This window comes from Idiomarina sp. HB, assembly GCF_048059115.1.
GTDB classification, from domain to species: domain Bacteria; phylum Pseudomonadota; class Gammaproteobacteria; order Enterobacterales; family Alteromonadaceae; genus Idiomarina; species Idiomarina abyssalis.
In genome coordinates this window covers 518797-576467 of record NZ_JAYLVU010000001.1, presented here as the reverse complement: position 1 = coordinate 576467, position 57671 = coordinate 518797, and the positions used below count along the sequence as shown (strand labels likewise).

52 protein-coding genes (2 of these 52 only partly in view) are annotated in these 57671 nt (G+C 45.3%); 23 read left to right on the top strand and 29 right to left on the bottom strand.

What is annotated here, in order from left to right:
• The 6 genes from mltG to VBY75_RS02880 all read left to right on the top strand — a co-directional run.
• Positions 1-394: the end of an endolytic transglycosylase MltG gene (gene mltG / locus VBY75_RS02905; RefSeq protein ID WP_416510948.1), read on the top strand. The gene continues 614 nt to the left of window position 1, outside the view; only the last 394 of its 1008 coding nucleotides appear in the window; its start codon lies off the left edge, out of view; its stop codon occupies positions 392-394.
• A gap of 2 nt (positions 395-396) precedes the next feature.
• Complete coding sequence (tmk, locus tag VBY75_RS02900; RefSeq protein WP_054487661.1) at positions 397-1014, top strand: dTMP kinase; 618 nt, start codon at positions 397-399, stop codon at positions 1012-1014.
• Complete coding sequence (locus tag VBY75_RS02895) at positions 1014-1874, top strand: DNA polymerase III subunit delta' (protein ID WP_278356193.1); 861 nt, start codon at positions 1014-1016, stop codon at positions 1872-1874. Before tmk ends, VBY75_RS02895 begins: the two co-directional genes overlap by 1 nt.
• A 24-nt stretch (positions 1875-1898) precedes the next feature.
• On the top strand, positions 1899-2258 hold the full coding sequence (locus VBY75_RS02890; protein ID WP_416510945.1) for a hypothetical protein: 360 nt from the start codon (positions 1899-1901) through the stop codon (positions 2256-2258).
• 18 nt (positions 2259-2276) lie between these two features.
• On the top strand, positions 2277-3065 hold the full coding sequence (locus tag VBY75_RS02885; RefSeq protein WP_287817877.1) for a TatD family hydrolase: 789 nt from the start codon (positions 2277-2279) through the stop codon (positions 3063-3065).
• A gap of 357 nt (positions 3066-3422) precedes the next feature.
• Positions 3423-4907 carry a bifunctional 2-methylcitrate dehydratase/aconitate hydratase gene (locus VBY75_RS02880; RefSeq protein WP_416510943.1) on the top strand — a complete coding sequence of 495 codons (1485 nt, stop codon included), beginning with the start codon at positions 3423-3425 and terminating at the stop codon, positions 4905-4907.
• Positions 4908-4936: 29 nt separating this feature from the next.
• Here VBY75_RS02880 and VBY75_RS02875 read toward each other — a convergent pair whose 3' ends face one another.
• Genes VBY75_RS02875 through sppA form a run of 3 tightly spaced genes read right to left on the bottom strand, consistent with a single transcriptional unit; the run spans position 4937 to position 9219 of the window.
• Positions 4937-6280 (bottom strand): sodium-dependent transporter, encoded by a 1344-nt coding sequence (locus VBY75_RS02875; protein WP_054487671.1) that lies wholly within the window; start codon positions 6278-6280, stop codon positions 4937-4939.
• 33 nt (positions 6281-6313) lie between these two features.
• Positions 6314-7327 (bottom strand): asparaginase, encoded by a 1014-nt coding sequence (ansA, locus tag VBY75_RS02870; protein WP_416510940.1) that lies wholly within the window; start codon positions 7325-7327, stop codon positions 6314-6316.
• 38 nt (positions 7328-7365) lie between these two features.
• The gene (gene sppA, locus VBY75_RS02865; RefSeq protein WP_271331401.1) at positions 7366-9219 is read right to left on the bottom strand and encodes a signal peptide peptidase SppA; all 1854 of its coding nucleotides are present in this window, start codon (positions 9217-9219) and stop codon (positions 7366-7368) included.
• A 108-nt stretch (positions 9220-9327) separates the two neighbouring features.
• Here sppA and VBY75_RS02860 point away from each other — a divergent pair, with 108 nt between their 5' ends.
• Positions 9328-9894: a nitroreductase family protein gene (locus VBY75_RS02860; RefSeq protein WP_054487677.1), complete on the top strand. Its 567-nt coding sequence runs from the start codon at positions 9328-9330 to the stop codon at positions 9892-9894.
• On the opposite strand, the gene asnS is transcribed toward VBY75_RS02860, so the two are convergent.
• The gene (asnS, locus tag VBY75_RS02855; RefSeq protein WP_054487679.1) at positions 9891-11291 is read right to left on the bottom strand and encodes an asparagine--tRNA ligase; all 1401 of its coding nucleotides are present in this window, start codon (positions 11289-11291) and stop codon (positions 9891-9893) included. The two genes, VBY75_RS02860 and asnS, sit on opposite strands and share 4 nt — an antisense overlap.
• A 107-nt stretch (positions 11292-11398) precedes the next feature.
• On the opposite strand from asnS, the gene VBY75_RS02850 reads away from it, so the two are divergent.
• Positions 11399-11758 carry a hypothetical protein gene (locus tag VBY75_RS02850; RefSeq protein ID WP_416510936.1) on the top strand — a complete coding sequence of 120 codons (360 nt, stop codon included), beginning with the start codon at positions 11399-11401 and terminating at the stop codon, positions 11756-11758.
• Here the strand turns inward: VBY75_RS02850 and bioA are convergent.
• Positions 11755-13050, bottom strand: a complete 1296-nt coding sequence (gene bioA / locus VBY75_RS02845; RefSeq protein ID WP_416510934.1) for an adenosylmethionine--8-amino-7-oxononanoate transaminase — start codon at positions 13048-13050, stop codon at positions 11755-11757. The genes VBY75_RS02850 and bioA overlap by 4 nt on opposite strands.
• A 101-nt stretch (positions 13051-13151) precedes the next feature.
• Between bioA and bioB the strand changes: the two genes are divergently transcribed.
• The 7 genes from bioB (at position 13152) to VBY75_RS02810 (ending at position 19968) form a co-directional block, all read left to right on the top strand.
• Positions 13152-14189 (top strand): biotin synthase BioB, encoded by a 1038-nt coding sequence (bioB, locus tag VBY75_RS02840; RefSeq protein WP_224797464.1) that lies wholly within the window; start codon positions 13152-13154, stop codon positions 14187-14189.
• Positions 14190-14200: 11 nt separating this feature from the next.
• The gene (locus tag VBY75_RS02835) at positions 14201-15319 is read left to right on the top strand and encodes an 8-amino-7-oxononanoate synthase (protein WP_416510932.1); all 1119 of its coding nucleotides are present in this window, start codon (positions 14201-14203) and stop codon (positions 15317-15319) included.
• A gap of 5 nt (positions 15320-15324) precedes the next feature.
• On the top strand, positions 15325-16083 hold the full coding sequence (locus VBY75_RS02830; protein WP_416510930.1) for a methyltransferase domain-containing protein: 759 nt from the start codon (positions 15325-15327) through the stop codon (positions 16081-16083).
• An 18-nt stretch (positions 16084-16101) separates the two neighbouring features.
• On the top strand, positions 16102-16776 hold the full coding sequence (bioD, locus tag VBY75_RS02825) for a dethiobiotin synthase (protein ID WP_054487689.1): 675 nt from the start codon (positions 16102-16104) through the stop codon (positions 16774-16776).
• A gap of 59 nt (positions 16777-16835) precedes the next feature.
• Positions 16836-17699 (top strand): protease HtpX, encoded by an 864-nt coding sequence (gene htpX / locus VBY75_RS02820; protein WP_054487691.1) that lies wholly within the window; start codon positions 16836-16838, stop codon positions 17697-17699.
• Between the two features lie 72 nt (positions 17700-17771).
• Complete coding sequence (locus tag VBY75_RS02815; RefSeq protein WP_054487693.1) at positions 17772-19130, top strand: class II 3-deoxy-7-phosphoheptulonate synthase; 1359 nt, start codon at positions 17772-17774, stop codon at positions 19128-19130.
• Positions 19131-19170: 40 nt separating this feature from the next.
• Positions 19171-19968 (top strand): DUF1338 domain-containing protein, encoded by a 798-nt coding sequence (locus VBY75_RS02810; protein WP_054487695.1) that lies wholly within the window; start codon positions 19171-19173, stop codon positions 19966-19968.
• 30 nt (positions 19969-19998) lie between these two features.
• On the opposite strand, the gene VBY75_RS02805 is transcribed toward VBY75_RS02810, so the two are convergent.
• A complete protein-coding gene (locus VBY75_RS02805; RefSeq protein ID WP_054487697.1) occupies positions 19999-20808 on the bottom strand; it encodes a pyruvate, water dikinase regulatory protein in 810 nt (269 codons plus the stop codon).
• A gap of 108 nt (positions 20809-20916) precedes the next feature.
• Between VBY75_RS02805 and ppsA the strand changes: the two genes are divergently transcribed.
• Together ppsA and VBY75_RS02795 are read left to right on the top strand one after the other, a co-directional pair.
• Complete coding sequence (gene ppsA, locus VBY75_RS02800; protein WP_287817466.1) at positions 20917-23283, top strand: phosphoenolpyruvate synthase; 2367 nt, start codon at positions 20917-20919, stop codon at positions 23281-23283.
• Positions 23284-23285: 2 nt separating this feature from the next.
• On the top strand, positions 23286-26315 hold the full coding sequence (locus VBY75_RS02795) for an FAD-binding and (Fe-S)-binding domain-containing protein (protein ID WP_416510926.1): 3030 nt from the start codon (positions 23286-23288) through the stop codon (positions 26313-26315).
• Between the two features lie 25 nt (positions 26316-26340).
• Here VBY75_RS02795 and VBY75_RS02790 read toward each other — a convergent pair whose 3' ends face one another.
• From VBY75_RS02790 to VBY75_RS02765, 6 genes are all read right to left on the bottom strand, one after another.
• Positions 26341-27378 (bottom strand): Glu/Leu/Phe/Val dehydrogenase dimerization domain-containing protein, encoded by a 1038-nt coding sequence (locus VBY75_RS02790; RefSeq protein ID WP_054487703.1) that lies wholly within the window; start codon positions 27376-27378, stop codon positions 26341-26343.
• A gap of 132 nt (positions 27379-27510) precedes the next feature.
• Positions 27511-28653, bottom strand: coding sequence for a cupin domain-containing protein (locus VBY75_RS02785; protein ID WP_054487705.1), 1143 nt, complete (start codon positions 28651-28653; stop codon positions 27511-27513).
• Positions 28650-30020: an adenylosuccinate lyase gene (gene purB / locus VBY75_RS02780; RefSeq protein ID WP_143441134.1), complete on the bottom strand. Its 1371-nt coding sequence runs from the start codon at positions 30018-30020 to the stop codon at positions 28650-28652. The genes VBY75_RS02785 and purB overlap by 4 nt, the downstream gene beginning before the upstream one ends.
• A 41-nt stretch (positions 30021-30061) precedes the next feature.
• A complete protein-coding gene (gene hflD, locus VBY75_RS02775) occupies positions 30062-30682 on the bottom strand; it encodes a high frequency lysogenization protein HflD (protein ID WP_054487710.1) in 621 nt (206 codons plus the stop codon).
• Positions 30679-31794, bottom strand: a complete 1116-nt coding sequence (gene mnmA, locus VBY75_RS02770) for a tRNA 2-thiouridine(34) synthase MnmA (RefSeq protein ID WP_054487712.1) — start codon at positions 31792-31794, stop codon at positions 30679-30681. Before mnmA ends, hflD begins: the two co-directional genes overlap by 4 nt.
• A gap of 79 nt (positions 31795-31873) precedes the next feature.
• Entirely contained in the window at positions 31874-32449 is a 576-nt protein-coding gene (locus VBY75_RS02765; RefSeq protein WP_054487714.1) for a pseudouridine synthase, read from the bottom strand.
• A 106-nt stretch (positions 32450-32555) separates the two neighbouring features.
• Here VBY75_RS02765 and VBY75_RS02760 point away from each other — a divergent pair, with 106 nt between their 5' ends.
• Together VBY75_RS02760 and VBY75_RS02755 are read left to right on the top strand one after the other, a co-directional pair.
• Positions 32556-33311, top strand: coding sequence for a hypothetical protein (locus VBY75_RS02760; protein WP_054488529.1), 756 nt, complete (start codon positions 32556-32558; stop codon positions 33309-33311).
• A 7-nt stretch (positions 33312-33318) separates the two neighbouring features.
• Complete coding sequence (locus tag VBY75_RS02755) at positions 33319-34158, top strand: glucosaminidase domain-containing protein (RefSeq protein ID WP_054487716.1); 840 nt, start codon at positions 33319-33321, stop codon at positions 34156-34158.
• A gap of 54 nt (positions 34159-34212) precedes the next feature.
• Here VBY75_RS02755 and ttcA read toward each other — a convergent pair whose 3' ends face one another.
• The 13 genes from ttcA to VBY75_RS02690 all read right to left on the bottom strand — a co-directional run bounded on the left by ttcA (position 34213) and on the right by VBY75_RS02690 (position 49176).
• Positions 34213-35112, bottom strand: coding sequence for a tRNA 2-thiocytidine(32) synthetase TtcA (gene ttcA / locus VBY75_RS02750; RefSeq protein ID WP_054487718.1), 900 nt, complete (start codon positions 35110-35112; stop codon positions 34213-34215).
• A 63-nt stretch (positions 35113-35175) separates the two neighbouring features.
• Complete coding sequence (gene uspE, locus VBY75_RS02745; protein WP_224797456.1) at positions 35176-36102, bottom strand: universal stress protein UspE; 927 nt, start codon at positions 36100-36102, stop codon at positions 35176-35178.
• Between the two features lie 65 nt (positions 36103-36167).
• A complete protein-coding gene (locus tag VBY75_RS02740; protein WP_074930757.1) occupies positions 36168-36839 on the bottom strand; it encodes a sulfite exporter TauE/SafE family protein in 672 nt (223 codons plus the stop codon).
• Entirely contained in the window at positions 36811-36990 is a 180-nt protein-coding gene (gene ccoS / locus VBY75_RS02735; protein ID WP_054487724.1) for a cbb3-type cytochrome oxidase assembly protein CcoS, read from the bottom strand. The genes VBY75_RS02740 and ccoS overlap by 29 nt, the downstream gene beginning before the upstream one ends.
• Entirely contained in the window at positions 36987-39365 is a 2379-nt protein-coding gene (locus tag VBY75_RS02730) for a heavy metal translocating P-type ATPase (protein ID WP_416510920.1), read from the bottom strand. Before VBY75_RS02730 ends, ccoS begins: the two co-directional genes overlap by 4 nt.
• Positions 39366-39369: 4 nt before the next feature.
• Positions 39370-39867, bottom strand: coding sequence for a FixH family protein (locus VBY75_RS02725; protein ID WP_054487728.1), 498 nt, complete (start codon positions 39865-39867; stop codon positions 39370-39372).
• Between the two features lie 51 nt (positions 39868-39918).
• Positions 39919-40872, bottom strand: a complete 954-nt coding sequence (gene ccoP, locus VBY75_RS02720; protein WP_416510917.1) for a cytochrome-c oxidase, cbb3-type subunit III — start codon at positions 40870-40872, stop codon at positions 39919-39921.
• A complete protein-coding gene (locus VBY75_RS02715) occupies positions 40865-41047 on the bottom strand; it encodes a cbb3-type cytochrome oxidase subunit 3 (protein ID WP_054487731.1) in 183 nt (60 codons plus the stop codon). Before VBY75_RS02715 ends, ccoP begins: the two co-directional genes overlap by 8 nt.
• Positions 41047-41667: a cytochrome-c oxidase, cbb3-type subunit II gene (gene ccoO / locus VBY75_RS02710; RefSeq protein ID WP_054487732.1), complete on the bottom strand. Its 621-nt coding sequence runs from the start codon at positions 41665-41667 to the stop codon at positions 41047-41049. Before ccoO ends, VBY75_RS02715 begins: the two co-directional genes overlap by 1 nt.
• A gap of 11 nt (positions 41668-41678) precedes the next feature.
• Positions 41679-43115 carry a cytochrome-c oxidase, cbb3-type subunit I gene (gene ccoN, locus VBY75_RS02705; protein ID WP_416510914.1) on the bottom strand — a complete coding sequence of 479 codons (1437 nt, stop codon included), beginning with the start codon at positions 43113-43115 and terminating at the stop codon, positions 41679-41681.
• A 137-nt stretch (positions 43116-43252) separates the two neighbouring features.
• Positions 43253-44893: a methyl-accepting chemotaxis protein gene (locus VBY75_RS02700; protein WP_416510912.1), complete on the bottom strand. Its 1641-nt coding sequence runs from the start codon at positions 44891-44893 to the stop codon at positions 43253-43255.
• Between the two features lie 100 nt (positions 44894-44993).
• Positions 44994-48119, bottom strand: coding sequence for an efflux RND transporter permease subunit (locus VBY75_RS02695; protein ID WP_416510907.1), 3126 nt, complete (start codon positions 48117-48119; stop codon positions 44994-44996).
• Positions 48112-49176 carry an efflux RND transporter periplasmic adaptor subunit gene (locus tag VBY75_RS02690; protein WP_416510905.1) on the bottom strand — a complete coding sequence of 355 codons (1065 nt, stop codon included), beginning with the start codon at positions 49174-49176 and terminating at the stop codon, positions 48112-48114. Before VBY75_RS02690 ends, VBY75_RS02695 begins: the two co-directional genes overlap by 8 nt.
• 103 nt (positions 49177-49279) lie before the next feature.
• Here VBY75_RS02690 and VBY75_RS02685 point away from each other — a divergent pair, with 103 nt between their 5' ends.
• Positions 49280-49471 (top strand): CPXCG motif-containing cysteine-rich protein, encoded by a 192-nt coding sequence (locus tag VBY75_RS02685; protein ID WP_054487742.1) that lies wholly within the window; start codon positions 49280-49282, stop codon positions 49469-49471.
• A 16-nt stretch (positions 49472-49487) separates the two neighbouring features.
• Here the strand turns inward: VBY75_RS02685 and VBY75_RS02680 are convergent, their stop codons facing one another.
• Positions 49488-50048, bottom strand: coding sequence for an FMN-dependent NADH-azoreductase (locus VBY75_RS02680; protein WP_416510902.1), 561 nt, complete (start codon positions 50046-50048; stop codon positions 49488-49490).
• A 113-nt stretch (positions 50049-50161) separates the two neighbouring features.
• On the opposite strand from VBY75_RS02680, the gene VBY75_RS02675 reads away from it, so the two are divergent.
• The 3 genes from VBY75_RS02675 (at position 50162) to fabA (ending at position 53983) form a co-directional block, all read left to right on the top strand.
• Complete coding sequence (locus VBY75_RS02675) at positions 50162-51073, top strand: LysR substrate-binding domain-containing protein (RefSeq protein WP_054487747.1); 912 nt, start codon at positions 50162-50164, stop codon at positions 51071-51073.
• A 398-nt stretch (positions 51074-51471) separates the two neighbouring features.
• Complete coding sequence (locus tag VBY75_RS02670) at positions 51472-53388, top strand: AAA family ATPase (protein ID WP_416510900.1); 1917 nt, start codon at positions 51472-51474, stop codon at positions 53386-53388.
• 82 nt (positions 53389-53470) lie between these two features.
• Entirely contained in the window at positions 53471-53983 is a 513-nt protein-coding gene (gene fabA, locus VBY75_RS02665) for a 3-hydroxyacyl-[acyl-carrier-protein] dehydratase FabA (RefSeq protein ID WP_054487751.1), read from the top strand.
• A gap of 84 nt (positions 53984-54067) precedes the next feature.
• Here fabA and rmf read toward each other — a convergent pair whose 3' ends face one another.
• The 3 genes from rmf to VBY75_RS02650 form a co-directional block, all read right to left on the bottom strand.
• On the bottom strand, positions 54068-54244 hold the full coding sequence (gene rmf / locus VBY75_RS02660; protein ID WP_074930759.1) for a ribosome modulation factor: 177 nt from the start codon (positions 54242-54244) through the stop codon (positions 54068-54070).
• Positions 54245-54420: 176 nt separating this feature from the next.
• On the bottom strand, positions 54421-56163 hold the full coding sequence (locus VBY75_RS02655; protein ID WP_416510897.1) for a DUF3466 family protein: 1743 nt from the start codon (positions 56161-56163) through the stop codon (positions 54421-54423).
• 6 nt (positions 56164-56169) lie between these two features.
• On the bottom strand, positions 56170-57671 hold the 3' portion of the coding sequence (locus tag VBY75_RS02650; RefSeq protein WP_416510895.1) for an ATP-binding cassette domain-containing protein. The gene runs 445 nt beyond the window's last position; 1502 of the gene's 1947 nt are visible here — the last part of the coding sequence; the start codon falls outside the window, past its right edge — the gene reads right to left on this strand; it ends in the stop codon at positions 56170-56172.

The window sequence follows — 57671 nt, the reverse complement described above, 5'->3', positions numbered from 1 at the left end:
ACCGTACGAATTACTAATATTGGCCTCAATTATTGAAAAAGAAACGGGACTGGCTGACGAACGTCCTATGGTTGCAAGTGTTTTTGCTAACCGTCTGGAAATTGGTATGCGGTTACAATCTGATCCCACGACAATTTATGGTATTGAAGATTTTGACGGTAATCTGACGCGAGCTCACTTGCGCGAGAAAACCGCTTATAATACCTATCGAATTAACGGGTTGCCGCCAACACCAATTGCGATGCCGGGAAAAGCATCCATTGAAGCCGCGGCTAACCCGGTGCGATCACCTTACTATTATTTTGTGGCGGATAAGTCGGGTGGACATGTTTTCTCAGAAACACTGGAAGAACACCAGCAGGCTGTTCGCCGTTATCAACTGAATCAAGAGTAATTATGTCAGGAAAATTTATTGTTATTGAAGGACTTGAAGGTGCCGGTAAGAGCTCAGCAATTGCAAGCGTAGTTACTCATCTACAGGCGAAAGGTGTTCGACCGGAAACCGTACGAGAACCGGGCGGTACGCCGCTGGCAGAGTCACTGCGGGAACTGGTAAAAAAGAAATGGGACGAGAAAGTCAGTTCAACAACCGAGCTGCTATTAATGTACGCAAGCAGAGTTCAGTTGGTTGATAATGTTATTAAGCCGGCTCTATTAAAAAACCGCTGGGTTATCGGTGATAGGCATGATTTATCCTCACGTGCCTATCAGGGGGGCGGTCGTCAGCTTGGTGATGAATTATTAGAAAAAGTACGCGAAATAACTCTGGGAAGTTTTAAACCTGACTTAACCCTATTATTGGATGTTGACGAGAAAAAAGGTCTTGAGCGCGCCCGTGAGCGAGGAGACCTGGATCGTATAGAAGAAGAAGATCTGGCGTTTTTCCAGCGTACAAGACAAGCCTATTTGAATATAGCAGCAAAAGACCCGACAATTATCGTCATTGATGCTAACCAGCCGATGCTGGATGTACATCAGGCCATACTGCAAGCAATTGAGGAGTATTTGTTTTAATGGCGTTTCCATGGCTGCGGGAACCTTGGTTAAGACTCGTTGCGAGTGCCGATTCAGGTCGGCTTGCTCACGCTTATTATTTGCAACATAACGTTGAGGCTGGTTCAACCGAATTTATTGAACGATTAAATCAGTTCTTGTTGTGCAAACAACCCGGCAAAAGTGCGTGCGGGCAATGTAAGTCATGCTTGCTTTATCAGTCCGGGAATCATCCAGACACCTGGACTATCGACGGCGCCGAAGTCAACCGAATTGGTGTCGATAGTGTTCGTGAACTGCAGCAAAATGTTATGCAGACAGCTAACCAGAGCGGTTTAAAAGTTGCTGTGATACTGCAGGCAGAAAAAATGACGGAACAGGCCGGCAATGCCTTATTGAAGGTTCTGGAAGAGCCACCGGCGGACACTCACTGGCTAGTATCAACAAAAGATGCGGAACGCTTATTACCAACCCTGAGAAGTCGTATGCAATGGATCAGCATTGCTTATCCAGCTTCAGTGCAAAGCGACGAACAGATGGTTTCTGCGAAAACTCTTCTGGACAGTCTTCGCGGTAATAAAGAGTTTCCTGTAATAAAAGATAAAGAAGCAGCTTTAAACTGGCTGGATATATCAGAAAACCTGGTACTAGATTGGCTGCTGATTCACCAAAAGGCGGCTGTTTCGCGTTTGCGATATCAGCAATTAGCGGACGAGCTTCAACAGTTGAGCGGTTTTGATTGGGTGAATATTGCACAGCTCAGTGAATGGGTAGCAGAATGCAGACAGTTACGTCAGAAATTTCAGGGCTCCACTGGCATTAATTTACCGTTATTATTAGGTTTTGCCTGGAGTCGCTGGTCAAATACTCTTTCGGGTTAGGGGCTCCTTAAAAAGGAGAGCCTTTTGTCTAGTTTTCAATTAAATATAAACTCAGCGAGGGAACTTGCTGAGCGCATTATTCCCGAACTTTCTCCTTTGACTCTAATGATACAAACCGGTGCACAGCTTTCAGAAGAAGCTGCTCTGGGAGAGAGCGTCACTCTGGAGCTTAGGTACCCTGAACTCGGCCCTAAACCAGTTGATTTATCAGGAAGCATTGCTTTGTGCTTTGAAATTAAGGCAGCTAAAGACTGGGTTGCCGTGACCCTTAGCTCGGAGCAACAAGCTCGGATTCATCAGATCAATTACCTATGCCGCCATCACAGAAACGACTATGGTAAACTCTTTGAGCAATTAATTACGGATTTTTGTCACTCACATTAACGATAAGTGGAGCTATTTATGTTCGTCGACTCGCATTGCCATCTGGATAAAATTAATCCTGAAAAGGCGGGCGCTGATCTAACGCAAATTGTGGAAATGGCAAGAGCCAATAAGGTCGAACACATGCTGTGTGTGTGCGTTACACTGGAAGACTTTCCGGCTATGCAGCAAGCCGTTGCAGGTTTTAACGATGTTTCCATTTCTTGTGGGGTGCATCCTTTATACGTTAAGGACAGCCAGACACCTATCGTAGAGTTGGGTACCAAGTTACGTCAGCTGGCTTCGGCAAATAATGTGGTCGCTATAGGTGAAACGGGTCTGGACTATTTTTATCATCCAGAGTCTAAAGCATTACAACGAGAAAACTTCGAACAGCATATTGAAATTGCCAAGGATATTAATAAGCCTTTAATTATTCATACACGTGACGCTCAGGATGACACCCTCTCGTTATTAAAAAATGGCCACGCTGAGAAATCCGGCGGTGTTTTGCACTGCTTTACTGAGTCTCTGGATATGGCTAAAAAGGCTATCGATGATCTTGATTTCTATATTTCTATTTCGGGAATCGCTTCATTTCGAAACGCAGAGCAATTGCGTGCAACTATCAAAGCATTACCGCTTGAAAAGCTGCTCATTGAAACCGACAGTCCCTGGTTAGCTCCAGTGCCCCATCGAGGTAAAGAGAACCAGCCAGCCTACGTTGTCGACGTTGCTAAATGCGTTGCAGATGTTAAAGGAATTACTTTGGAAGAGGTTGCTAAAACGACAACGGCTAACTATTACAAGCTGTTTAATAACGCTTAATTAGCTGTGCATAACCTGTGTTTTACTTACCTAAAATCAATTAAAAACAGTGAGATAAGCTAAAGCAAAAAAAAGTGCAAAAATATTAGACATCTCTTTAATATTGTCTACACTGAAATTTACCGAACAAATTTTAGGCGAACTATTTTACAATTTATTATTCATGAGTTAGCGCACGGCTCAACCCTTGAGCCATTCCCCTATACCCGGAACAATTTGGATTGGTTCCGGGTTTTTTTTATTCATTATTTGGCGAAAAGCCTAATAGGTAGCGATCAAAAAAAGCGTTGTTTTGGTACAAATAGTTACATGAGCTAACAATATTTGTCATTGAACTTTAGAGTTAAGGAGTCAGCGATGAGTGCGACAGTAGAAAGTAACGAACGTCCAGATTACGACAAGGTTATTGAGGATATCGCAGACTATGTTACGGGTTATGAAGTTAAAAGCGACGAAGCTTGGGATACCGCCCGCAACTGCCTAATGGATACCCTGGGTTGCGGTTTGTTGGCACTGCGATTTCCGGAGTGTAGTAAACACCTGGGGCCTTTAGTAGAAGGTACAAGTGTTCCAAATGGCTCCCGAGTGCCGGGAACTCAGTTTCGTATGGATCCTGTCAAGGCGGCCTGGGATATTGGCTGCATTATACGTTGGCTTGATTTCAATGACACCTGGCTGGCAGCCGAGTGGGGACACCCATCCGATAACTTAGGTGGAATACTGGCAACAGCAGATTATATTTCTCAAAACCGCGTCTCTAAAGGTGAAAAGCCGTTAACAATGAAAACGGTCTTGGAAGCTATGATCAAAGCCCATGAAATTCAGGGTAATCTGGCGATAGAAAACAGTTTTAACCGTGTGGGTCTTGATCATGTGGTTCTGGTTAAGGTGGCTTCAACGGCCGTTGTGACTTGGTTAATGGGCGGAACTAAAGAACAAATTATGGCAGCGGTTTCCCAGGCATGGGTCGATGGCCAGTCTTTAAGAACCTATCGTCATGCTCCCAACGCCGGTTCGCGTAAGTCGTGGGCAGCAGGGGACGCCACTTCAAGAGCGGTGCGTTTAGCCGATATGACGATGCGTGGCGAAATGGGTATTCCGGGGGCCCTGACGGCTCCACAATGGGGATTCTATGATGTGCTCTTCAATAAAACGAATAAAGATCAGAAACTAAAACCTAAAGATGACTGGCAGTTTAAGTTCCAACGGGATTATGGCAGTTATGTGATGGAAAATATTTTGTTTAAGTTGTCATTCCCGGCAGAGTTTCATGCGCAGACAGCCTGTGAAGCGGCGGTTACATTACACCCGGAAGTTAAAGACAGAATTGATGAAATAGAGAAGATTGAAATTACTACCCACGAGTCCGCTATTCGAATTATCTCCAAACAGGGCAAACTTGCTAACCCTGCCGACAGAGATCATTGTTTACAGTATATGGCAGCCGTTCCCCTAATATTTGGCGAACTGAATGCTGATCACTATGAAAACAGTTTTCATGAAAATCATCCGGTAATTGACACTATCCGGGAAAAAATTCAGGTGATTGAAGACAACCAGTACAGTAAGGACTATCACGACCCGAAAAAGCGCTCGATAGCTAATGCACTACAAGTATTTTTTAAAGACGGTAGTCATACCGACAAGGTTGTGGTGGAGTACCCAATTGGCCATAGACGCCGCAGAGAAGAGGGCGTTCCTGTACTTGAAAACAAGTTTAAGGCAAATTTAGCGACACGGTTTCCCGAACACAGGGTGAGTTCAATTTTTGAACATTGCCGTCAACAGTCATCATTTGAACAGATACCTGTTAATGAGTTCATGGATATGTTCACTATTTAATGGGTGCAGCCCCACACCTACGTGGGGCTTTATCCTCGCCAAATGACCAGAATAATGAGGATTGGGCAAACAAACTTAACGTACCAGGGCCATATTTTCCAAAACAGGCTTTTATCTATATTAGGTGAGCCTTGCTGAAGCGCTTTCAGTAAATGGTTTTGTCGCAGTACCCAAGTTAGCATGATGCCAAACACCAGTGCCATTATCGGTTGCATGTAGACGGTGCTGAAGGTAATAACGGCGCCAAAAAGAGTTTCAAAATTATAGATAATGGTTGTAGAAATTGCGGTAACGACCAGGGCAATAATCCACACTCCACTACTGCGATCACATTTAGCTTCTTCTCGTAGTGCGTTGACAGGAGCTTCAAGCATTGAAATTGACGATGTAATAGCAGCAATAACCATCAACAGGAAAAAGCCAAAAGACACGAAGAGTCCAGTGTAACCCAGTGCGTCGAACATTGCCGGAAGCACGGTAAAAACTAAGGTATCGGCAGACAGTAAACTGCCATCCTCTGCATAGATGGGAACACCATTAGACTGAGCGACAAACATCGCTGGTAGAATCAATAGCCCCGCTAAAAACGCGACACTGGTATCGATGCCGGCTACCCAGGCTGCCGTTTTTGGAATGTTTTCGGAATTCGACAGGTAGGCACCATAAGTCATCATTACGCAGACACCCAGTGACAGGGAGAAAAACGCCTGCCCCATGGCACGAATAATCAGGTTTGGATCGGTTATGGTTGAGAAGTCCGGAACCAGATACATTTTCAGGCCTTCAATGGCCCCGTCCTGAGTCAAGATATAGGCGGACATACCTATCAGCAAAATGAAGAGTAGTGGCATTAGACGTCTTGACCAACGCTCTATTCCATTATTCACGCCTGACCGGACAACATAAACAGTCAGCAACATGAAGAACACCATGGTTGCCATATTTCTGGACACTGAAAACTCAGTAAACCAAGCGGCGGTTTCCGGCAGACCAATTAAGATCATAAGAGGCTCGATCATATAAGATAAAAGCCAACCGGAAACGATGGCATAGAAGCTCAGTATCAAACTCAGCACAATTAAACCAACAATACCTGCCAGTGCGCCTGAACCTCGAAAAAATGGCTTTGCAGAAAGATTCCTAAGCGACTCAATAGGGTTTTGGCGCCGAATTCTGCCGATAGTAATTTCCGCTACCAGCATAGGGTAAGCCAGAAGTGCAATCATGATTAAATAAACCAATAAAAATGCACCACCGCCGTTACTGGCAGCTTGTGTTGGGAATCCCCAAATATTACCTACACCGACCGCTGAGCCAGCGGCGGCTAATATGAAGCCTAATCGCGTTGCGAACGCAGGTGATGAATTTGCCATGGTTCTTCTTATTATTATTTAAGCAATATCAAATTATGGCGGAGTTAATTCGCCGCGTAAATTCTTCTGTAACAGCTTTTGCATTTTGTTTTGGTTTAAGTCTTGCGAAAGCACGTAATGCAGCTTGGTAAGAGCCGCTTCAATTGTCATATCGGCACCGGATACAATACCCAGTTCAGCCAGAGCATTTCCCGTCGCGTAGCCATCCATATTGACACGTCCACGAAAGCACTGCGTGCAGTTAAGAATTGTAATACCCTGATCTATACCTGTTTCCAGGCTTTTCAGTAAAGCGTTATCCTGCGGCGCATTTCCGACACCGTAACTTTGTAAAATCATTGCTTTTACTGGCTGTTGCAATTGGTTTTGTATAATTTTGGCTGAGATACCAGGGTAAAGCATTACAACCCCAATTGGCTGGGGCGTCATTTCAATGACCTTGAGCTCATGGGTCAAGGGTTCCGACAGTTCACCAGCGTTCAGCTGAATCTGAATACCCGCTTCAAGTAGGGAGGGGTAATTCGGTGAGGCAAAAGCATTAAAGCCGTTAGCGTCAGCTTTGGTTGAGCGATTTCCCCGATACAAAGTATTGTTAAAAAACAGACCGACTTCTGGAATAGGGTAGTTAGCTGCAACATAAAGTGAATTAAGCAAATTAGTCTGACCATCTGAGCGCAGTGCGGCCAGAGGAATTTGAGAGCCAGTTACAATAACGGGCTTACTCAAATTTTGCAGCATAAAGGAGAGAGCTGAAGCTGTATAAGCCATGGTGTCGGTTCCGTGTAGGATCACGAAACCATCGTAGTCTGCGTAGTTTTGTTCAATATCCCGAGCTATGGTTACCCAATCAGATGGTGCCATATTGGATGAGTCCATTAATGGGCAGTATTCATTAATGGTAAATTCCGGCATCTCATCACGAAAAAATTCGTGCATATTTTCAACGCATTGGCTCAGGTGCCCCGCAACCGGAACATAACCCTGAGCTGATTTTTTCATACCGATAGTGCCGCCCGTATAGGCGACGTAAATCTTTTTACGCGGCAAAGTTTACTCCCTTACTCTACAAAGTAACCGCGATAATTCTATCGCGGTTGAGGGCAGAGTGCACAATAAGAGTAAACATTTTTAGGGTCATCAAAGTTCTGCAAAACAGCAGTTTCTGATTTCACTTTATTCAAAGTACCCATTAACCAGTGTTGTGAACTGATATTCGGCGTTGGCAGGTAATCTGAACTGCTGTTAAATAAGTCAGCGAGAAACTTCTCTTTTGAAGATAGCTCTTGCTTAACAATATTCACATCGTAATCATCAATGGCTGCAAGTTCAGCCGCAAGCGCAATGGAATCATCATAATCACCTAATTGGTCAACCAGCCCAAATTCCATAGCTTGCTGTCCCGTCCATATACGACCCTGAGCAACTTCATGAACATCATCACGAGACATATTACGCGCATTGCTGACAATGCTTAGGAAGTTTTCGTAAGTGGTTTCAACAGAACGCTGTATGAGTGTTTTCTGATAATCGGTCATTTCTTCAAGCGGATTCAGTGACGAAATCTCTGTTGTACTCACAGTGTCACTGTGAATTCCGATAGCCGCAAAACTGTCTTCCAACGTCATTAGCAGGCCAAAGACGCCAATTGAACCTGTAATTGTTGTTGGTGCCGCAATAATTTTGTCTGCATCAGCGGCAATCCAGTAGCCACCAGAAGCCGCTACGGAGCTCATGGACGCAATAACAGGAATGCCCGCTTCTTTTGCCTGTAAAATCTCCTGGCGAATAATTTCTGACGCAAAAGCACTGCCGCCGGGGCTGTCTATTCGAAGTACGATTGCTTTGGTCTGCTCGTTATTACGCGCGTCGCGAATAAGCTTTGCTGTGCTGTCTCCGCCAATCATACCGGCTTTTTGTGAACCATTAACTATCTGACCACGAGCAACTATAACGGCAATTTGGTTGCGGTCTTTCGGTTTCAGGCTTTCCGGAACAACTTTCTCAGAAGCTAAGTAATTGTCGAAAGTAATATGACGGAATGTATCTTCTTCTTTGTCGTGTCCGGCTAAGTTAATAAGTTCATTGCGGACTTCTGTACGAGTACGCAGAGCATCAACCAAGTTCGTTTCTAACGCCATTTTAGCCATATCGCCATTGGCATTATTAAATGCTGACATGTAGTCATCTATTTTACCGCTTGTAACCAACGGATTAATGTTTCGGGCAGCGGTAACATCTGCATGGAAAGTGTCCCACAATGCAGAATACAAGAACTCATTGGCTTCGCGCGCTTCATCTGACATATCGTTGCGAATGAAAGGTTCAACTGCGGCTTTAAATTTACCGACTTTGAACACGTGCGGCTGAACTTTAAGTTTGTCCAGTAGCTCCTTAAAGTAAACCTGAGTATAATCAAGCCCTTCGAAAACTACCGCACCCATTGGGTTCAGATAAAGCTGATCGGCGTGCGCCGCCAGGTAGTACTGATGTTGCATATAGTAGTCAGCATTACTGATAATTGGCTTCCCTGAGGTACGGAAATCATTTAATGCATCAGCAACTGAACGCAGTTTATTCAAGCCACTGGGGTATAAGTTTTGGAGGTTGAGGTATAGCGCACCGATACGTTCGTCAGTTTTAGCTTTCTCAATTGAGTCGATAACATCAGACAACAGCACTTCAGGAACTTCGTCTCCGCTCCCCAATGCTTCATTTAGGAACTTATCAAACGGGTCAACCCAGGTCTTTTCTTCAACTAACATGCCATTTGGATTAAGAACCATAATTCCATTTTCAGGAACCTCAATAGGATCTTCTCCCTGCATTAAGCTCGCGATAAAAATTGCCAGAATAATAAAAAACACAAGGTTCAAAATGAACTTGCGAGTACCGTTGATTATTTTCCACAAATAACTGAAGATTGACCCGACTGAACGCATAGTTAATTCTCATTTGCTAATTTAAATTGGCCTTAGCATATCGAATGTCTGAGCGACAGACTAGTCAGAGAATGTAACTAAGCGTTACACATTGAAAAAGGTTGATGTATGAAAGCGGAAGAATTACTAACAACTCGTTCCTCTATGCCGCGTTTAAACGAACCGGGACCTACACAAGAACAGCTCGAATTAATACAGGCAGCAGCCGTGCGAGCACCTGATCACATGGGGCTAGCACCTTATCAATTTATTTTGTTTCAAGGCAAAGAAAGGCAAGTTCTTGCGGATGTTTACCAGCAGGCGGCCCGGCTTAACGACTTTTCTGAAACGGTCGTCGAGCAAGCAGGGCAGTTGCCTTTTCGTGCGCCTTTAGTGATAGCTTCGTGTTTACGGCTTCAGGACCATAAAAAAGTCCCGCGTGACGAACAACTTTGTACAGTAGCCTGCGCGACTCACGGTATGCAGCAAGCGGCGTTTGCTCAAGGTATTGGAGCAATTTGGCGGACGGGATGGATGGCTGAGGATGACTTTATCAAGGAGCAGTTAGGGTTATCAGTAGATGATGCCATAGTTGGCTTTCTGTACGTAGGGACGCCTGCTGTCCCTACGCCAGTAAAACCGCAAAAAGATCCGTCACCGTTCTTTATAAACGGCAACGACCTGGTGCTGGATTAAAATTCAGCACTTTTCGGAGCTCGTGGGAATGGAATCACGTCACGAATGTTTTGCACACCGGTGACGTAAGCGACTAAGCGTTCAAAGCCCAGTCCAAAGCCTGCGTGAGGAACAGTACCGTAACGACGCAAATCTCGGTAGAAACCATATTCTTCCTTCGGCAGGTTCATTTCTTCAATTCGCTGGTCAAGAACGTCAAGACGCTCTTCACGCGCAGAGCCACCGATGATCTCACCAATACCCGGAGCCAGAACGTCCATTGCAGCAACGGTTTTGCCATCTTCGTTCTGACGCATATAAAAGGCTTTAATATCACGCGGGTAGTTTTTCAGAATAATCGGTGCACCCACATGTTCTTCGGCTAAATAGCGCTCGTGCTCTGATTGTAAATCCACACCCCATTCAACCGGATACTCAAACTTTTTGTCGCAGTTTTTCAGTATTTCGATGGCATCGGTGTAGTCCATATGCACGAAATCATTATTAACTATGGCTTCCAAACGGCTGATAGCGTCCGGGTTAATGCGCTCGGCAAAGAACGCCATGTCGTCCGGACGTTCTTCAAGTATGGCTTTAAAGACATATTTCAACATAGCTTCTGCTAAGCCTGCTATGTCGTCTAATGTTGCAAACGCTAACTCTGGCTCAACCATCCAAAATTCAGACAAGTGACGGCTGGTGTTTGAGTTTTCGGCGCGGAACGTCGGCCCAAAGGTGTAGACTTTAGACAACGAACAGGCATAAGACTCAACGTTTAGTTGACCTGAAACGGTCAGAAAAGCTTCTTTACCAAAAAAGTCTTCTGAAAAGTCGACTTCACCTTTGTCGGTTTTTGGAATATTCAGCATATCGAGCGTTGAAACACGGAACATCTCACCGGCACCTTCGCAATCGGAGGTGGTGATGATAGGCGTACTTACCCAAAGATACCCCTGCTCGTGAAAAAAGCGATGAACGGCCTGCGATAATGCATTACGAACACGCATAACGGCACCAGTAATGTTTGTACGGGGACGCAGGTGAGCGTATTCGCGTAAATACTCCATGCTATGACGCTTTGGCGACATAGGGTAGGTGTCTGGATCTTCAACCCAGCCATAAACGTGAACTTTGGTTGCCTGCAGTTCAAATGACTGGCCTTTGCCCTGAGAGGGAACAACAACACCCGTAATAGCAACAGAACAACCGGTGGTCAGCTTCTGAACTTCGTTACTGTAATTGGGGAGTTCTGCCGGAACAACGGCCTGAATGGCATCAAAACATGAGCCATCGTGCAGGTTAATAAAGGAAATACCGGCTTTTGAGTCACGGCGAGTGCGCACCCAGCCCCGGACTGTGACGGTTTCATCGACAGCGATTTTTCCTGCCAGAACATCCACTACAGAAGCATACGACATGAGTTGGTTTTCTCCGAAATTTACACTATTTTGCTATAGAAAGGTTGCTATGTTACCTCGGTTTGGCGCAGACTCAAGTATAACCCCTGAGAACAGAGAGAAAAATTATGAAAAGGGGATCCTTAGCGGATTTAAAGCGAGTACCATTTTGGTCCCGTGTTTTAGGATGGCTGTCCATTTGTGGCTGGCTTATCTTTGTGGTTGCCGCCATTGTTTTTAATTATGCGAAGCCTGAACGCAATACCATTCTAACCGAAATTTTCGGCATTTCGGTACGTGACTATTGGCACATTACTTTAGGTGACTTATTCGTCATTCTTTTAGTCGTTGGGCTGCTTGTTAGTCTGCTGAGCTTTGTTCTTAATTACGTTCTTTTTCGCCAGGACAAGCAGCATTTATGGATTAATATTATGGTATTAATCATGAGTTGCTTAGGTGGCTTATCGCTTTATTTCTTTGGCTTCTAAACCTGGCCGTTGTCCTGGTTTTCGACATAGTCTTTCATCGCATATGTAAGCTTGCTGAGCTCTTCCGCAGTAATCACATAAGGCGGCATAATGTAGAGCAAACGGCCAAAAGGCCGAATCCAGACACCTAATTCAATAAACCGTTTTTGTGCACTGGCTACGTCAATAGGCTGATGCATTTCCAGTACGCCAATAGCTCCCAATACACGAGCGTCTTTTACTGAATTATATTCTCCTAACGGAAGAAGTTCCTTTTTTAATTGTTTCTCTATTTTTTTGACTTGTTGTTGCCAGTTACCCTCAGCAATAATAGCCAATGATTCTGCTGCAACCGCGCATGCTAAGGGATTGCCCATAAAAGTAGGTCCATGCATCAAAGCACCGCCCCCGGGCCCCTGACCAATAGTTTCTGCTACCTTTTTCGTGGTTAACGTAGCAGCTAATGTCATGTAGCCACCGGTAAGAGCTTTACCCACACAAAGGATATCAGGAGTCACATCGGCGTGTTCACAGGCGAACAACTTACCGGTGCGACCAAAGCCGGTAGCAATTTCATCGGCAATGAGCAGTACATTGAAGTCATCACAGAGTTTGCGTATAAGCCTAAGGTATTCCGGGTGGTAAAACCGCATACCGCCTGCGCCCTGAACAATAGGCTCAAGTATGACCGCCGCAAGCTCACCATGAAACTGTTCAAACCAAAGTCGAAGCTGCTGACCTGCGTCGTCTGTCCATTCGTCATTAGGGGTTAATGTTGGCGCATCCGCAAAAAGCTGTGAGTTAATTGCTTTATTAAACAGATGATGCATGCCGTTGACGGGGTCACAAACTGACATCGCTTTAAAGGTGTCGCCGTGGTATCCACCTTTTACTGTCAGCAGGCGATGCTTTTCCGGGCGCTCCTGAGCCAGCCAAAACTGCAGAGCCATTTTTATCGCGACTTCAACACTTACAGAGCCGGAGTCGGCAATGAATACTCGCTCCAGTTCAGCAGGCGTTAAATTAATCAGGCGTCTGGCGAGATCAATCGCGGGCTGATGGGTGATACCGCCAAACATAACGTGGCTCATTTTGTCGATTTGACGGTGTGCCACTGAGTCTAAGCGAGAGTTACGGTACCCATGAATCACAGCCCACCAGGACGACATACCGTCAATTACCTGGGCTCCATTTTCAAAAGTGAGCGAGCAACCTTTCGCAGACTCCACTTTATAAGCGGGTAACGGGTTAAGCATAGAAGTGTAGGGGTGCCAGATATGCTGTCGATCAAACTCAATATCGCTTATGCTCATAAATTAATCTGTTGTAAAGTATGTAATTCAAAGTATATTGACAGTGTATCGAGCTGAATTATTCTAGTCGACCATAATTTGCCAAGTATATGAGATTTACCATGTCACAAGTTCGCAATGACTGGACCATTGAAGAGGTTCAGGAGCTGTTACAAAAACCATTGAATGATTTAGTTTTTGAAGCACAAACGGTGCATCGCCAGCACTTTAATCCGAACGAAGTTCAGGTCAGTACCTTACTATCGATTAAAACCGGTGCGTGCCCCGAAGACTGCAAATACTGCCCGCAAAGCGCGCATTATCATACGGGGCTGGATCGTGAGCGCTTGATGGCTGTAGAAAGTGTGTTGGCAGAAGCTCAGGCTGCGAAAGAAAAGGGTGCCAGTCGTTTTTGTATGGGCGCCGCATGGCGTAACCCGAAAGACCGCGATATGCCTTACGTTATTGAAATGATAAAAGGCGTCAAAGCATTAGGCCTAGAAAGCTGCATGACACTTGGCATGCTAAGCAATGAACAGGCGAAAATGCTGCAGCAGGCGGGGCTCGATTATTACAATCACAATTTGGATACCTCACCAGAGTTTTACGGTGACATCATTACGACCAGAACTTATCAGGATCGCCTGAATACCCTGAATAATGTTCGCGACGCAGGTATGAAAGTCTGCGCAGGCGGTATTGTTGGTATGGGTGAGAGTGTGACCGATCGTGCGTCTTTATTAGTACAGTTGGCTAACTTACCAAAACACCCTGAAAGTGTTCCCATTAATATGCTGGTAAAAGTTGAAGGTACACCATTTGCCAAGCTGGAAGACTTAGATAACTTTGAGTTTGTACGAACGGTCGCTGTTGCGCGTATTCTAATGCCGGCTTCGCACGTTCGCTTGTCAGCTGGTCGCGAAGACATGAACGACGAAATGCAGGCGTTGTGTTTTCTCGCTGGTGCCAACTCAATATTCTATGGCGAAAAGTTACTGACAACGTCAAACCCTGAAGCAGATGCTGATTTGCGATTGTTTGAGCGTCTGGGAATAACACCGGAACAACGTGATGGATACGATGACGAAGTCCATACTGCAGTAATAGAGGACGCTATTCAGGAACAGCAAAACCCTGTGCGCTATTACGACGCTTCATAGTGGAAAAGGCCGTGTCCGTATATCAACGCCGTCTGAAAGAGCGAAAAGGTTCTTCGCTTTTTCGTGTTCGGAACGTGCGCAGCTCTGACGCACAGTGGAAGCTAAATTTTAGCACCAATGATTATCTTGGCCTAAGCCAGCATCGGCACATCAGACAAGCATTTAAGCAGGCTGTTGATATCTGGGGTGTTGGTAGTACAGGCTCGCCTCTACTCAGTGGCTACAGCAGTGCACATCAGGAACTCGAAGAGCTACTGGCTGACTGGTTGGGGAAACCCAGAGCTTTGCTGTTTAACTCGGGCTTTGCTGCGAATCATGGCGTACTGACAACCCTGGTAGATAAGCAACAAAAGGTCTTTGCAGACAAGCTAGTTCACGCCTCAATTATTGACGGTATGCAGCATAGTGAAGCGCAGTTTAAACGTTACCCCCACAATCAACCTTTGCCCGTCGTTGATAAAGCAAATGCCGGTGACTGGTTGGTTACTGAAGGCGTCTTCAGTATGGATGGTGACGCCTGTGACTTGACACAACTGGCTTCCTTAAAGCAACAGTTTGACATAAAAGTAATGTTGGATGATGCGCATGGGCTTGGTGCTTACGGTTCTGAAGGAAAAGGGTCAACAAGTTTGGGTTCAGATGCTGTCGATGTGCTGACCGGAACCTTTGGTAAAGCTCTGGGTGTTGGCGGGGCATTTGTCTGCGCCAAAGACGATGAGATTGAAAGCTTGATTCAATTTTGTCGCGACTATATCTATTCGACCGCTATGCCGCCGGCACAGGCTGCGGCAATAAAGTCTTCAATCGAAATTGTACGCAGTGCAGAAGGCGATGAAAGACGTGAACAGCTAGCCAACCGTATTCAGTACTTTCGTGAACAAATGAAGCAACGTAACTTAAAAATAATTGATTCCAATACCGCAATACAGACCTGGCTATTTGACTCCGATACCGAAGCGCTGGCTATGTCTAAGCAGTTACAGGCTAACGGTTACCGATGCAGCGTAATCCGTCCACCAACGGTGCCGGTTGGGACTTCCCGTATTCGCTTCAGTTTAACTTCCAATATGCCACAGGTGACTCTTGAAACCTTTTGGCAGTGTGTAGACAGGCTCCGTGACAATCTATGAAGCCCATGAATTTTCAGCAAGCTGTGGCGCGGCAGTTCAACAAAGCCGCTAAGCACTATCATCAACACGCCGATATCCAACGGCTGACTGCGTACAGTCTGTTGAAGCTCGGGCCTAATAGTGCAGGGCTTTTGCTGGATGTCGGATGCGGGCCTGCGTCAACCACCGCTCATCTATTGCCCCGGGCCGAATGCTATATGGGTGTTGATATTGCCCCGGCGATGCTGGCGACGGCAGCAAGCAATTACCCAAATCAGGTTTGGCTGAATGCTGAATGGGAAGCTCTGCCTGTCAGTGCTCATTCTGTTGACTGGCTTTTTGCTAATTTATCAGTGCAATGGGTACATCATTTAGAGAAAGCCATGGGCGAGGCTTACCGAGTTCTAAAGCCTGGCGGTGTTGCAACGATTAATACCGTTGTGGAAGGGACTTTCAGTTCATTTATTAAGAGTTGGAATGCAGTTGATGACAGGCAACACACTCAGACATTTCATTCTCCGGAGAAGGTAGAGCGCGAAGTGCGTTTGTTTAACTGGGAGTCTGCCGACTTTAAACTGGAAAAACACATTCAATACTTTGCTAGTTCACGTGAGCTTATGGGAAGTATTAAAGGCGTTGGTGCCAATTATGTCAGACGCACAACCACCTCCGGTTTAATGACGAAGGGACGCTTACAACAGCTTGAAGATGCATTTGAAAGCTATAGAACAACAGAGGGACTGCCACTTGAATGGTCGGTTCTTAATATCAGGTTAGTTAAGTAACATTGAGTTTAGGTTAATATGAACACTTACTTTATTACAGGAACGGACACCGACACAGGAAAAACCGTTGCTGCATGTGCTTTTGTTCAAAGCTTAGTTAAGCGAGAAAAAAATGTCGCCGTCATGAAGCCGGTAGCTTCGGGTTGTTACTGGCAAAACGGTCAGTTAGTGAATGAGGATGCTTTGAATTTAATGCAACACAGTAATACAGCCTTCGATTATGACCGGGTTAATCCTTATACTTTTGAGGCTGCTATTGCGCCACATATCGCAGCTACTGATAACGGTGTTGTAATAGAAAAAGAAAAATTAATGACTGCCGTTGAGTGGTTTCGTCAGCAACCGATTGACAGTCTGGTGATAGAAGGCGCAGGGGGGTGGCAATTACCTCTGGCCCCGGGACTACGTATGCCCGAGGTTGTAAAAGATATCAATGCCCGAGTCATTTTGGTGGTTGGATTAAAACTGGGCTGCCTGAATCATGCTTTGCTTAGCCTTCAGTCAATACGACAGGAAGGCTGTGACGTTGTTGGATGGATAGCTGTACAAACGGGCCCGGAACCAATGCCAAGACAAGAGGAAAATCTAGCCTCGTTACGCGAACTGCTCTGCACTCAGGAGCTTGCTTATATACCTTATGTACCGGATTGGCCGGAAAAAGATTTGACCATTTATTTTCGCAAACACGATTGAAATTTGGCGAAATAACCCCACATAACTTAGCAGATTAAGTTCCCTCTGGAGTACGGACAATGAAAAGAATTTTGCTGTTTTTAGCCACTAACCTGGCCATTTTGCTGGTAGTTAGTGTGGTCTTTAACATTGTGATTGCAGCAACCGGAATTGACGCTCAGGGGTCAGTCGGACTATTAGTTTTTTGTGCGTTGTTTGGCTTTGGTGGTGCTTTCGTATCGCTTTGGATATCACGCTGGATGGCTTTGCGTTCAACCGGTGCCCGGGTTATCGAGCAACCACAGAATCAGTCTGAAGAATGGCTGCTTCGCACAGTACAGCAGCAGGCACAAAAAGCCGGACTTCCTATGCCTCAAGTCGCGGTTTATCAGTCTCCGGAACCTAATGCTTTTGCTACCGGCCGCAGTAAGAATGCTTCTTTAGTTGCAGTCAGCACGGGCTTATTACAGAACATGAACGCAGATGAAGTGGAAGCAGTTCTGGCACACGAAGTGAGTCACATTGCTAACGGCGATATGGTAACGCTGACGTTAATTCAGGGCGTAATCAACACCTTCGTAATGTTTTTTGCACGGATCATTGCCAGCGCGTTGATGCGTGGTGGAAATAATCAACGAGGCGGTGGCTTTGCTTATTATGGCGTTGTTATGCTTCTTGAAGTTGTATTCGGGGTATTAGCCAGCACTATTGTTATGTGGTTCTCTCGTCAGCGTGAGTTCAGGGCCGATGCGGGCTCCGCAGACTTAGTAGGTAAACAAAAGATGATTGCCGCTTTACGCCGCTTACAACAAGGCAAAGAGTCACAGCTTGACGGCACCATGCTGGCGTTCGGTATTAATGGTAAACGCTCGACAATATCCAAGTTGTTTATGAGTCACCCGCCTTTGGATGAGCGCATTCATGCTCTTGAGCAACGGCGTTAGTCGTTGCTTTTCAAGGGATACAGCGGTACATTCTTAGTTCTTACTCACCGATAAAACGGATAAATTTTTGTTATGGCCCAGTGGAGTGCGCGCAGTTGGCGCGATAAGCCAATTGAACAACAGCCGAAATACTCAGATCCGTCGCAATTACACGCTGTAGAACAGCAGCTTAGTCAGTTTCCGCCTCTTGTATTCGCTGAAGAAATACGGGCGCTAAGAAACCAGCTTAAGAATGTCTGTGAAGGAGAAGGTTTCCTGTTACAGGGTGGTGACTGCGCAGAATCTTTTAGCGATTTTAACGCCCCTAAAATTCGTGACACTTTCAAAGTGATTCTGCAAATGGCCATCGTCATGACGTTTGCAGGCTCCTGTCCGGTGACAAAAGTGGCTCGTATGGCAGGACAGTACGCCAAACCGCGCTCAAGTGACTTTGAAACTGTCGGTGACTTAAGTTTGCCCAGCTATCGTGGCGATATCATTAACGGACCAGAGTTTGTCGACGCAGCTCGTCAACCCGACCCTGAACGTATGCTTAAGGCATATCACCACTCTGCAGCAACTTTAAACTTACTTCGTGCATTTGCACAGGGTGGTTTGGCCAACTTACATAAAGTGCACAAATGGAACTTAAGTTTTCTTGCGTCAAACCCGTTAAAAGAACGCTACCAACAAATTGCCGAAGAAATACAGTCTGCTTTGCGTTTTATGGAAGTGTTGGGAATAAACGCAGATAACAACGCAACCATTCATGAGACATCACTGTTCACCTCTCATGAAGCTTTGTTATTGCCTTACGAGCAAGCTTTGACGCGCACAGACACCTTAACAGGGCTTCCGTATGACTGTTCTGCGCACATGGTCTGGATTGGTGAGCGTACCCGCAAGCTGGATCAAGCCCATGTTGAGTTTATGCGCGGTATTCATAACCCGATTGGTGTGAAAGTAGGCCCAACCATGCCAGCCGACGAACTTATTGCACTACTCGACATACTGAACCCTGATAACGAGCCTGGTCGTTTAACGCTCATTACCCGTATGGGGGCTGACAATCTGGCCAATAAGTTACCGGAACTGGTACGTCGGGTTAAGCAGGAAGGCCGAAACGTAGTGTGGTCTAGTGACCCAATGCACGGCAATACCATTAAAGCGGATAATGGTCTGAAAACTCGCAATTTTGACGCCATACATAAAGAATTAAGACATTTCTTTGCTATTCACCAGGCGGAAGGCACTTACCCTGGTGGTATTCACTTAGAAATGACAGGTGAGGATGTTACTGAATGTACCGGTGGCGCTTACCGTATCAGTGAAGCCGATTTATCCAGCCGTTATCGCACACAATGCGATCCGCGACTGAACGCTGATCAAGTGTTAGAATTGGCGTTCTTAGTCGCCGAGTCATTAAAAGCAGCCCGCAACGGCGAGGGCTGATAGTCTCCTTTAACCGATTATTTAAGAGGTATATTGTTGTATGTCGCAACAGGTAGAAGTGTTATTTGAAAACTTGTGGCAAGATTATTTATCACGGACACCTTCAGCAAAGAAGGTTCATCAAATTTTAGGAGAAGGGCATCCTATAGTGAATGACCACGTTGCCTTTCGTACCTTCGATATCAGTCCGGTAGGCTTAGAAGTATTGGCTCAGCACTTTTTAGACTTGGGCTATAAAGAAGGTGGTGATTACCACTTTGAAGCGAAGAAGCTTCGTGCAAAACATTTTGAGCATGAAGACCCTGAACTACCAAAAGTGTTTATCAGCGAGTTGATGACTGCTGAGTTCTCAGAAGAGCTGCAAAAGAAAGTGAAAGACATGGTGGCTCAAGTATCAGTTGAAGACACGAAAAAGTCAGACTTCTTGTACTCAGGGACGCACTGGAAAGTCAGCCATGCTGATTATCAGGCTTTGTTAGAAGAAAGTGAGTACGCAGCCTGGATGGCAGCGTTTGGTTATTGCGCTAACCACTTCACGGTCAGTGTGAATCAACTGCCCGGATATGAGTCTCTTGAACAAGTGAACCAGAAGTTGAAAGACAATGGCTTCAAACTGAATGACTCTGGTGGCGAAATTAAAGGTTCTCCGGAAGTTTACCTGGAACAGTCATCAACCATGGCCGATCGCCATCCGGTTGAGTTTTCTGACAAGACTGCCGAGATCCCCAGTTGCTTCTATGAGTTTGCTAAGCGCTACGAAATTGAAAACGGCAAGCTTTATACCGGCTTTGTCGCCGCGTCAGCAGACAAAATTTTTGAAAGCACCAACGCTAACTAGTTTCATTGTCCCAAAAAGAATAGGGCGGCATTAATAGCGATGCCGCTCTAAGTTAGTTTTAGCCAGAATTTTTGCCGCAATTTCTTCCACGGAATAGTGCGTTGAATTAATAAAGGGTATGGCCTCGCGGCTATAAAGCCTTTCTACTTCTGCAAGTTCAAATCGGCATTGAGCCATTGAGGCGTACTGACTGCCTTCTCGTCGTTGACTTCTTATTTCATGTAGCCGCTGTGAAGAGAGAGTTAAACCAAATAGCTTATGACGATGCAGCTTCAGTTCTTTAGGTAATTGTAACCGTTCAAAATCATCATCATCGGTCAATGGATAGTTCGCAACCTTAATACCATACTGCATGGCAAGGTATAAACTGGTTGGTGTTTTCCCTGTACGGGACACCCCAATTAAAATCAAATCGGCTTTATCCAGTTGATTCAGACGCTTCCCGTCATCGTTATCCAGAGCATAATTAATCGCATCTATTCGGAAGTTGTAGTTTTTATGTACGCCATGAGTACGATGCGTTTTAGGCTGAGCTTCAACTCCCAGCTCTTTTTCTACTGGCGCGATGAAATGATCCAGAAAGTCATAACATATGCCGCCACAGTCGGTGATTTTGGCTTTCAGCTTCTCATTTACGAAAGTATGGAAGATTAAAGGAGGCTCGCCACTGTCTAAAACGGCCTTTTTTATTGTTTTACACACTTCATCGGCTTTTTTCTGATTATCGATAAAAGGCAATGTTTTGTGTTCAAAAGTGACCGGGAACATCGATAAAAGCGCGTGACCAAAGGCCTCGGCGGTCAGTGCCGTACCGTCAGAAATGTAAAACGCATAGCGCACAGGCGGATCTCTTTTTAAGCGATTGAAGGTTCGATATTAACTTGTTGGGCCGCAGCGTGTAAAATAGTAGTCACTTCCATGCCGAAAAAATCAATTAAGGATTGTGACGTGCAAGAATACGTAGTTTGGTACCAACATCTGGGAATGCAGGACGTAAACCGAGTCGGTGGTAAAAATGCCTCACTGGGTGAAATGATCAGTAACTTAGCCGGAGCAGGGGTTGAAGTTCCCGGTGGTTTTGCGACAACGGCAGACGCCTATAACCAGTTTCTGGAGCAAAGCGGCTTAAACGATCGTATTCACGATTTGCTCGACACACTTGATGTTGACGATGTTCAGGCCTTAGCAAAGGCTGGTAAGGAAATTCGTCAGTGGATCATCGATACGCCGTTCCAACCGGAATTTGAAGCTGCCATAAAGGACGCTTTTTCCGAACTTAGCGAAAATAACGATGAATTCAGTTTTGCGGTACGCAGCTCCGCAACGGCTGAAGACATGCCGGATGCCTCGTTTGCCGGCCAGCAGGAAACCTTCCTGAACGTACGTGGTCTGGGTAGCGTTATGGAAGCTATTAAGCACGTATTCGCCTCTTTGTTTAACGACCGCGCTATTTCATACCGTGTTCATCAGGGCTACGACCACCGCGGTGTTGCCTTGTCAGCAGGTATACAGCGTATGGTCCGCAGTGACATTGCCTCTTCCGGGGTTATGTTCAGCATTGACACTGAATCAGGCTTTGACGATGTTGTTTTCATTACCTCATCTTTCGGTCTTGGTGAGATGGTCGTACAAGGCGCGGTTAATCCGGACGAATTCTACGTGCATAAGCCAACGTTAAAAGCAGGGCGTCCTTCAGTACTGCGTAGAACGCTCGGCAGCAAAAAAATCCAGATGATTTTCTCTGACGACAGAGAGCATGGAAAGCAGACAATAATTGAAGACATCGAAAAGTCGAAAAGTCTGACCTTCTCGATAACCGATGAAGAAGTTGAAGATTTGGCTAAACAGGCTCTGATTATTGAGGAGCACTACGGTCGTCCAATGGACATCGAGTGGGCAAAAGACGGCATCGACGGCAAACTGTATATTGTTCAGGCACGCCCGGAAACGGTTCAGTCAAACCAAAAAGGGCAAGCTATTGAACGCTTTGCACTAAAAGCCAAAAGTGACGTTGTTTGTACTGGGCGTGCTATTGGCCAGCGTATTGGCCGTGGTGTTGCTCGTGTTCTGAATGACATCAGTGAAATGGATAAAGTCCAGCCGGGCGACGTATTGGTAACCGATATGACCGACCCTGACTGGGAACCGATTATGAAGCGCGCTGCTGCCATTGTGACTAACCGTGGTGGCCGTACTTGTCACGCGGCTATTATAGCCCGTGAACTTGGCATTCCGGCGGTTGTTGGTTGTGGTGATGCGACTGACCATATCAGTAATGGACAAGCGGTTACGGTTTCTTGTGCTGAAGGCGACACGGGTTATATCTACCAGGGCGAACTGGACTTTGATATCACTGAGTCACAAATTGATGCTATGCCGGATCTACCCTTAAAAATTATGATGAATGTGGGTAACCCGGACAGAGCGTTCGATTTTGCCAGCTTGCCGCATGCCGGTATTGGGCTGGCTCGCCTGGAGTTTATTATTAACCGCATGATAGGCGTTCACCCTAAAGCCTTGCTAAATTACGATCAGCAAAGCGATGATCTGAAAAAGACGATTGATAGCATGATGGCCGGCTACAGCAGCCCTCGCGAGTATTACGTAGCGCGTTTAGCTGAAGGCATTTCTACTTTAGGTGCCGCATTCTCACCCGAACGCGTCATTGTGCGTATGTCCGACTTTAAGTCGAACGAATACGCCAACCTTATCGGCGGAAAGCAGTACGAGCCTGGCGAAGAAAACCCAATGCTGGGTTTCCGTGGTGCATCTCGTTATATCTCTGAAGAATTCCGCGACTGCTTTGCACTGGAGTGTGAAGCAATTAAACGCGTTCGTAACGATATGGGTCTGACCAATATCGAAATCATGATCCCATTTGTCAGAACTCTTGAAGAAGGTCGCAAGGTTATTGAACTTCTGGCCGAACAGGGACTGGTTCAGGGCGAAAATGGTTTACGCGTAATTATGATGTGTGAGCTGCCTTCTAACGCTCTGTTGGCAGACGAATTCCTCGACATCTTCGACGGTTTCTCAATTGGTTCTAACGACTTAACCCAGTTAACATTAGGTTTGGATCGTGATTCCGGCGTTATCGCACATTTATTTGACGAGCGTAACGAAGCGGTGAAAAAGCTGCTGGCAATGGCCATTCAAACGGCCAAGAAGCGCGGTAAATACGTCGGTATTTGTGGTCAGGGGCCGTCGGATCATCCTGATTTTGCCGCCTGGTTGGTAGAACAGGGGATCGATTCGGTATCACTGAACCCGGATACCGTTATTGAGACATGGATGTACTTGGCGGACCACCTGTAAAAATGACAGTATTACCCAAGGTTGCTGCTGAAAACGCTTTACCAGAGAACTACCGGCACTTTATAGAGCAGTTAAAAGAGTCGGGGTTCGCTGGTGAAATTGATGTCAGTTACTCTGGCCGTTTAATTGCGGCTACGGATAACAGCGTTTATCAAAGTCTGCCTCAGGCAGTGTTGTACCCACTGCATCATGCCGACCTTGTTTTATTAATGAAGCTTGCTGGTGAGGAGAGTAACAGCAGTGTGCAGTTCTCTCCCCGAGGCGGCGGAACCGGCACTAATGGACAGTCCTTAACCTCAGGTGTTGTGGTTGATCTAAGCCGACACATGAATAAAGTGCTTGAAGTTAACCCTAAGGAAGGTTGGGTTAAAGTTCAGGCTGGGGTGGTTAAAGATAAGCTCAATGATATTTTAAGGCCTCACGGCTACTTCTTTTCACCTGACCTTTCTACCAGCAATCGCGCGACTCTGGGTGGCATGATTAATACCGACGCCTCAGGTCAGGGCTCGTTAGTTTACGGTAAAACCAGTGATCATATTCTTGGCCTGAAAACCGTATTACTTGATGGGCATGTACTAGACAGCGGTCCGGTTTCGCTAGAGCAAGCGGAAAGTATCGCTCGCCAGGACAACCGAATAGCTCGCATTTACCGCCAGGTGATAGACACCTGTGTTGGTGAAGAAACTCATATTCGTGAAAAGTTTCCGCCATTAAACCGGTTCCTGACCGGGTACGATTTAAAGCATGCCTATGACCCTGAAAAGCAAAAAATAGACGTTTCTCGAGTCATCGCCGGCTCGGAAGGGACCTTAGGCTTTGTCAGCGAAGCGAAGCTGAATATCACTCCCATTCCTAAGCACAGAGTGCTGGTTAATGTTAAATATTCAAACTTTCAGTCTGCACTAGAGAATTCTCCTTTCTTAGTGGAAGCTAAAGCAACTTCAGTAGAAACTGTTGACAGTACGGTGCTTGATCTTGCTCGTGAGGATATCATTTGGAAGTCGGTTGAACCTTTACTTTCTGATGTTGAAGGTCAGCGGATGGACGGTATCAACATGGTTGAGTTTACCGGGCTTGATCAAGAGGAAATAGACGAGAAGGTCGGTTCGTTAACCAAACGTCTGGATAAACTGATTAAAAGCAAAGACAACAAAGGTGTTATTGGTTATCAAATTTGTGATGACCTGCCGAGTATACAGCTGATTTATGCTATGCGCAAAAAGTCGGTGGGTTTATTAGGTGCGACAAAAGGCCGACGTAAACCCGTTGCTTTTGCCGAAGACACGGCGGTTCCTCCTGAAAAACTGGCTGACTTTATTAATGAGTTTAGGGCGCTATTAGATGCTAAAGGCCTGCACTACGGAATGTTTGGGCATGCGGACGCCGGGGTTTTACACGTACGGCCAGCCCTGGACATGTGTGAGCCGGACGATGAAGTCCTGCTTAGAGAAATTAGTGACCAGGTGGCAGAATTAACCCAGAAGTATGGCGGACTCATGTGGGGCGAGCACGGAAAAGGTTATCGCTCCGAATACGCCCCCGCTTTTTTTGGAGAGCACCTTTATAAAGAATTGCAGAAAATTAAGACGAGTTTTGACCCGTTTAACCAATTGAACCCGGGGAAAATTTGCACGCCTCTGAATACTGATGTGCAATTAGTTTCTGTTGACGCAGTAAAACGAGGCTTTTTTGACAGGCAGATTCCAATAGCAACCAGAAACAGCTACAAAAATGCAATGGACTGTAACGGTAATGGCTTGTGTTTCAATTATGACCCCAAGTCCGCTATGTGCCCCTCGTATAAAGTCACACGGGACCGTCGTTATTCTCCTAAAGGTCGGGCAGGGCTTCTGCGCGAATGGTTACGGTTGACCCATAACGCGGGTTATGACGCCACTCAAAGGCCTCAGCCGGTAAGCTTTGCTAAACGCCAGCTAAACCGACTTACAGGGCGAAGCGATTTTAGTCATGAAGTAAAACAGTCGATGGATAAATGTCTGGCGTGCAAAGCCTGTACGAATCAGTGTCCGGTTAATGTCGATGTCCCAACATTTCGTGCGCGTTTTTACGATCATTATTACAGTAAATACGCTCGTCCATTAAAGGACTACTTAGTAAAGGGCATAGAAAAAACGGCGCCTCTTGCAAGTCAGTTCCCTGTTTTGAGTAATTTGCTGATTAATAACCCTATAAGCCGGGTTATTCTTAAATACGGTGTGGGTTATGTCGATACCCCTTTATTTTCAACGCCCAATTTGAGAACTGCATGGAAGCGTCACGGCCTCGTTGAGCTAACAACAGAACAAGTTCTGAGTTTAACTGAAAGAGAACGCGAACAGGCGGTTGTTATTGCGCAGGATCCTTTTACCACATTCTATGAGGCTGACTTTGTATTAAAGCTGGGGCTACTCATTAAGAAGCTCGGTTTTACTCCGGTTTTACTGCCTTTTATAGGGCATGGTAAAGCACAGCATGTCAAAGGTTTCCTTGGTGATTTCGACAAAACGGCGACTAAAGTTACTGAGCAATTGAAACCGCTTTCCGATGCAGGAATTCCACTGATTGGGCCAGACAGCTCTACGGCCTTGATATTCAGAGATGAATACCGAAAATCAAACGGAGGTCAGTTGCCAGAGGTTGAGGTAATGACCGTAGTTGAATGGTTAAGCACGCTAAACTTTGAGAAAGCCGGGCCAGCCAGCACCAGCAATTATGGACTGCTATTGCACTGTACAGAGCAAAGCTTTGTTCCAGAGTCGGCGCATCAATGGCAAGAATTGTTCAGTAAATTAGGGTTAACACTGGATATCGTTAACGTTGGTTGTTGTGGTATGGCAGGAACTTTTGGTCACGAAAAACAGAACCAAAGTGACAGCCTCGGCCTGTATGAAATGGGGTGGCAGCAGGCAGTTCAGCAATACGGCAGCAGCGGTGTGCTGGTAACCGGGTTCTCATGCCGGTCTCAGATAAAACGGATAGAAAAAAAGCGGGTGAAACACCCGCTTGAAATCATTTTACAAAGCCTGAGTTAAATCAGGCTTTTATTTGCAGCAACGTTTACTGCTTACCTTTGGCTATAATTTCACGTGCCATTTGGTCAGCAACTGCACCGGTAGGGCGGTCTTCGTCGTTTGCACGAGCAAAAAGCTGATCCAGAGTGTCGTAAATACCACGAACACGTTTATCAGTTTCCTCTAAGCTCATATTAGCGGCTTCTGAACACACATGAATGACACCACCGGCATTAATCACGTAATCAGGTGCGTAAAGAATACCCATATCTTTTACTGCTTGATCGTGTTTAGGGTTCGCTAACTGGTTATTAGCGCTTCCGGCAATGATTTTAACTTTCAGTTGCTTTAGAGTTTCGTCATTGATGGTTGCACCCAGCGCACATGGCGCATAGACGTCAGCATCAACACTGTAGATTTCATCCAAACCAACAGCTTTCGCGCCGAGTTCTTTAACGGCACGCTCTATAGCTTCTTCGTTAATGTCTGTAACGATAAGCTCAGCACCGTCTTCTGCGCAGTACTTAGCAAAGTCATAACCAACAGAACCAAGGCCCTGAACCGCTATTTTTACACCTTTAAGATCTTCACTGCCTAACTTGTGTTTTGCCGCAGCTTTAAGACCCAGATAAGTGCCCAGTGCTGTATGAGGTGAAGGATCACCAGCTTTATCAGCGGTTCCGGCAACATGACTGGTTTCTTTCGCAACCATGTCGATGTCTTCGGTACGAATGTTCACATCTTCTGCAGTAATATAACGGCCGCTCAATGACTCGATAAAACGACCGTATGCGCGGAACAGTTCTTCGCTTTTAATTTTCTTGGCGTCACCAATAATAACCGCTTTACCGCCACCTAATGGTAAGCCGGCCATAGCACTTTTATAAGTCATACCGCGCGACAAGCGCAGCACATCGGTTAAAGCTTCGGCCGATGAAGCGTAGTTCCACAAACGGGTACCACCAAGGCTTGGACCTAAAGTTGTGTCATGAATTGCAATAATGGCTTTTAGGCCTGATTCCTGATCATGACAAAAGACAACTTGCTCGTGATGATCGAATTCGGGATGCTCGTATAGAGACATGAATTTCAATTCCTCATTGCTTCAAAAATTGCGCGAACATTACCATTTAGATAGGGCTCGCGCTACTTAATTAAGTGAATAAATTCAGCAATTCAAACGGGTGTTTATCAACTCTTGTTTACACAGAATCGCTCAGGATTCTTCAATGTATAAATAGATAATTCCCTGATTTATCGTTTCAGCAACTAGCTCAGCCTGTGCCGTTGAATTTACTCGTTTCGAAAGCTCCGATGCGGGTTTTGAGCCTTGCAGTTGGCCCAGCCATTCTGCTGTGGGTAAGGCTTCCGGAGATACCGCAAAAGCTTCCCCATTGCCATAAAACTCGGTCTGACTCAGTTTTAAGAAACGGGCACCGGACGCTTTCTCAATGAAGGCATTAGGTTGCGCCAATAAGTCTGGCACTTGCGCTGCTGTTGTTGGCAATTCTGGCTCGGGAAGAGGGCGTTTTGATTGGGATACAATTCTCGCCAGTAACCTGTCTGTTTCGTCACTCTCAAGGGCTTCTTTCAAAAAGCCTTTTAAGGCGGCTAATTGCTTTTCTTCAATTTCCCAGGAAATATCGTCGCTGCCAATTTCTGGATCCTGGTATCGTTCCTGAAGGGACTCCTGTTGCATGGCAATATCGCCCAGCTGCAATAATAACTCTGCTTTTGACGGCGCCCGGAACCCAACCGAGTAGTTGAGCGAAGGCTCTAAGGCAACACCATCATGCGGACAGCCTGCGGGAATATATAAAACATCACCGGCTTTCAGGTGCTCATCAATAACGGCTTTAAACTCACCTTCTACCTGGCAAAGGTCGGCTGCTGGCTGACACTCCCGCATTGATTGTCGCTCACCAACGCGCCAGTGTCGAGAACCGGCTCCCTGTATGATAAAAACGTCATACTGATCCAGGTGCGGACCAACACCACCGTTTTCGCATGAGAAACTGACCATGACATCGTCTATGCGCCAATCCGGAAGAAAACGGAAAGGCGTTATCAATTCGCCAACGTCTGGCAGCCACTCATTTACTGATTGAACCAATAAGGTCCAGTGGCTCTCACCAAACTGCTCGTATTCTTCAAACGGGCCATGAGTAACCAACCAGCCAGATTCTGTATCTGCCTGTGACTCAATAACCCGAGAGTCGGCGCCTTCTTCCATGGCCAGTCCAGCCAGAATTTCAGGGCTGACAGGGTCCGTAAAATCAGCAAAGCCTTGTCGAATAAGACAAGGCTTTTTCTGCCAGTAGTTTTTTAAAAAATCGTCTTTATCAAAAGCTAATTTCATACAAGATCATCAACAAACTGAGTTGCGCGGCCAATATAGTTAGCTGGTGTTAAAGCTTTCATTTCATCTTTAGCAGCATCTGGCACGTCTAAAGAGTCAATAAATTTCGCAAGATCATCGCTGGTAATGCGTTTTCCGCGAGTTAAGGTTTTAAGCTTTTCGTACGGCTTTTCAACACCGTATCGGCGCATAACGGTTTGCACCGGTTCCGCCATCAATTCCCAATTTTCATCAAGCTCAGCTGCCAGACGGGCTTCATTAACTTCCAGCTTACTCAAACCTTTTAACGTTGCCTGAAATGCAATAACAGCATGCGCAACACCTACACCTAAATTACGTAAAACGGTAGAGTCAGTCAGATCGCGTTGCCAGCGGGAAATAGGCAGCTTCTGAGCCAAATGTTGCATAACCGCATTAGCAATACCCAGGTTGCCCTCGGAGTTTTCAAAGTCGATAGGGTTCACTTTATGAGGCATCGTTGAAGAGCCAACTTCACCTTCAACAGTACGCTGTTTAAAGTGGTTCAAAGCAATATAACCCCAGACATCACGATCAAAATCGATGAGTACGGTGTTAAAGCGAGCCAGTGCGTCAAAGTATTCTGCAACATAGTCATGCGGCTCAATTTGAGTCGTGTACGCGTTCCAGCTTAAACCGAGTGACGTAACGAATTGCTCTGAGATTTGATGCCAGTCGACATTAGGGTAGGCCGCAAGGTGCGCGTTATAGTTACCGACAGCACCGTTGATTTTACCCATGACATCTACAGCTTTAAGCTGCGTCAGCTGACGTTGTAGACGCACAGCAACGTTCGCAAACTCTTTGCCCATTGTGGTTGGCGTTGCCGGTTGGCCGTGCGTACGGGCCATCATAGGAACGGCTTTGTGTTCTTTCGCCAGCTCTTTAACCCGATCAACTAATTCCTGCATCATCGGTACTAATACTTCGTCACGAGCTGTGTTCAGCATTAAGCCATGAGAAAGGTTGTTAATGTCCTCTGAAGTACAGGCAAAGTGGATGAATTCGGATACTTTATTCAGTTCTTCGTTATTAGCGACTTGTTCTTTCAGGAAGTATTCAACCGCTTTCACGTCGTGATTGGTTGTGCGCTCAATGGTCTTTATGCGTTCAGCGTCTTCTACTGAGAAGTTTTCAACAATGGCGTTCAGTATTTGTGTCGCTTCTTCACTTAATGCCGGCACTTCTTTAATGCCATCGACTTCGGCTAATAACTGCAACCAACGAACCTCAACAGTGACACGAAATTTAATCAGTCCGTACTCGCTGAAAATAGGACGTAACATTTCTGCTTTTGAAGCGTATCGTCCATCGACAGGTGACACTGCGGTTAGTGAAGAAAAGGGCAACATAAACTGGCTCTCCGAGAGTTAATTAAGTCATTAATCTTTTATGCGACATGCAACAATTGCTGCGCTGTATCTAACATTTTCTTTCTTGAAAATACGAAATGACGACGTTTGCCGCCTACTTGCTGCCAAAGCACGGCACTACGAATGCCGGCCAGCAACAAGGTTCTAATATGGTGCTGATTTGAGTCCCGCTTCAAAAACTCCGGGTTTCCATTAATTCGAATAGGCTGTCCCAGAGGACTTATCAACTCGCGGTAAATCCCCGCAAAACTTTGCTGTACGCGATAATCTTCAAATTCAAATTCTTCTTTCTGACGTTTTACCTGAGCGATACGTTCACCCAGTAAATTAAGTACGTCGGGCTGCTTAAGTAAGCGCCGGGACAGGTGGATCAATCCGACTAAATAGCGGGTGACCTCTAGATCTTTATTTTTATTATTTCCGGCCTGACGAATAAATGCCTGAATGCCTGGCTGAATATTCTCCAGACCGCCGTAAATATCTTCGATGTTGTCAGGGTTTTGTTGCAGAAGACTGTGGACCAAAGTGTTGGTAATAGACTCAGGGTAAAGTTCTCCACTGCGAGCCAGCTTCTGCACGGCCATAGCACTTAACGACATACCAGCTAAAGCAATTACTCGCTGCTGCCACTCATTCATAGCTTGACCTCAAAATCGGTAATGCGCTGTTCAATAATGCCGCCACCTAAACAAACGTCGTCGCTGTAGAATACTGCGGATTGTCCTGGCGTTACCGCTGCAACAGGCTCTTTAAACTGAACCTGAAAGTCGCCGTTATCAAGCGGAGTAACCCTGCACGGTATATCCTGCTGGCGATAGCGCGTTTTAACCGTACAATCGAAAGCCTTTAATGGTGTGGTACGACTCACCCAGTGCAGTTGCCCGGCAATAAGCCCCTGAGAATAGAGGCGGGGATGATTTTTTCCCTGCGCAACAATAAGCACATTTCTCTCTACGTCTTTATCGACAACGTACCAGGGCTCGCCGGAGGTGTCGGCCATTCCGCCAATGTGTAAGCCTTTACGCTGACCCAGAGTGTGGTACATCAAACCTTCATGTTCACCTAACTGTTCGCCATCGACAGACTCAATGGGGCCGGGCTTTGCCGGCAGGTACTGCTGGAGAAAGTCTTTAAATTTGCGCTCGCCAATAAAGCAAATACCTGTAGAGTCTTTTTTATCCGCTGTAACAAGGCCTTGCTCTTCTGCAATTCTCCGAACTTCTGATTTCTCCAGCTCGCCAACCGGAAACAAAGTTTGTGCAATATGCTCATGGCTTAGCGTATAAAGGAAGTAGCTTTGGTCTTTATTACTGTCTAAACCGCGCAGCATTTCCCACTTTCCGTCGTTCTGCTGACGACGCACATAATGTCCGGTCGCAATGTAATCGGCATTTAATGCTTCTGCGGCAAATTCCAGAAAGGCCTTAAATTTAATTTCTTTGTTACACATGATATCCGGGTTCGGTGTTCGCCCGGCTTTGTATTCTTCCAAAAAGTACTCGAACACGTTGTCCCAGTACTCTGCGGCAAAATTGATTGTGTGCAGCTCTATGCCGAGTGTTTCGCAAACCTTTTCGGCATCGGCTAAATCTTCGGATGCAGCGCAGTATTCGTCAGTATCATCTTCTTCCCAGTTTTTCATAAACAGGCCTTCGACCTGATAGCCCTGTTGCAGAAGAAGATAGGCTGACACGGAAGAGTCGACTCCTCCTGACATTCCAACAATGACTTTTTTACTGGCATTTGACATAGACTGACCTGGCTGACTGTAACTCCTGAATTGGCTGCGCATTCTATCATTTTAGGCCGCGCTAGGGTAGCTCAGGAAACTACCAAACAGGCGGTTCTTCACGCCATTCGCCCGGCTGCAGCGTTTTTAACTGAAACGGACCAATTGCCGCACGTATAAGGCGCAGAGTAGGGAGTCCAACATGCGCTGTCATACGGCGAATCTGACGGTTTTTACCTTCACGAATTTTAATGCAAAGCCAGGTGTCGGGCACCGTTTTACGCTCTCTGACTGGCGGGTTTCGTGGCCATAGGTTCATTGGCTCGGGCATTACAAAGGCTTCGGCTGGACGCGTCATTCCATCGTTCAATTCAACGCCATTTCGTAACTGCTCCAGTTGTTCTTCACTGGGTTCACCTTCGACTTGAACCCAGTAAGTTTTCCATACTTTATATTTAGGATTTGCCAGGCGCGCCTGATAAACGCCATCGTTGGTTAACAAAAGCAGGCCTTCACTGTCCTTATCCAATCGTCCGGCGGGGTAGACATCATTATGTGGGATGAAAGCCTTTAATGTTTGGTCGCCTTCCTCACCTGTAAATTGCGATAACACACCGTAGGGCTTGTTTAGCAAAACCAACTTAGGATTGGCGGGTCGCTTTTTCTGTGATTTCATGCCTGCCTCAAATTGTTCTGTCGATTTAAATTGGATCGCGTCAATGGATACTCTAGTATATCGGGCGCTAGTTTATCTTACTGTTAAAAAAAGTGTGGGAATTTCTGTGGATGATAACAAAGTAGTCATTGGAGGCTCACTGATTGACGCCCTAAAAGGGAACTATCAGCTGTCAGTGCGGCAAGTATTAGAGCAGTCGTTTAATGTAACCAAGTCAAACTTAGTGTCTTTGATTGGTGGTTTCTTAATTTTGTTAGGCATTAACGTGCTTATGGTTCTGGCTTTAATGAGCGTATTCTCAATTGACGCCATAGAAAGCTCGGCGCAAATTCAATACCTTGCCAGTATTCTTCAGGCTGTTATCAGCGCACCGTTACTTGGCGGGTTGATGCTAATGGGAATTAAACATAGCGTTGGGATTCAAACAAAAACAGCCGATGTTTTTAACGGATTCAATGTACTGCTTCCGCTCATTACCGTTGCCGTTATTAGCAGCTTGCTTAGCATACTGGTCAGTGAATTAATGGTGCTGGTCCACCCTAATTTTGCAATATTAGTATCGCTTTATATTACGGTAATTTTGAGTCTTGCTATGCCGTTAGTCGTTGAGCGAGGGGTGGGGCCGTTAAGTGCATTGTACTACTCGATAAAAATAACGCATTTTAAACTTCCCAAATTTATTCTGTTGTTTCTTATTATTCTGGGTTTACTGTTTGTCGCTATAATTCCTTTCGGACTTGGTCTTATTTGGATGCTCCCAATGATCTATAACCTCATTGGAGTGGTCTATCGAGACATTATTGGCGTAACTGTTATTGAGAAATCCAAAAAAGATAATTCGTCTGAAAATATTTCGGCTTGAGGACTACATGCGATTATTAACAATTTTACTGTTCATAGTACTGAGTATAGCTGCATTACTTTTACCCTGGCTTATTAAGGAGCCTGATGTAAAAGTTCCGGATCAATCGGTTACGGCGCATTTACCAGCAATTCCGGAGGTTGAAGTTAAAAGAGATCTCCCGGATTTTATGTCAATGACAGATGTCACCGAAAAGAAGGAAGAGTTCTTTCGTTTTTTGCTGCCTTTAGTTGAAGCTGAAAATATACGTATATTGCATGATAGAGCGTATCTTAAAGCCATTTATGAACGCTATAAAAACGGCGAACTTACCGCTGCAGACAAGAAACAAATGGAAGAGTGGATAAATTACTACCGTCTGGAAGACGATATTGCCATTGATGATAATCTGTTTGGTCTTCTGAAACGACGCATCGATATTATTCCGGAAATGATGGTTTTGGTGCAGGCCGCCAATGAATCTGGTTGGGGAACTTCGCGTTTCTCCAGAAAAGGTTTAAACCTATTTGGGCAATGGTGTTACTCGAAAGGTTGTGGTCTAGTGCCTACCGGAAGAGTTGAAGGTGGTCGCCATGAGGTTGCGCAGTTTGACTCGGTTAATGCCTCGGTAAAGAGCTACATGCGGAATATAAACACCCACGGAGCTTATCTGGATTTACGTTTACTACGTGAACAAAAGCGTTTAAATAATGCAGATATTTTGGCACGAGATCTTATTACTGGGCTTTCGAGCTATTCAGAGCGCGGCGAGGATTATATTGAAGAGCTACGAGCAATGATCCGTATAAACCGACCAATTGTGGAACGCGTTAGCGAAGAGTTGAATCCACCACCACAACCCGAATAACGCACTTCGACATAATAAAAAAAAGGCTCCAATCAGGAGCCTTTTTTGTCTTGTTTAAGCCAGCTGTTTAATCGGAATATCACTCATTAAAGCAGGTTCATTATTGACTGCATCAGAGCTAAAATTTTCGGTATCAAAAGCTTTATCGCCGTTTTCATCGGCAACGCCATTGGCAGTAACCGCTTTAAAGTCAAACAGGGCATTGTCAGCCAGGTGCGAAGGAACAACATTTTGCATTGCGGTACATAAACTCTCAATTCTTCCTGGAAACTGCTTATCCCACTGGTTAAGCATTTGCTTTATTTGCTTCCTTTGAAGGTTTTCCTGAGAGCCACACAAGTTGCACGGAATAATTGGAAACTCCATAGCCTCAGAATATTGCTCTATGTCCTTTTCCCGGGCGTAGGCAAGTGGTCGAATAACAATATGTTCACCGTTATCGCTTGCGAGTTTCGGCGGCATCGATTTTAATTTGCCGCCATGAAACATATTTAAAAACAAGGTTTCAATCATATCGTCTCTGTGGTGTCCCAGAGCTATCTTAGTGGCTTTTAACTCCTTTGCCGTACGGTATAAAATTCCACGGCGTAAACGCGAACAAAGAGAGCAGGTTGTCTTTCCTTCAGGGATTTTATCTTTCACGATACTGTAGGTGTCTTCTTCAACAATTTTGTATTCAACACCAAGCTTTTCTAAATACTCAGGAAGTACATGCTCTGGGAAACCCGGTTGTTTTTGATCAAGGTTAACAGCGATCAGGGAGAATCTCACAGGAGCGACTTTTTGAAGGTACTGCAAAGTGTCTAACAGAGTGTAGCTGTCCTTACCACCCGACAGACAGACCATGATGCGATCACCATCCTCTATCATACCAAAATCTTGTATGGCTTTGCCGGCTTCGCGGCGAATACGTTTCTGTAGTTTATTGAAACGGTATTTGTCTTCACTGGCCATAATGGCTCCTGCAACCTGTCATATTTAAGCATTAGGAGCCGGATTATACCTGAGCCATTAAACTCAAGCGAGGGGACTAACAAAGTCTTCTGGTTTAATAGCTAATACGTCGCAATTTAACTGATCCAGCACATGCTCCGCAGTATTGCCCAGTAACGCAGCGCTTAACCCAGTGCGGCCAATAGTCCCTAACACGACTAATTCGGCATCCAGTTGTTTGGCTGCTTCAGGTATCACTTGTTCCGGTAAACCTTGAGAAAGGTACTGATAGTGACTGGAAATGCCATACTCCCGGCCAAGAGCAGCCATTCGGTTTACATGATGCTGCTCGAGAGCATCTGTATACTCGCTGACATCAAACTCCGGAATTTCTACCGCTACATTAACAGGCGCACTAGGGTACGCATTAACCAAATGCACACTGGCATCGAGAACTTTGCTCATTGACTGAGCGTGTTCAATAATTCGTTTATTTAATTGCTGATGATGCTCTTCTTCTGAACCGGTGTGAACAGCCGCAATAATTTGGCCATGACTGGGCCATTCGTGTTCTTTGACTAGCAAAACCGGGCAGGGGGCTTTTCTTAACAAGTGCCAGTCAGTTGGTGTAAAAATGAGGTTTTGGAAACTCGCACTGACCTGAGTACCTTTTATGATGAGATCGTGCTTGTGTTTAATCGCTTCTTTTATAATGGCTTCAAACGGGCGATTGTGCCAAACAACGCTGATATCAATAGCAATTGCGTCTGTATCAAATTCACTCAACAAGTCTGTTAGCCAGGCTTTTCTGTCAGCAATGAGATTAGAACGCATAATATCGCGTTCTTCGCTGGATAACATGGTTGTCATTTCATAAGAGAAGTCGTAAATGGATAAAAACAAAGTCAGTCTGGCATCACTCAATCGAGCCATATGCAGACCTCTTTTCAAGGCTTTATGCTGCTCATCAGCGGCATCTATAACGACCAAAACATGACGGAATGCGTCCATACTCACCTCATAATAAATCCGCGTCTATTAGTTAGATTAGACGAAAGCAGAAAGCTTTGCAGGCTTTATTGAAAAAAAGGTTTGAGGAGGGTCAATAAACTCCATAAGGCATAAATAATCAGTAAAACACCCATGGCTGTGCGAACCCCCTGAGCTCGCAAAAAGTTGTGCAGAAACTGGCTGAAATGACCTGCTGCAACCATAGCTGGCAAGGTTCCTAAGCCAAAAGCCGCCATGGTTAATGCGCCACCGCTGGCTGAACCACTTAACGCGGCCCAGCTAAGAGCACTGTAAACCATACCGCAAGGCAGCCAGCCCCATAGGGTTCCGGCAAAGAAAGTGGCAAAAATACCCGGTTTGTTTCTCAGCTGAGCGGCAAAGGGCTGAACCTTTCGCCATACCGGGCTTGCAGCTTTTTCCAAATAAACCAGGCCAGCAAACCAGCCCGTAAAATAAAGCCCTAATAGAAGCAGAAAAATAACCGCCAACCAACGCAGGATAACGGTTGTATAACCACCTTCGGGAGCAAAAAAGCCTATGGCACCGCCGACAAGTGCGCCAATTATCATATAAGAGGACACTCGGCCTAAGTTATAGAGCCAGACATGATAGGGCTTAGTATTAATGCCCATGGCGCTTGCTATCCCACCACACATCATCAGGCAGTGGCCAGCGCCCGCAAGGCCCATAAGTAATGCGGTTACAAGATCAGCGCTTTGGCTTATCGGATTCATCATCGGCCTTGTTGTCTTCATCATCCATTAGAATATTGAGACCCTGACGCTCAATATCTTCAAACTGATCGGAACGTACCGCCCAGAAAAAAATAGCCACGGCGATGATCACAAAAATTATCGCAACCGGTATTAACGCGTAAATTACACTCATTTTCGATACAACCTTAAAGAGTTACCAATGACCAACAGAGAGCTGAGCGACATGCCAAGCGCTGCTGCCCATGGTGCAACCATACCAATAGCCGCAACAGGTAATATAGATACATTATAAACTAATGCCCAAGTGAAATTTTGCTGCATCACCTTGCGCGTCTTCAGAGCACTTTCTATAACCACTTTTATTTGGTTCAATGACTCTGACATTAGTACAACGTCGGCTGCGGTTTGCGCCAAGTCAGATGCCTTTGAAAAGGTCATTGAGAGATCAGCTTTTGCAAGAACCGGGCTGTCATTGATGCCGTCACCGACCATCCAGACAGTATGATCTAATTGTTGTTGTTCGGTAACGAATGCCAGTTTTTCCTCTGGCTTTAATCCACTATGGTACTCAGATATGCCCAGTTCCTTCGCCAGTTCATGGACTCTGGGCTCGCTGTCACCACTTAAGATAATAGGCTGGTAGCCATTTTCTTTTAACCATTCTATGGTTTCTGCTGCACCGTCCCTTATCTGATCTTCAACCCGGAACTGTGCCAAAACCTGTTTTTTGCTTGCCACAATCACCTGATATTTATTAAGTGCTTTAAACTCAGGGTGCCATTGCTGAATAAAACGTTCACTGCCGACGCGGTAAACTTCACCGTCAAGCTCACCTTGCAGTCCGGCCCCCATTTCGTTGCTGACATGAGTAAACTTAGCAGGGGTATCTGAAAGTTGACTCAAAGGAACGGAAAGAGGGTGCTCGGAAAACAGTTCCAGTCCACTAACAATATGATCCACTGTTTTGGGGTCGATAGAGTCCTGGCGTTCAACAAGACGAAACTGCCCCTCGGTTAAAGTACCGGTTTTATCAAGACAAACTTTGTCTAACTGCTTTACAGACTCTAATACATCAGCGCCTTTAAGTAATATGCCATCTCGATTGAGCCGATGAATAATACCGGTAAGCGCGGTGGGAGCGGCAAGTGACAAAGCACAAGGGCAGGTTGCAACCAAAACCGCCAAAGTAACCCACAGCGCATGCTCAGACTGAATCCACCACCAACTGAAGAACGTAATAACAGCAATAATTAAAATGCCAGCAATAAAATAGCCGGCAATTTTATCAATAACTTGCTGAGCTCTTGGCTTAACCGCTAATGCAGAGTCCTGCATTGATATAATACCCGCCAGCACAGTCTGCTGAGCAATAGCCGTCACTTTGACGCGTATCGGCGAGTGTTGGTTAATACTGCCGGCAATAATTGCGTCGCCAAGCTTTTTCGAACGTGGCAGGCTTTCACCTGTCAGTAAGCTTTCATCAACCTGTGCCTGCGGATTTAACAACTCCCCGTCGGCGGGAATGGTTTCACCAGCCTTTACACGAATAATGTCACCAATATTTAACTGCTTAATAGCAATAGATTCAACGCCCTCAGCTGTTTCTCTGGACGCCAGCTTAGGTAAAAGAGTCAAACGGTTAGTAGCAAACTTTAACGCACGTTCCTTTGCAAGTAACTCAAGAAAACGCCCGGTTAAGAGAAAGAAGGTGAACATGGAAATGGATTCAAAGTACACCTCTCCAGTATTGGTAATAGTAGCGTACACACTGGCACTGTAAGCTCCCAACAAAGCGATACTTACCGGAATATCCATATTCAAGCGTGAAGCTTGTATCGCTCTAAGAGCGCCGGCATAGAAAGGTTGTGCACTGTACAGAATGACTGGAGTTGCAAATACCAGACTGACTCCCCATAAAAAACGCTGTAAGTCAGGAGATAGGTCACTTACCACACCAAAGTACAGGCCAAAAGCAATCATCATTACTTGCATGGTGGCAATACCTGCCACGCCCAAGCGTCTTATATAACTTTTTCTCTGGAGGGTATATTGCTGTTCAGCTTCATTGGCCTGGAATGGTAAAGCCTTATAGCCAATTCCGGCTAACGCTCTGAGAATATTGCTGAGTTTTAACTCCTCAGGTGACCAGCTAACCTGTAATCGACGACTGGTAACATTAACGATAGCTTTGTGTATGCCTTTCAAACGCATTAATTCGCGCTCAATAAGCCAGCCGCACGCACCACAAGTGATATTCTCTATTGTCAGAGTGGCAACCTCAGTGCCATCACCTTCGTGTCTTACGAACTCTTTTTGTAAGTCAGGGTGGTCATACAAATTCAAATCATTTAACTCATCGGGAAGTACAGGAGTCTCCTGAAGTTGAGAGACATCCCTGTGTTCATAATAAGCATGTAAGCGATGTTCAATAATGGTTTCTGCCACGGCCTGGCAACCGGCACAGCAGACGGTTTTTTCTGACCCTTTGTATTCAACAGAAAGGTTAACTCCCCGGGGAACAGGTTGCAGGCAGTGGAAGCATTCCATGTGTTTAAACTCCGTATAATAATGGACGAAGCTTTGTTAATTCACTTTTAGGGAGTTGATATTTTTCGCTCACTTTCCATACCTTGTTATAGGGTTCAACAGTAACGGTCCACTTGCCGCTAATGTTGTCTGGAATATCAGCCCGGTAGGTGCCGTCTGCGGCGACACTTAGCAAACGACTAAAATCCTTTTCAGGCTGAGTGGCATGCACAAAATAAACCCGTAAAGCTGACAGCTCTTCCGGTTCACCTGAAGCATATTTTAGAGTTAACTTGCCCTGATTTGCAGTAAATTCGAAGGAAATATTACGACGCTGAGCTTCTTCAACGTTTTCAATAACAGCGTTAATTGTCTTGCCGCGTTTATAGTAATCGTCGACCACCATCGAAAAGTTGCCCTGAGAGATGGACAAATAAATGATAACACCGCAAACGATCATTACAGTAACGGGAAGGGAAATAAGAAACCATGGCCAAAACTGCTTATACCAAGGTTGAATCATAATAGGACCTCTTACAAAAAACCCCGCCGTAGCGGGGCTATATACTGCGTTTTATTCGTCGTTTGACAAGCTGTAGACATAAGCTGAGATAACATGAATTTTATCTTCACCTAAAATGTTTTTCCAGGCAGGCATAACGCCGCTACGCCCATACCTAATAGTTTCTTCAATTTTATTAATTGAACCACCATAGAGCCAAACATTATCAGTCAAGTTAGGAGCACCCAGCTGCTGGTTACCTTTTCCATCCTGTCCGTGACAAGCGCTGCAGACTGCAAAGTTTGCCTTGCCGGCTTCAACCAAGTCAGGATCTCTGTCGCGGCCACTAAGACTTGCGACGTAGTTTGCCAGTTCATTAATTTCTTTATCACTGAACTGCTCACCAAAAGGTGTCATGTTACCGCGGCGACCTTCTAATAACGATGTCTTAATATCGCTTGGCTCACCACCGTACAACCAGTCATCATCAGTCAAGTTAGGGAAGCCTTGGCCACCCATAGCGTTTGAGCCGTGGCACTGAGCACAGTTTTGCAAGAATAGTCGTTGACCAACATCTAAAGCATCTTCATTTTTTGCCAGCTCTTTAACAGACTGCTCTGCAAATGCTTCAAAAATAGGGCCGTATTTTTCTTCAGCTGCACGAATTGAACGATCGTACTCAACTATCATTCCTTTTTCGTGAGCTTCTTCCATTGCCTGACGAGACTCTTCTAATGAGCGAACGTCTTGGTTTGAGCTTTTCCAGTCCAATAGGCCATTGAAATTGCCTAACCCAGGATATAAAGCTAAGTACAAAAAGCCCCAGGCAAAGCAGGCCCAGAATAAATAGGTCCACCACTTTGGAAGAGGGTTGTTTAACTCAACAATTCCATCGAATTCGTGGTCCATTTCCTGACCTTCTTCGATGTGAGTATAATTTTTCATGTTCCAGCGCAATAGCCAAATTAGCACCACCAAAGTGGCCAGCGTCAGAACAATTATCCATGCACTCCAGAAGCTACTCATCTTTCTTCGACTCCGGTTTGTCGCTTTTATCTACTGATGACTCGTCCTCAAATATGGAATTAGCCGCTTCATCAAATTGTTTTTTTGTGCGGCGACTGAAAGCCCAAAACACAATAGCAATGAAAATTGCCAATATGATCAGGCTAAACACGCCGCGCCAGGTTCCGTAATCCATTACTTATCAGCCTGCTGTAACGCAGTGCCAAGAGACTGCAAGTATGCGATAAGAGCGTCCATTTCGGTTTCACCCTGAACAGCTTCTTTAGCCCCGGCAATATCCTCATCTTCATAAGGAACGCCAAGCGAACGCATAACTTCCATTTTCTTAGCGGTGTCTTCACCCGTTAGCTTGTTTTCTGCAAGCCACGGGAACGCTGGCATATTTGATTCAGGAACCACATTTCGTGGGTTCATTAAGTGAACGTGATGCCACTCATCACTGTAACGTCCACCAACCCGAGCCAAATCAGGACCTGTCCGTTTAGAACCCCAAAGGTGAGGGAATTCCCATACGTGTTCTCCGGCTAAAGAGTAATGTCCATAGCGTTCTGTTTCAGCACGGAAAGGTCGAATCATCTGACTGTGACAGTTGTTACACCCTTCGCGGATATAGATATCACGGCCTTCAAGTTCTAATGCTGTGTATGGCTGTAGCCCTTTAATCGGTTCATTGGTCTGCTTCTGAAAAAGTAGGGGAGTGATTTCTACCAAACCGCCAATAGAAACAGCAAGAATCATTAAAATAGACAGCCAACCTAAGTTTTTCTCAACAAATTCGTGTTTAAAGCGACTCATTATTCTCTCCCTCAGGCAGTTTGTACGACGTTGCCTGCAGCTGTCTCACGACGGCCGGCACGAATTGTCTGGTAACAGTTATAAGCCATAAGCAGCATACCAACGACAATGAACACACCACCAATAAAGCGGCCTGTCCAGAACGGATACGATGCTTGAACACTCTCTACGAAACTATAAGTTAGTGTTCCATCAGAGTTTGTCGCACGCCACATAAGACCTTGCATAACACCTGAAATCCACATTGAAACAATGTAGAAAACTACGCCGATAGTGTGTAACCAGAAATGAACGTTAACCAGCTTAATGCTGTGAATTTCTTTCTGATTAAACAAGCGAGGTACCAGGTAGTACATAGAGCCGATGGTAATCATCGCAACCCAGCCTAGAGCACCTGAATGCACGTGACCAACGGTCCAGTCGGTGTAGTGAGAAAGGGCGTTTACTGATTTGATTGCCATCATCGGACCTTCGAAAGTCGACATACCATAGAATGACAGAGATACAATCAGGAAGCGCAGAATTGGGTCGGTACGCAGTTTATGCCAGGCTCCCGATAAGGTCATGATGCCGTTGATCATGCCGCCCCACGAAGGAACGAACAGAATGACTGACATCACCATACCCACTGACTGAGTCCAGTCTGGTAAAGCGGTGTAGTGCAAGTGGTGCGGTCCGGCCCAAATGTATAAGGAAATAAGTGCCCAGAAATGAACAACCGACAAACGGTACGAGTAAACGGGGCGTTCTGCCTGCTTTGGCACAAAGTAATACATCATGCCCAGGAAGCCGGCTGTCAAAAGGAAACCTACAGCGTTATGTCCGTACCACCATTGAACCATGGCATCTACAGCACCTGAGTAGATTGAATATGACTTAGTAAACGACACTGGTATCGCGAAGCTGTTCACAATATGCAGCATGGCGATAACAACAATAAAGCCACCGTAGAACCAGTTCGCCACATAAATGTGCGATGTCTTACGAATAGCCAATGTCCCAAAGAAAACAATGAGATAAGCAACCCAAACGACAGCAATCAGGATATCGATTGGCCATTCAAGTTCAGCGTACTCTTTCGTACTGGTTAAACCCAGAGGCAGAGTGATAACCGCGGCTACGATAACGGCTTGCCAACCCCAGAAGGTGAAAGCAGCCAACTTGTCTGAGAACAAGCTCACTTTACAGGTCTTTTGAACCACATAGTAAGAGGTAGCAAAAAGTGCACTGGTACCAAACGCAAAAATAACCGCGTTAGTGTGTAGTGGGCGAAGACGGGAGTAGGTTAACCAAGGTGTATTGAAGTTTAGCTCTGGCCAGACTAGCTGAGCAGCTATCAATACGCCCAACGCCATACCGACGATACCCCAAATAATGGTCATGACAGTAAACTGCCGAACGACCTTCATATTATATTCGATCGGTTGTTGTGGAATTGTTTGACTCATCTTTTAAATCCGCAGTGATTAAGATCAGGAAAAAGGTGACTTTTACCAGACACGATCCATGTAAAAGTACGTGCATTTTACGTCTTGTGACTCAAAAGGTACAGGGCAGATTACTATTGTCCCTAGTCTTTTTAAGGTTATTTTGTTTTAAACCGGCTCACAAGTTGACTCAGATCAATGCTGTTTTTACTGAGATCCCGGCTTACTTCAGATACCCGCGTATTTGCGTCCTGGTTAGCATGGGAAAGGTCAGAAATGCCCGTGATGTTTTCATTCAAATCTTTAGTGACCCGACTTTGTTCATCGGTGGCTGATGCAATTTGTATGTTCATACTGGAAATATTGGCGACCGCTTCCTGAATTTGGCTGATTGCTCGTTCGGCTTTCAACGCCTCTTCGTTGGTCGATGCTGAGCGGTGCTCCACATCATTGATAATTTGACTGACCTCTTTAATTGCTCCCTGAATGCTTTCCACAATAGAGGAGATTTCATCGGTTGAATGTTGGGTTCGGGTTGCTAAAGTTCTGACTTCATCAGCAACTACAGCAAACCCACGTCCTGCATCACCGGCCCGGGCGGCCTCAATGGCTGCATTTAATGCAAGTAAGTTCGTTTGTTCAGCAATTGCAACAATAACACCGAGTATATTACCAATCTTATCTGAACCGTCCTGTAATAACCGGGCCTTCTCACCGGCTTTACCCAATTCAGAGGTCAGTGCCTCAATATTATTGACCGATTCACGAACAATAATTGCTGAACGACCAGCTTCTTCATCGGCAGTATTCGCTGAATCGGCGGCCTGACGGGCATGGTCGGCAACTTCCGAAGCCGATGAAGATAATTCAGTGATTGCTGTAGCGATAGAGCTTGTTTGAGAACTTAATTCATCACTCTGTCGACTGCTCGTAGCCGATAAGTCAGTGAGTTGACTAGCAGCCTCGCTTTCATGTTTAGCACTTTCCTGAACGCTTTGTACGAGTTGCTGTATTTTGTGTACAAAAGTATTGAAAGAGGTCGCTAATTTAGCGAGTTCATCAGAGCCAGAATCATCAAGCCGCCGGGTTAAATCACCTTCACCTTCAGCAATATCAAACATGGCGTTATTAATCGTTTTCAAGGGACGAGTAATACTGCGTATGATCAAAACAAACAAAAGAAGGAGAGGCACAGCAAGAAACAGAGCCAACCCAGCTAGTTTAAAAAACTCCTGCCACAACATGCTGGTAATATTATCGGTGTACTGACCTGTCCCCATAATAAGGTTCCAGGGTTCAAATACTCTTATTCTGCTAATTTTAGGAACCAGGTTGTTGGCATAACTGCCTTTTTGCCATATGTATTCCACGGTAGCGCGGTCAGCTGAACGTGCTTTCTGGACCATTTCCTGAAACAGTCGAGTGCCTTCCGGATCTTCGTAGCTGGTTACATCTTTGCCGACTAATTGTTTAGAGAAAGGGTGTTGTACTAAAACGCCGTCACGACTTAGCGTAAATATGTACTCCACGCCTTCGTAGCGAATGTTATCAAGGCGAGCATAAGCTTCCGTTCTGGCTTCAGATTCGCTGAGGTTACCATCCTGATATTCCTGATGATAATGACTGACTATGGTATGAGCTGTATCAAGTACGGCATTGAGTTTACGTTTTTCTTCTTCAACCAGCAGGTTATTCAAAATGAACATCATAAACGCGACCATTAGTGCAGTACCTAAAGCGGCAATCCCCAGTAGTGAAACCAGTCTCTGCGTAATACTTAACTGCTGTATGATCTTCATTGATGATCCTTAGTCAACCGACGGAAAGCTTACTTAATAGACTATCGGCAGTTTACAAAATATTTACAGTAAAAAAGTAGCGCAAAGATCAATATTTTGTCTAAGAATTCACCCCTCGTTTTTTTAGTACCAGTGCAGATAGTGCAGGTAAAGTGAAAATAGTAACAAGCGCAGCACCTATGAGACCAAACATCACAATAGCCCCAACTCCGCGGTAAAGCTCTGTACCAGCGCCTGGAATAAAGACCAGGGGAGCAATACCACACAGTGTTGTTAAAGTGGTAATAGTAATAGGTCTGACCCGCGACAATAGGCCTTCCTGAACGGCTCTCTTGATAGGGTAGTTTTCTTTATCACGTAGGTAGATTGCACGCTCTACAACCAAAATAGGGTTGTTGATTACCGTTCCCATAAGAATAAGAAAGCCCAGCATAGTGATCATATCGAACGGTTGATTTAGCGGTTGTAACCCAAAGATTGGCAATAGCTGACCAACACCATTCATCAGAGCCAAGCCGGCAATACCTGCACTGATCCCCATGGGAATAGTCGCCATAATAAGCAGGGGGTAACCCCAGTGGGCGAAAATAGCCACCATCAGCAGATAAATAATAGCTATTGAGATAACGTAGTTTTCACTTAATGCTGCCTGCGTTTCTGCCAGTTGATCGGCAGCTCCCGATAACTGAGTGGAGATGTCTGCTGCTATAACGCCTTGCTCTCTTAAGTGCTGCAGCACTTGGGTTCGCACCATTTCAACACCGGACTCAAGAGCCACCGATTCTGGAGGTATAATATTCAAGGTTACGGTACGTCTACTGTCTACCCGGCGAACCGTACTGGTATCAACTATTTGGCGCACTTCGCTAATGGCGTTGAGTGATACCGGGCGGCCATTTACGTTAAGAACGGGTAAGTCATCCAGCATTTCCGGGGTTACTTCGGTACCTTTTTCGCTATAAAGATACATATCAATTTTATCGTCGCCCTGGAAATACTCACCGACAAAGGCACCGTCTGTCAGCGCAGAAACCGCATAACCAAAACTGTCTGCATCTAAACCTAACTCACTCATACGCTCCCAGTCGGGTCGTATTTCTAATAGGGGTTGTGCCAGCGTAAGTGAATTAGGCGTTGACTGTATTCTTGGGTTATCAAAAACCTCCTGCGACCGGTTATATATTGCACGCGCCGCAGCATAAACTTCATTAAGCTCCCGACCACCAACATCCACATTAATGCTGCGGGTGCCACCGTCATTACTGCTAATAATTGATCCTTTAGCGGCAAAAGCCCGCATACCCGGGTAACGCTCGTAAACCTCTGTTATCACACCCATTAATTCGTCAATTCGGTTTTTATCACGAGTCTCAGCAATAATACGAATGTTTGAGGGTGCCACACTAAGGCTCATTGTCTGAAGCGCAGGAATGGTAACGCCTGAGCGTGTTACTTCTGTCTCTTCTGTCATTAAAGCCGGATCAAAAATGGCTCTAATTTCGTCACCAATAGATGACATGGTTTTTAAGTTGTAGCCCGGCGGTGCACTCATTGTGGCGAAGGTTTTTGCTTCTTCACCCTCTGGCAGATATTCCGCTGGCGGCGTTAGAAACCACCAAATACCTACGACCGCAACAAAAGTAACGCCCACAGTGGTTAACTTGGAGTTCTTTGAAGCCAGTATCTTTTGACTCGCAGAATCAATACGGTTAGTTAATTTGTCGGTGACTTTTGTTTTGGCTTCAGCAGGGAAGTAGGCCGCTAACAAAGGTACTAAAGTTACGGCGACAAACATCGAGGCAATAATCGATGCAGAAATGGCAATTGCAATATCAGAATAGAGCTGCCCGGCTTCCTGAACGATAAAGAGTATAGGAAGAAAAACCATCACTGTCGTGAGTGTTGACGTGAGTACCGCAGTCCAGACTCGTTTTACTCCTTCAATAGCCGCTTCTTTAGGATTTAACCCTTTACGTCGCTCCAGCTCGATACTTTCCAGCACAACAATCGTGTTATCCAGTGTCATACCAATGGCAAAGGCAATACCGGCTAAAGAAATAACATTAATGGTTCTGTCGAGTAACAGCAGCCCTAAAAAGCCGGCCAGAGTACAAATGGGGATGCCAATCACGGCAATAAGCGTTGCGCGCCCGGAGCGCATCAATCCGTACATGACTAAGGTTGCAAATAGGGCGCCCAGTAATAGGTTAAAGAGCACATTTTGGACGGAACTTTCCACATAGCGAACATCGTCCGAGTTTAATGTAATTTCCATTCCGGCAGGGCGAAGTAACTCTTCATTGATGCGTTCGACTTCGTCCATCATGGCATACTTGATATCAATGACATTAGAACCAAGTTCACGTTGAACCTGCAAGCTAAGTACCTGCTGGCCTTTGAACCAGGACTCGCTGTTAAGCTCAAAGTGATTAAAATCGATGTCAGCCACGTCTTTAAGTCTAACCAGGCTGTCACCGGTTCTACGGATAATTGTGTTTTCAATTTCTTCAAGTGACTCGAACCGACCAACGGTTCGTAGCAAAAAACGGCGTTTACCTTGCTCCAGTTCACCTGCCGAGGTGTCGCGGTTACGACTGCTAATTGCAGAGCGAACCTCATTAACCGACACGTTGTATTGAATGAGGGCGTCTTTGTCCATCAGAATACGAACTTGTCGCTGAGCACCTCCGCTAACGTTTACCTGAGATACTCCGGCAACCGATGACATTCGCGGTCGTACATTATCCTCAATGTAATCTCGCATCATAACCATATCGATATTTTTCGGGTTACCCTCAACAGGAGCGACGCGAAAGTACATGAAAGCATTACTTGAAAAAGATGCAGAGAAAATTCTAGGCTCATCGACATTCTCTGGGTAATCCGGCACCTGACTTAACGCATTGTTAACCAGGATTAATGTTTCAGTAACATCAACACCAAAAGGAAAGTCCAGTTCTATACTCGCTTCGCCATTACTTGCACTGCTTTCCATGCGCTGTAAGTTAGGTACCGTACGAAGAAACTCTTCCTGCTCGATGAGTATTTCTTTCTCTATGTCCTGAGGCGTAGCACCGGGCCATTGTGTCTGAACAGAAATGGTTCGAACTTCTAAATCCGGTATCATTTGTACGGGAATACGGAGTGCCGCAGTAATGCCCAGCAGGCAAAGGATCAAGATAGAGACTATAGTTACGTGCTTATGCTTAATAACCGCTTCAATCATAATCCGCAGACTCCGTCAGCTCCAAAGCCTGCCCATCGGTCAGGGCCTCATTCCCCCGGACTATCACGCGCTCACCATTATCCAGGCCGTTTTCTATTTCCACATAGCCGTTAAACCTCAGGCCAAGTTCCACCGGTCTTTCAATTGCCTGCCAATTATCATTCTCTTTTTTTGCGACCCAAACCGATGTACGGCCATCACTGTAACGCACTATAGCGTCTTGCGGCACGGCGGTTTGTCTGCGTTTTGTATCAATTTCAAAGGTTGCAGTTAAAGGTATGCCTGAAATCCAATTGTCCGGATAGTCGCCCGTAATGCGAATCCGAAAAGAGCGATCATTTCCGTCCACATAGGGCACAACTCTTTTAATACTAGCGCTAATAGAAGTCTCTTTGTGACTGAGTTTCACCAATGTGTCAGAGTCAATAGAAGGGTAGTAAGACTGCGACAGAAAAACATCGGCGTAGCGGTCTTTGTCGGCAACTAACTGAAAAACATTCTGATCGACACCCAGCCATTCACCAAGGTCAGCGCTTCGGTTTGTGATAACACCATCATAAGGCGCTTTAAGTTCATGATATTCTTGGTTTACTTCGGTTTCTTTCAACAAAGCTCTGCTTTCAGCCAGTTGTGACTCTGCCACCTGAACCCTGGTACGCGAACGTCGTAAGTCACTTGCTGGTACAAAGTCCGTTTCAGCAAGTGTGTCTAATTCATTCAGTTGTTGTTTTTCATCTTCCAGAGTCGCCTGAGCACTTTGTACCTGCGCTTGCAAAGACTCTATCCGGGAGTTTATCTGACGCACATCTAACGTGGCCAAAACATCTCCCTTACTGACCGAGTCGCCGGTATCCTTTTGAAGCTCTAATAGTTTCCCTTCAACCGCAAAACCAAGCTGCGAGTTATTCATGGCTGAAAGGGTGGTTGGTACTTTAACTGTGTTTACTATCGATTTTTTATTCGCCTCGATATACTCAACGGGTGTTTGAGCCTGCGTTGTACTAGCGACCAATAACGACGTTACTATTAAGGATTGTTTTAACCACGATGTCATCATTCGCACTCAGCCGGTTATTTAAATTGAATATTTTATAAGCTACGCAAAAGTTCAAAGATTCGATTACTATTGTAGACCAGAGCTTTAATTTAAGGTGCCTGCTATGAGTCTTACCGATCCAAAAACATTTGAGTGTCCTTATTGCATGACAATTAACGATATTGAAGTGGACTGGTTAAATGATATTGGGCAACAGCAGATTGTCGATTGCCAGGTCTGCTGTCAGCCAATAGAAATAGAAGTAATACAATTAGGCGATGAGATACAAATAAAAGCGCACCGCGATGACGAATAGGGTGGGCTTTATGAAGTTATATAGCAGCGATTTCTTTAGAGGCTTGCTCGAACCCTTGTTGACGGGGTTCATCGCCCATATTCATTCCTTCTGCACGAACTACAGTAACGTCAGTAATTCCGATAAAAGAAAGTGCCTGCTTTAAATAACTTTCCTGATGATCCAATGCCTGCATATCACCCTCAGAATAAATGCCCCCACGGCCTGAAGCGATATAAACTTTCTTGTCCTTAACTAAGCCCTGTGGACCTTGTTCCGTATATTTGAAAGTTACTCCGGCCTGCAGCACCCGATCAATCCAGGCTTTCAACTGCGTAGGGATAGTAAAGTTGTACATGGGCGCACCAATAATAATGGTATCTGCATCAAAAAGTTCTTGTACCAACTCATTAATCAAAGGTTTATCTTCGGCTAAAAGCTCTTCAGCCGTAAGGTGATCAACCGGGTTGGCAACCAAGTCGCGGTACACAACCGTTGTTTCTTGGTTATTTTTAAGCTGAGAGAGAATGTCGCGAGTTAATTGGCGACTAACTGACTGATCAATAAAGATACCCGAATCAAAATGTAAGACTTTCATACAAACCTCATTATTCTCTTTTTTAAGATAGGCACAGTATAATTCGTTCCAAATACTTTAATAAGAAGCTAAAATGAGAACTTACGTTCCATTAACGGAACCTTGAGGTTTTTATGTCTTTTCCCGATGTCACAAATTACTATCTATTTGCCCAAGTTATCGCCTCCGGCAGTATTAGCGCTGCCTCAAGGGATTTAAGTCTGCCAAAATCAACCATAAGCCGGAAAATGACTCAATTGGAGGAGGAACAGGGCACAAGACTTTTTCACAGAAGTCGAAGCGGCCTTAAACTAACTGATGTTGGCCGTGAGTTTCTGGTGCATTGTGAACGCCTTGTCAGTGCTGCGGAGTCAGCTCAACAAGTCACTCAGCGTCTACTGGATAAGCCGCGAGGAAAAGTTGAAGTTAGCGCGCCTTATGCAATCAGTCAGAGTTTGTTAGTTCAGGTGTTACCAGAATTCATGAGTTTGTACCCGGAGGTCGAAATCCAGCTCGTGGTTACTAACCGTCCAGTGAATCTGGTTGAAGAGGGCATTGATGTTGCCTTGCGGGTTAGACCCACCATAGAAGACTCCAGCCTGATTGCCAGACCAATTAGCCAGGCACCTCAGACACTTTACATTGCGCCCGGCTTAATTCAGGACAAAGCCATTCTGAAACCCGAAGATTTACTAAAATTCGAGCATCTCAGTATGCACTACACAAACGGCCGCTATGGCTATGAACTGATTCACAGTTCGGGCCAGCAAAAGAATATCAGAATAAAACCACGGCTTATTACCGACGACATGATTGTGTTAAGAGAAGCCGCAATCAAACAATTAGGGATTGCCGCTTTACCTAATTACCTCTGTAACGAAGCGGTCAATAATGGCGACTTAGTTCCGGTATTAACCGACTGGCATTTGCCAATCGGAATTATGCATATGACGTACTCACACCGACGGGGAATTCTTCCCGCTGTACGTGTTTTTATCGACTTTCTTGCCGAAAAGCTTCCAGATCTAGCTCAGCAGCAGTTTTAAAAAGTAAGCACTTCGTAGGGCTGTTATACTGATATGATTATGATTTAACATAATATACATTATACGCAATTATGTATTTGAAGCAGATACCTTCAAATTCCGCTATTTCTTTAGAAGGTTCTTCGGTGGTTCCCCGGTTGGCGTTGCCAAGGAATAAAGTACGCACCACCAATACAAGAAATTGAACTCTGGCATTGGTTATTTCTGGCGTCGTGACAAGATGACAAAACGACAACGTTACCGCCTAAGTTGTACATTTAGCTCTTAATCTGTCTAAAGCCTGTTGTCGACTTGCAGGCTGCATTGTTCTTCTCCGTTTTTTATTACCACAGCAAAACGCTCTCAATTAGCCATTTCTGTTATCATGTCTTTATTGCTAGTTAAGGAAGAACAATTCAATGAAATTAGATAATTTCGCATTGCAGCCACAAACAAATGAATGGCTGAATGAGCTGCCGGCCGAACTTAAAGAAGATGCATTAGTTGGACAAAGACGAGCTGTTAATGCATTGAACAACGCCTTGCGCCAACAAGGCACTTATTCAAATATCTATGCGTTGTTTCCTACAGGGCTTTTGAAGCGCGATCTTCTCGACTCATATTTTAACGACAACCATTGGGAGTTTACCCAGTGGTATGACTGGATTTACCTGGCAAACCCAACAGATCCACTAAGGCCATTATGCGTGAATTTACCCTCAGGTTGCGCTGATGCCGCTATCAAAGCTATCTGGGGGTTTCTACAACGTCCACTAGACCAGCGCGACGAGGCCTACAAAGCGATAATTGAGCAGTTTGATACCCATAAGTTGCGTGATTATATGCAGCAGATTAGAGATAAAAAAGCCGAGGAAATTCAGGGTGAAAGTCTGGCTTCTGTTCTTGTAGGACATGAACACCCTGCCCCTTATTATTATTGCGACCGCGTAACCGAAGAGCGTTTGTTCGGACATATTGGGGTTCAATCCATTGAAGGCACGGTTAGCTCAGAGCTTCACCTTATTGAAGCGGGCTTACTGCACAAAGCAAATGGCGGTGTATTGGCCATTGAAGTTGCGCAATTGCTGGAAAATATCAAGCTCTGGAAACGTTTAAAGGACGTTATAGAAGGCGGTGAATTTGAATGGCCAAGACAGTCTCCTGATTCAGGTGCTGCTTTTTTCTATCGGCCTGAGTCAGTCCCTGTGAGCATAAAAATTGTTTTACTCGGCTCTCGCAACGAGTACGCGCAACTGCGCGAATACGACGAAGACTTCGACCATTTTTTCCCGTTTCTTGCGGACTTTCATGGTCATTACGCGACACAAAACGAGCCAGTAGCGCCCTACTTCAATTATTTACAGTATGTATGGCAACTGGCTGACGTATTGCCCTTGAGCACCGACGGTTATTCTGCCTTGCTGCGCGTTTGTGCCAGATATACCGATTACCAGCAAGAATTGACACTTAATACAGTCAGTCTGCTCCAGCTTCTTCGGGAAGCCAATGATTGCGCGTTGCAGAATCAACACGCAAAAATTGATAAAGCAGCGATAGATTTAGCGCTTCAGCAACAACGCGATCGCGAAGGTAACCTTGCCGAACTCAGTCGACGCAGCATTCTTGAGCAGCAGGTTCGAATTGATACGCACGGCACCGCCGTTGGCCAATTGAACGGTTTGACCGTTGTGACTATGGGCGGCAGTGAGTTCGGCGAACCTTCCCGAATTACCGCGACCATTCACTACGGTGACGGCGACATTATCGATATAGAGCGTAAATCTGATCTCTCCGGTAATATTCATACCAAAGGCGTCATGATTCTAAGTGCTTATTTGGCTAATCAGTTTGCCCGCCATGAACCTTTGTCAGTCTCAGCAACCGTTGTGTTTGAACAGTCTTACTACGAAGTTGATGGAGACAGCGCGTCACTTGGCGAGCTTTGTTGCTTAATTTCAGCCCTGGCAGAACAGCCCGTTAAACAGTCTCTTGCCATTACCGGCGCGGTTGACCAATTTGGTAATGTTCAGTCAATTGGTGCGGTCAATGAAAAAATTGAGGGTTACTATGCGCTTTGTGCACACCGGGGACTTAACGGTGAGCAAGGTGTCATTATTCCGCAGTCAAACAAACATCAACTCAACCTTAATGACGAAATCGTTGAAGCCGTAAAAAATGGGCAGTTTCACGTTTATACTGTTGAACATGTCGAGGAAGCCTTAGAGCTATTAACCGAAATACCGATTAAAACCCTTTTCCAGCACGTGCGAGACCGTACATTGGATAGTTCTGACAATGATCAACCTCGCAGCTTTTGGCGCCGTATTTTTAGCTAAGAAAGAACTTGTCGGATTTGTTTGGCGTACAGTTGTACGCTAAACTGCGCCCTAGTTTTTGAATAACTAAATTAGGGTATTTATGAATCAGTCGAGCTTTACTCGCGAAGAACTTCTGGCCTGCAGTCGCGGGGAAATGTTTGGTCCTGGCAACAGCAAGCTGCCAGCCCCCAATATGCTAATGATGGATCGCATCATTGAAATTAATGAAGACGGCGGTTCGGCCGGCAAAGGTTTTATCCATGCTGAGCTCGATATCCACCCTGACCTTTGGTTTTTTGATTGTCACTTTAAGGGTGACCCTGTCATGCCTGGTTGTCTTGGTCTTGATGCTATGTGGCAATTACTTGGTTTTCACCTGGCATGGTCTGGTGGACCGGGCCGCGGACGCGCATTAGGTGTTGGTGAAGTGAAATTCACCGGGCAAATACTTCCTGAACATAAAAAAGTAAGCTACTACATTGATATGACGCGAGTCATTAAGCGCAAATTGTTCATGGGTGTGGGCAATGGACGCGTGGAAGTAGACGGCCGCGAGATCTATACCGCCAAAGACTTAAAAGTGGGTCTATTTACAGATACTTCTACTTTCTAAAACTCGTCTTAAACGAAAAAACGCCGATGCTTTTTTATATTTAAGCATCGGCGTTTAAATTATCTATCTATTTACTTCTGACACTTAGCGGAATAAGCCGGTATTTCTGGCCTCCATTGCATCTCGCCAACCTCCCAGCCAGTGGGATCTAAAATCATCTTGAGTTTGATAAGGACAGTGGTCTTTTGAGCGGCCATGCAAACCAGCTTTAAAGCCTTGAGTATGTGCTCTTTCAAAGCGATCACGCTTTTGTCTTTTCATAAATCTATCCCTCGCCTGTTATTCACAGATTATTATTTAGAGAGTTGAGGCGTTTTTTTGTTGCCTCATTACTATTGATAGACTTATTTCAGGAGAGTTCAATCGTAAAAGCAGCACAGTATCCATTGACTTTTTTTAACGGATTGAAACTGTGCTACTTTTTATTTTCTAAACGATTATGATTTTTTGGTCTTAAGGAAGGCTCTTCTGCGTATTGCGGTAATAAGCAAACCAAGTGAGCCTAAAGTAAGCAGTGAAAACAGGCCGGTTGACGCACCTTCACGCTCAATTTGATTCTCTTCCTGGCGGCAGTTATTCAGTTCACCATCAACAGGATCAAGTTTGATTGTTACTGCGACTTCCCGCGTTTGAGTCTCACCCGATTCGTCCTGATACTCTTCCTGCTTTAGGGCTGTAGCAAGGATAACACCGTTATCATTTATGCTATTGGCTTCTACTATATCGTAAGGACTATCACAGCTAATCGCGTCGTTTAAGTTAATAAACTCTGCAGCATCATCGGTACTGTCATAAGCAAAACCAACGCGTTGCCGAACGTTAGACAACGTTGCTTCAATCTCGCCTGTACCTACTGCCATGCCATTATTGTTAATTGAATGAATAATGGTTGAGGATCCAGTGAAGAACCCGGGTACCATCGTCAATTCATCGAGATCAACATCATAAATGAAAGCTGTGTTTCTTAAGGTACCAGACAAGTTTTCAACTAAATAACCAGCCGCCTGGTTATTATCATTGATGTCTTTTGCTGACCCCCAAAAATATTTTTCATCTTCTGTCACAGGTACTGCTTCACCGTCGACAAAAATGGCTGGCATACGAATAGCGCCGCGCTGGGGATGATAAGTCCAACTCTGGCCGACAGCAATACCGTTATTGTTGACAGCAAAAGCATAACTTGAGAAATCTCGATCATCTTCCTCGTTTCTTGGAACTAATGTCCCAAGCTCTTGCTGGCTAATAACTTCGCCACTAGCATCAAGCTGCCATAAGAAGCCTCTAACATCATAAATTGAACGTCGTGCAGAAAAGCTAGATCTGCCTCCGCCAAAGCGAGGATTATAAAAAGGCTCTATATTTGACGCGCCGGTGCTTTTTGTCTCAAACCAGATGTTCCAGGCGCAAACCTGAAGTGGAGCAGAAACGATATCATCTTCATCTTCTGGTTCGCAGTTAGCTATGCGCTCTTCGGATCTTGGGCTTACACCTACACTGGCGTATCCCGCCGCTAGTCCGCTATCGTTAATATCGAAAAGAGCACTTTCACCACCAAGATAATCCGTTGCTGGAGGCGTTATTGAAGTCGTTTCACCGTTGTTATACCAAACGCCCCGAGTAATGAAGTCTGAAACAAAAAATTCAGAAGTTTGCTCCTCACCTTCACCATCTGTATATGTGTATTCAATTAAACCAAACGGAGCGCTGCTGTAACCCACTGCCGAATTCTGGTTATTTATTGAATAAAAAAAGCTGTCCGTGCTGTCTTCTAACTGATCTTCGTTTGCAGGAAAGGGAACAATGGACTGAACAGTCGTATCAAAATAATAAGAACGGTTAATGCCGACCCTTTGCTGCTGAGGTTCAGAGTTTCGCTCATTGGCTATTTGCTGAATAATGTATTCTCGTTGTTCCGGCGTTAAGGTATCAACCTCCTCTATGTCGGCGATTCCCGCATTCTGCAAAATAGCTGGAGATATCTTAGTCAGATCAAGTTCAACATCGGTCGGTAGGCGCGAAACACCGACAACAAACTCCTGAGCATTGATATCCTTCGCAAAACTGTGGCGAAAATTATCAGCGGTTGGAATCTCTTCAATTTCATATTTATCTGCTACAGCAGAGAAAGATATTGTCGACACTATCGCGACTGTGAGTGTTTTCAGCGTAAATGATTTCATTATTAACTAACTACTCTGTTCTGATAAGTTTTCCAGTTCTTCCCAGCGCTCCAGATCCTGCATCAATTGCTCTTCAATACTGGCAATTTCAGTCATCACTGGTTCCGTTTTATCTAGTGGCTGTTCAAAGAACCCCGGTTCATTCATTATTTTTTGTAATTCTTCAAGTTTTGCTTCTTTGTCAGCAATAACCTTTGGTAACTGTTCTAGTTCGCGCTGCAGTTTATAGGATAACTTCTTCTTAGGCTTGTCTGAACCTTTGTCACCCGTTTTCTGCTTATTTTGCGCACTTTTGTTGCTGTCTGACTCTTTTGACGATGCTTTGGTTCCGCTATTTGAAAATGAATTTTCAGCCTTAGCGGCTAAATAATGGTTTAGCTCAGTAAAACCACCAATTATTTCAGTAATAACGCCCTCTCCTTCAAAATACAAAACGCTAGTGGCGGTGTTATCGACAAACTCCCTATCGTGGCTGACTAACAGAACAGTCCCCTGATAATTTGCAACAATTTGCTCCAGTAACTCTAAAGTTTCGATATCAAGGTCGTTGGTCGGCTCATCCAGTACCAAAATATTGCTGGGTTTCAGCAAGATCTTAGCTAACAGAGCTCGGTTTCTCTCACCACCAGATAAGGCACGAACGGGAGTCCGGGATTGTTTAGGGCTAAACAGAAAGTCCTGTAAGTAACTAAGAATATGACGGCTACGTCCCTGAAATTCGATATCCTGCTTACCATCACCAACGTTATCCATCACGGTTTGTTCAGGATCAAGCTGCGATCGATGTTGATCAAAATAAGCAACTTCAAGGTTTGTACCCAGTTGAACTTTTCCGCTGTCAACGTCCTGCATGCCCAGAATAACCTTGATTAAGGTACTTTTGCCGCAACCATTCGGACCGACAAAAGCGACTTTGTCGCCGCGCATTAGCAATAAGTCCAAATCATTAATAATCGGTTTTTCACCAAAACGTAAGGACAGATCTTCCCCTTCAAAAACTTTTTTGCCTGAACGAGATGATTCATTAACAGACAGGTTCGCTTTTCCCTGAAGTTCCCGACGTTGCTGTCGTTGTTTGCGCAAATCCTGGAGTGCACGCACCCGACCTTCGTTACGAGTTCGTCGTGCCTTTATTCCTTGTCGGATCCAGGTTTCCTCAGCAGCTAACTTTTTATCAAACTCGGCATTGTGAGTTGCTTCGACTTCCAGCGCTTCTTGCTTCTTTTGCAAATAGGTATCGTAATTTCCGGGGTAACTGGTCAAATGCCCACGATCAAGATCGATAATTCGGGTGGCCAGACGACGAATAAATGCCCTGTCGTGACTAATAAATAGTACAGCACCAGAAAAATTAACGATTTGCTCTTCCAGCCAACGCACCATTTCAATATCCAAATGGTTGGTCGGTTCGTCCAGCAACAAAATGTCGGGATCAACAACCAAGGCACGAGCCAAAGCCACACGACGTAGCCAACCACCAGAAAGTGAAGCCATGGTTTCATCGGCCG

Bases quoted from the DNA above. Each gene is read 5' to 3' on its own strand.
- VBY75_RS02795 (WP_416510926.1), top strand. From the start codon at position 23,286: ATGACAGTATTACCCAAGGTTGCTGCTGAAAACGCTTTACCAGAGAAC.
- tmk (WP_054487661.1), top strand. From the start codon at position 397: ATGTCAGGAAAATTTATTGTTATTGAAGGACTTGAAGGTGCCGGTAAG.
- ccoO (WP_054487732.1), bottom strand. From the start codon at position 41,667: ATGAGTCGCTTTAAACACGAATTTGTTGAGAAAAACTTAGGTTGGCTG.
- htpX (WP_054487691.1), top strand. From the start codon at position 16,836: ATGAAAAGAATTTTGCTGTTTTTAGCCACTAACCTGGCCATTTTGCTG.
- ccoN (WP_416510914.1), bottom strand. From the start codon at position 43,115: ATGAGTCAAACAATTCCACAACAACCGATCGAATATAATATGAAGGTC.
- ccoP (WP_416510917.1), bottom strand. From the start codon at position 40,872: ATGAGTAGCTTCTGGAGTGCATGGATAATTGTTCTGACGCTGGCCACT.
- VBY75_RS02670 (WP_416510900.1), top strand. From the start codon at position 51,472: ATGAAATTAGATAATTTCGCATTGCAGCCACAAACAAATGAATGGCTG.
- VBY75_RS02700 (WP_416510912.1), bottom strand. From the start codon at position 44,893: ATGAAGATCATACAGCAGTTAAGTATTACGCAGAGACTGGTTTCACTA.
- VBY75_RS02655 (WP_416510897.1), bottom strand. From the start codon at position 56,163: ATGAAATCATTTACGCTGAAAACACTCACAGTCGCGATAGTGTCGACA.
- VBY75_RS02785 (WP_054487705.1), bottom strand. From the start codon at position 28,653: ATGAAATTAGCTTTTGATAAAGACGATTTTTTAAAAAACTACTGGCAG.
- VBY75_RS02765 (WP_054487714.1), bottom strand. From the start codon at position 32,449: ATGAAATCACAGAAAAAGCGACCCGCCAATCCTAAGTTGGTTTTGCTA.
- mnmA (WP_054487712.1), bottom strand. From the start codon at position 31,794: ATGTCAAATGCCAGTAAAAAAGTCATTGTTGGAATGTCAGGAGGAGTC.
- ttcA (WP_054487718.1), bottom strand. From the start codon at position 35,112: ATGGCCAGTGAAGACAAATACCGTTTCAATAAACTACAGAAACGTATT.
- rmf (WP_074930759.1), bottom strand. From the start codon at position 54,244: ATGAAAAGACAAAAGCGTGATCGCTTTGAAAGAGCACATACTCAAGGC.
- VBY75_RS02715 (WP_054487731.1), bottom strand. From the start codon at position 41,047: ATGGATTACGGAACCTGGCGCGGCGTGTTTAGCCTGATCATATTGGCA.
- bioD (WP_054487689.1), top strand. From the start codon at position 16,102: ATGAACACTTACTTTATTACAGGAACGGACACCGACACAGGAAAAACC.
- uspE (WP_224797456.1), bottom strand. From the start codon at position 36,102: ATGGACGCATTCCGTCATGTTTTGGTCGTTATAGATGCCGCTGATGAG.
- sppA (WP_271331401.1), bottom strand. From the start codon at position 9,219: ATGCGTTCAGTCGGGTCAATCTTCAGTTATTTGTGGAAAATAATCAAC.
- VBY75_RS02730 (WP_416510920.1), bottom strand. From the start codon at position 39,365: ATGGAATGCTTCCACTGCCTGCAACCTGTTCCCCGGGGAGTTAACCTT.
- VBY75_RS02860 (WP_054487677.1), top strand. From the start codon at position 9,328: ATGAAAGCGGAAGAATTACTAACAACTCGTTCCTCTATGCCGCGTTTA.
- VBY75_RS02810 (WP_054487695.1), top strand. From the start codon at position 19,171: ATGTCGCAACAGGTAGAAGTGTTATTTGAAAACTTGTGGCAAGATTAT.
- VBY75_RS02695 (WP_416510907.1), bottom strand. From the start codon at position 48,119: ATGATTGAAGCGGTTATTAAGCATAAGCACGTAACTATAGTCTCTATC.
- VBY75_RS02740 (WP_074930757.1), bottom strand. From the start codon at position 36,839: ATGATGAATCCGATAAGCCAAAGCGCTGATCTTGTAACCGCATTACTT.
- VBY75_RS02680 (WP_416510902.1), bottom strand. From the start codon at position 50,048: ATGAAAGTCTTACATTTTGATTCGGGTATCTTTATTGATCAGTCAGTT.
- VBY75_RS02875 (WP_054487671.1), bottom strand. From the start codon at position 6,280: ATGGCAAATTCATCACCTGCGTTCGCAACGCGATTAGGCTTCATATTA.
- VBY75_RS02830 (WP_416510930.1), top strand. From the start codon at position 15,325: ATGAATTTTCAGCAAGCTGTGGCGCGGCAGTTCAACAAAGCCGCTAAG.
- VBY75_RS02725 (WP_054487728.1), bottom strand. From the start codon at position 39,867: ATGATTCAACCTTGGTATAAGCAGTTTTGGCCATGGTTTCTTATTTCC.
- VBY75_RS02755 (WP_054487716.1), top strand. From the start codon at position 33,319: ATGCGATTATTAACAATTTTACTGTTCATAGTACTGAGTATAGCTGCA.
- VBY75_RS02895 (WP_278356193.1), top strand. From the start codon at position 1,014: ATGGCGTTTCCATGGCTGCGGGAACCTTGGTTAAGACTCGTTGCGAGT.
- VBY75_RS02880 (WP_416510943.1), top strand. From the start codon at position 3,423: ATGAGTGCGACAGTAGAAAGTAACGAACGTCCAGATTACGACAAGGTT.
- asnS (WP_054487679.1), bottom strand. From the start codon at position 11,291: ATGTCGTATGCTTCTGTAGTGGATGTTCTGGCAGGAAAAATCGCTGTC.
- VBY75_RS02690 (WP_416510905.1), bottom strand. From the start codon at position 49,176: ATGATGACATCGTGGTTAAAACAATCCTTAATAGTAACGTCGTTATTG.
- bioA (WP_416510934.1), bottom strand. From the start codon at position 13,050: ATGAGCATAAGCGATATTGAGTTTGATCGACAGCATATCTGGCACCCC.
- ccoS (WP_054487724.1), bottom strand. From the start codon at position 36,990: ATGAGTGTAATTTACGCGTTAATACCGGTTGCGATAATTTTTGTGATC.
- VBY75_RS02675 (WP_054487747.1), top strand. From the start codon at position 50,162: ATGTCTTTTCCCGATGTCACAAATTACTATCTATTTGCCCAAGTTATC.
- VBY75_RS02685 (WP_054487742.1), top strand. From the start codon at position 49,280: ATGAGTCTTACCGATCCAAAAACATTTGAGTGTCCTTATTGCATGACA.
- hflD (WP_054487710.1), bottom strand. From the start codon at position 30,682: ATGAATGAGTGGCAGCAGCGAGTAATTGCTTTAGCTGGTATGTCGTTA.
- fabA (WP_054487751.1), top strand. From the start codon at position 53,471: ATGAATCAGTCGAGCTTTACTCGCGAAGAACTTCTGGCCTGCAGTCGC.
- VBY75_RS02815 (WP_054487693.1), top strand. From the start codon at position 17,772: ATGGCCCAGTGGAGTGCGCGCAGTTGGCGCGATAAGCCAATTGAACAA.
- VBY75_RS02885 (WP_287817877.1), top strand. From the start codon at position 2,277: ATGTTCGTCGACTCGCATTGCCATCTGGATAAAATTAATCCTGAAAAG.
- VBY75_RS02850 (WP_416510936.1), top strand. From the start codon at position 11,399: ATGAAAAGGGGATCCTTAGCGGATTTAAAGCGAGTACCATTTTGGTCC.
- bioB (WP_224797464.1), top strand. From the start codon at position 13,152: ATGTCACAAGTTCGCAATGACTGGACCATTGAAGAGGTTCAGGAGCTG.
- VBY75_RS02790 (WP_054487703.1), bottom strand. From the start codon at position 27,378: ATGTCTCTATACGAGCATCCCGAATTCGATCATCACGAGCAAGTTGTC.